The sequence below is a fragment of the Nocardia cyriacigeorgica genome (assembly GCF_010868145.1).
In the GTDB taxonomy this organism is placed as follows: domain Bacteria; phylum Actinomycetota; class Actinomycetes; order Mycobacteriales; family Mycobacteriaceae; genus Nocardia; species Nocardia cyriacigeorgica_D.
Genome location: NZ_JAAGUY010000034.1, coordinates 1 through 44,545, shown reverse-complemented (window position 1 = coordinate 44,545; position 44,545 = coordinate 1). Strand labels below are relative to the sequence as shown.

Here is a 44,545-nt window from a genome sequence, read left to right as displayed (position 1 = left end):
CCCCACCAGAAAGACCCCCACCCCAACGACATTCGCCGCCACGAACCACCGCCCCGCCCGCGCCCGCCGCCGTGCCAACCCCGAACGCCGCACGAGTGGCACCGGAGCGTGGTGGCTTCTCGCCGTGTGCCGCAGCCCGGTGCCATTCATCGCGCGTTCTCCTGGGTGAGGAGCGCATCGACGGTGCGGGTGAGGTCGGGGTGCATGGAGCTGGCGGGGGCCGCACCGCGCAGGACTCGGTTGGCGCCGCGTTCCACCAGCGCCTGGACCTTTCCCCACGCGGGGGTGACCGGCAGTGCACGGGAATGCCGAGGGCCGTCCGCGAGCACGTCCAGGTTGGTGATATCGCGGTGGGCCTCCGCGAACTCCCGTGATGCCAGCACCGATTTCAGCACCGGAACGAACAGCCCGGATTCAGCGATGATCGCTTGTCCCACCGGTCCGGTCGCGAATTTGACGAATTCCCAGGCCTGTTCGATACGTGGGCTGTCGGCGGCGATCGCGAGCCCGGTGCATCCGACATCGGTGATCGCGCCTGGCCCGCCGTGCGGACCCACCGGGAGCACGGTCAGGTCGATATCGAGATCGTCCTGCCCGGAGAATTCCGAATACAACCAATGCCCGCCGAGCACCATCCCCGCCCGTCCGCGCCGGAACAGGTCGGGAGCCGAGACCGATTGCTGATCGGCGACCCTCGGCGCCACGCGGTGACGCACCGCGAGATCGGCATAGAACTGGAAGCCCTCCGCGAATCGCGGGTCCCCCATGTTGGTCCGGGTGGGAGCGACCGACGGGGTGAACCAGTCGACCCCGTTGTTCATCCCGAAGCATGCGGCCGAGAAGTACGGCACCCAGGCATCGGCGAAACCCCAGCGCTCCTTGCCTTCACGGGAGGCCACAGCGTGCGCCGCGTCGAGAAATTCGGCGAAGCTCCAGGCCTCGTCCCAGTTCTTCGGCGCCCGAATGCCTGCCTCGGCGAACAACTCACGGTTGTAATACAGGAACACCCCCGACCACTGCTCGGGCAACGCATATTGGCCGCCGCCGTAGGTGAAGGTGTTGTACAGGGCGGGAAAGCTGTCCCGCCGCAGCCCATCGGCGTATTCCGGATCACGGTCGAGCAGGGTGTTCAGATCGAGGAGCACCCCACGGTCGGCGAGCCCGGCGTACAGCAGCTCCCACGCCATCATGATGTCGGGGCATTTGCCGCCCGCGCAGTAGGTGAGCATCTGCTGTAGCGCATCCGGCCCGGAGACCACCGTGCGGATGCGGATCTCGGGGTGCGTCTTGCGGAATTCGTCGATGATCCGCCGCCGCACCCGCGCCTCCTCGGGACGGGCGCCGAAGAAGAAGGTCAGCGCGTCGTCGTCGGCGCCGCATCCGCCGGCCAGCAACGGGGCGGCCAGCGCGGAGCCGAGCAGCGTACGCCGCCGGACGGGTGTGCTCGACAGTGCGGATTCCAGCTCCGGCCTCCTCAGGGCGGATGTGGAGCATCTCGGGCCGCATGGCAGCATACTGGCGGCAACTGAAGAGGGTGACCGCCGACACACGACAACGACCAGACCGACCGCGAGCACCGCGTGAGCGAACCGGCCCGCCGGGGATCTCCGATCGGCTACGTTGGCACGTGTTTCAGCATCATCCTGCGCGTTTCACAGGAGAGTAGGCAGATGGCGACCATCGAATATCTGCGGACCGATCCGGATCTCCCGCCCGTCGGCGTGGTGGACCGGTCCCCGATGACTCCGGCCAAGAAGGCGATATTCGCGGGGATCGCCATACTCGGCGCCGTCGCCTGGACGATCCTCGCGGTCGCGCGCGGCGAATCGGTGAACGCGGTATGGATCGTCATCGCGGCGGTCGCGACCTACATCATCGCCTACCGCTTCTACGCCAGGATGATCGAATACAAGATCGTCAAACCACGTGACGACCTCGCCACACCGGCCGAAATCCTGGAGAACGGCAAGGACTACCTGCCGATGGATCGGCGGGTGCTGTTCGGACACCACTTCGCCGCCATCGCAGGCGCGGGCCCGCTGGTCGGACCGGTGCTCGCCGCGCAGATGGGTTATCTGCCCGGCACGATCTGGATCATCATCGGCGTGGTGTTCGCCGGCGCGGTGCAGGACTACCTGGTGCTGTGGGTGTCGACGAAACGACGCGGACGCAGCCTCGGGCAGATGGCCCGCGACGAGCTCGGCTGGTTCGGTGGCTGGGCCGCCATCATCGGCATCCTCGTGATCATGATGATCCTGCTGGCGGTGCTCGCGCTGGTCGTGGTCAATGCCCTCGCGCACAGCCCGTGGGGCGTGTTCTCCATTAGCATGACCATCCCGATCGCCCTGTTCATGGGCGTGTACCTGCGGTTCCTGCGGCCGGGCGCGGTCGGTGAGGTGTCCATCATCGGGTTCGTCCTGTTGATCCTCGCGATCGTCGCGGGCGGCTGGGTATCGGAGAACGACACCTGGGCGAGCTGGTTCACCTTCCATCCGGTGACCATCTCCTGGATGCTGATCGGCTACGGCTTCTTCGCCTCGGTGTTGCCGGTGTGGTTGCTGCTGGCCCCGCGCGACTACCTGTCGACGTTCATGAAGATCGGCACCATCGGCCTGCTCGCCCTCGGCATCCTGATCACCCTGCCGACGCTGCAAGCACCCGCGGTCTCGGAGTTCGCCCACACCGGCGCCGGTCCTGCCTTCGCCGGCAGCCTGTTCCCGTTCCTGTTCATCACCATCGCCTGCGGTGCGCTGTCCGGATTCCACGCGCTGGTGGCTTCGGGCACCACACCGAAACTGCTGGAGAAGGAATCGCACAGCCGGATGATCGGCTACGGCGGCATGCTGATGGAGTCGTTCGTCGCGGTGATGGCGATCATCACCGCCTCGATCATCGACCAGCACCTGTACTTCGGCATGAACGCCCCGCTCGGCGCAACCGGCGGCACTCCGGAATCGGCGGCCGCCTACACCAACAGCCTCGGCCTGTCCGGCCCTCCTGCCACACCGGAGACCTTCAGCGATGCCGCGAGCGAGGTCGGTGAGGACAGCATCATCTCCCGCACGGGAGGTGCGCCCACCCTGGCCGTCGGCATCTCCGAGGTGTTCCACCAGTTCCTCGGCGGCGAGAGCATGAAGTCGTTCTGGTACCACTTCGCGATCATGTTCGAGGCGCTGTTCATCCTCACCACCATCGACGCGGGCACCCGCGTGGCGCGATTCATGCTCTCGGACGCGCTTGGCAACTTCGCCGGTCCCGCACGCAAGTTCAAGGATCCGTCCTGGCGGGTGGGTGCCTGGCTGTGCTCGGCGATCGTGGTCGCGGCATGGGGGTCGATCCTGCTCATGGGCGTCACCGATCCGCTGGGCGGCATCAACGCACTGTTCCCGCTGTTCGGTATCGCCAACCAGCTGCTCGCCGCGATCGCCCTGATGGTCGTCACCACCATCCTGGTGAAGAAAGGCATGACGAAATGGGCCTGGATTCCCGGGGTCCCGCTGGTCTGGGATCTCATCGTCACCATGACCGCGTCCTGGCAGAAGATCTTCTCCGCCGACCCGAAGGTCGGCTACTGGAAGCAGCATGAGCTCTGCCAGAGTGCACGCGACGCCGGTGAACTCTGCCTGACCGCAAAGACTCCCGAGGATGTGGACGCGGTCATTCGCAACACCTTCATCCAGGGCACGCTGTCCATCGTGTTCGCGGTGCTGGTGCTGATCGTCACCGTCGTCGGTGCCATCGTCTGCTACCGAGCCTGGCGGGCGGGCTCGGCGGAGACCACCGAATCGCCGGAGGAACCCTCGCGCATCTTTGCCCCGCGCGGGTTCATCCCCACCGCCGCGGAGAAGGAGGTGCAGCGCGAATGGGACGAACTGATCGAGAAGGGCGACGTGAAGGAACCGGGCGCGGCACACGCGAAGGCGACCCACTGAGGCCTGCGACCGTCGAGCACGGGTCGGCGCCCGTCGGGCGGGAGCCGGTCCAGCGTGCGCGCGCTGGGCCTGCCCGCGCGTTCTTACAAGGGGCGCGCAGCGTGCTCTGGTGGTTCAACTCGGTACTCGGCGGCCAGGACTATCAGCGCTACGTCGCCCACCTGCGGCGTAAGCATCCCGGCTGCGATATCCCGTCCGAGCGGGAGTACTGGCGGGAGCGGCATGCCGAGGCCGATCGGAATCCGGCCAACCGCTGCTGCTGACCTGGCCGGGAAGCGCTGCTCGGCGAGTCGTGTGGCGTGTCGCGCACGGCGGAACGAGCCCACCGGGGTAATGACCGATTTCCGCTAGCAGCGGGCGCCGGTAGCTGTCATTGTGGTTGACGTGACGATCACGGCTCTGGACTTCGAACGCTGTTACCGAGCGGTCTCCACCCGGGACTCCCGTTTCGACGGGCAGTTCTTCACCGCCGTGCGGACCACCGGAATCTATTGCCGCCCATCCTGTCCGGCAATCACTCCGAAACGCGCCAATGTCAGCTTCCTGCCGACCGCGGCCGCCGCACAGCAGGCCGGGTACCGCGCCTGCCGCCGCTGCCTGCCCGACGCCGCGCCCGGTTCCCCACTGTGGAACACCCGCGCGGATCTCGCTGCCAGAGCGATGCGGCTGATCGGCGACGGGGTCATCGAACGGGGCGGGGTGCCCGCGCTCGCGGCAACGCTCGGCTATTCGCAGCGCCAGCTCACCCGAGTGCTGACCACCGAACTGGGCGCGGGCCCGCTCGCACTGGCGCGAGCCCATCGCGCGCATACCGCGCGGCTGCTGATCCAGACGACGAACATGCCGATGTCGGATATCGCCTTCGCCGCGGGCTTCGCCAGCATCAGGCAGTTCAACGACACCGTGCGCGAGGTGTTCGCGGTCAGCCCCACCACCATGCGCACCGAATCCCAGCGGACCAACGGGCGAGCGGTGCCGAACACCAACGGCACGCTGTCGCTACGGCTTCCCTACCGCGAGCCGCTGGACCGGGCCTGGCTGGAATGGTTCCTGTCCGCGCACACGGTGCAGGGGCTCGAGCTGTGGGAGGACCGCAGCTACCTGCGCAATCTGCGGACCCCACACGGCCATGCATCGATCCGGCTCGGCTTCCAGCGCGATCATGTGCGCGCCGAACTGGCGTTGCACGATATGCGCGACCTGGCACCCACCGTGGCCCGGCTGCGTCATCTGCTCGATCTCGACGCCGACCCGATCGGCATCGATGAGGCGCTCGACGTCGCCGCACACGCGAACCGCCCGGACGGGCGTCCACGATTCGTTCCCGGCATCCGGGTACCCGGCTGCCTGGACGGACCGGAGTTATTGCTGCGCACCATGATCGGTCAGCAGATCTCGGTGCAAGCGGCGGCGACCCACACCGCCCGGCTGGTCTCGGCGCTCGGTGATCCGATCGACGGGCCGACGCCGCGGTTGTTTCCCGAACCCGCGGTGATCGCCGAACGCGGCGCCGAAGTACTGACCGGGCCCGCGCGGCGCATCCGCTCCATCGTCAATGCCGCGGCCGCGCTGGCCTCCGGTGATCTGGCCCTGCACCAGGGTCGCACCTCCGCCGAACTGCGCCGCGACCTGCTGGCACTGGAGGGCGTCGGTCCGTGGACGGCCGATTATGTGATCATGCGGCTGCTCGCCGATCCCGACATCCTCCTCGACACCGATCTGGTGGTTCGACAGGGCGCCGCTCTGCACGGCATCGACCTGTCCGATACCGCCCGCTACGCGCCGTGGCGCTCCTACCTGTCCATGCAGTTGTGGCACAGCGCATTGGCCGCCCGCACTGCTCCCGTGGCCCGTGCCGCACGAACGAAAGCGAGTACCGAATCATGACCTCAGCCATCGCCGTCCCCGACGCTCGAACCTCGGTCCGGACAGCAGATTTCGCCACCGTGTCCACCCCGATCGGACCGTTCACCGCACTGGTTGACGGCGACGGTGCCGTGCTGGCCTCCGGCTGGACCGCCGACGCACAGAACTTGCGTGGCCTCATTCACGCCACGCTCCGGCCCGCCGAACTCCGCGAACGCGATGACCTCGGCGCGGTCACCGACGCCATAACCGCCTACCACCGCGGCGACCTCACCGCCATCGACACCGTCGAGGTCCGCCAGCAGTCCGGCGAATTCCTCATGCACGCCTGGCAGATCCTGCGCGAGGTCCCCGCCGGAACTCCTCTCACCTACACCGCTTTCGCCGCCCGCTCCGGCCGCCCCGCCGCCACCCGGGCCGCAGCCAACGCCTGCGCCCGCAACGCCGCCGCCCTCTTCGTGCCGTGCCACCGCATCCTGCGCACCGATGGGACGCTGGGCGGATTCCGCTGGGGGTTGCCGGCCAAGCGGTGGCTGATCGACCACGAGTCCGCCGCCTGAGCGGCGCCCTACAGCCACCACTCGGATAGCTCGAGGCAGCCGACGGCGCTCTCCGGGGCCCCGCCACCGCAGCTACGGCAGTAGCTGGCACACCAAGGCGTCGATGGCCCACGTCTGCCACTCGGCCGGGGTCCACGAGCGTTCATGAATCAGCAGGTGATAGATCTCCGGCGACAGCACGGCCAATGCCACATCGGCGGCGTGCGCGGCGGAAATACCGTTGCGTAGAGATGTTTTGGCCGCCAACGCTTCGGCCAGGCGCAGCTGCACCGTATGACGCTGGTTGATATTGCTCTGCCAGAGTTCGCCCAGTTCCGCCTCGGTAGCGGCAGCCGAGCGGATCACCTCCAGCAACGGGCTGACACGTTCGAATATCTCACCGGCGGCGGCGACCTGTCTGCGGATCTGTTCGACGGGTTCGGCCGCAACGGCCTCGGCGAACCAGGCACGGTCGAGGGTCGCGACCGGTTCGGCGTCGCCGGCGATCTCGCGGTCGAGTAGCTCGGAGAGAATCGCGCGCTTGGTCTCGAACGTGAAGTAGAGCGTCTGCACAGCCATGCCTGCCTGTTCGGCGATGGCCTTCATCGTCGTGGGCGTGTAGCCGCGTGTGGTGAACAGTTCCCGCGCGGCGTCGAGCATCTTCGCGCGATTCGCCGTCGTCTTCGCCGCCCGCGTGGTTTTCGCAGTCATACCGAGATCCTACTTGACTAGAGCCCAACTCTAGTGGATTCTCGCTAGAGTAACGCTCTAGCGAAATGGAGGGGTCATGCCACGGACAGCTCTCGGCACCCGCGATCGGTTGATCCTGCTACTCATCACCGTTGTCGAACTGGTGGTGTTCCTCGACACCACGGTCCTGAACGTCGCCCTGCCGAGCATCGGCAGCGATCTCGACCTCGACGAGGCCGGGCTCGGCTGGGTGACCAACGCCTATCTACTCGCCTTCGGCGGATTCATGCTGCTGGGTGGTCGAGCCGCGGATCTGCTCGGTCCGCGGCGAATGTTCGCCTGTGGTCTCGCCGTGTTCACAGTGGCGTCCGCGTTCGCCGGATTCGCGAATTCGGCCTGGCTGCTCATCGGCGCGCGAGCGCTCCAGGGTCTCGGCGCGGCCGTGGTGATTCCGGCTCAACTGGCCTTGTTGACGGCGAGCTTCACCGAGCCGTCCGCCCGTAACCGCGCGTTCGGCGTGTGGAGTGCGATGGGCGCGGCCGGCGCCGCCATCGGGACCGCGGTGGGCGGTCCACTCACCGACTGGTTCGGCTGGCCGTCGATCTTCCTGATCAATATCCCGGTGGGCGTGCTGGCCCTGGCAATGCTGCGAGTGCTGCCCGCCGACGCCTCCCCACACGATCGCAAGCGGCTCGATGTGCCCGGAGCGGTTACCGGCACCGCGGCATTGTTGATCGTCGGCTATGCGATCGGCGCGCTCGGCGACTCGGCCACGCGTGCCCTGGCTGGCTGGTCGCTGGTGCTCGGCCTGGCACTACTGGCGGGATTCGTCTGGATCGAATCGCGCAGCCCGCATCCGCTGATGCCGTTGCGGCTGTTCACCATTCGCCAGGTGCGCGGCTCGGCAGTGGTCAACGCGCTGGTCGGCGCCTCTCATGTGCCGACATTCGCACTCCTCGCGCTGTACCTGCAGAACAGCCAGGGCTACAGCCCGACCGCGTCCGGCTTGGCGGTGCTGCCGGTGGCGGTGGTCAATATCGTCGTCTCCCGCACCCTGATTCCCCTCGCACTGGACCGACTCGGCGCGTGGCGCGTGCTGGCGGGTGGCTTGGCGCTGCAAGCGGTGGCGATGGCCTGGTTCGCCAGGGTACCGGAGAACGGCAGCTACCTGATCGATGTGCTGCCCGGCGCGGTGCTGCTCGGCATCGGTCTGCCTGCCGCGTTCGTCGGTGTCACCGCACCCGCTGTCACCGCGGTGGACACCGCAGACGCCGGAATCACCGCGGGCGTGGTCAATACCGCACAGCGGGTTGGCTCCGGGCTCGGCGTCACCGCCCTGCTCCTGCTCGCCCAGGTGGTGACGCAACGCTCCTCGGCCACAACTGATCTCGCCTACCGCACCGGATTGGCCGCCGCCTTCGCCGCGGCCGCCGCACTGGCGGCCCTCGGCGCGGTACTCACCGTCGCCGTCCTGCGCCCCACTCCCCGGCCTGCCGAACAGGAATCGGCGACCGTCTCGTCCTGACAGCCGCGTCCGGCACGGCCACCACCTCCATCGCACCATCACCGAGGAATCACCAACGATGTCGACAACCATCCGGGCCGATAAGCCGCCCACCACCGACGACGACACGCCACGCGGCCCGCTCGCGACGTTCGCCATGGCACTGATCGCGCGGCACCGGCTCACCCTGGCCGCGGTCGGGCTACTCACCCTGATCGCCGCGCTCGCCGGAATCGGCGTCGCCGACCGGCTGTCCACCGGCGGCTACGTCGACGACAGTTTCGACTCCGTACGCGCCGATGCGGTCCTGGCCGACCGCTTCGGCGCGGGCTCACCCAATCTGGTCCTGGTCGCCGAAGCCGACGATGGCGTGCGCAGTGCCGCCGCGGCAGCGGCGGGACGTGCGTTGACCCAGCGGCTCACGCAGCGACCGGAAGTCGTGTATGCGCTGTCGTACTGGACCCTGAGTGACACCGACCCGGACGCCGGAGCTTCGCTACGGTCGCCCGACGAGCGCACCGCCCTGGTCTTGGTGCGCCTGGCCGGCGACGAAGACACCGTCAACCGGACCGCGCACCGGCTGATCCCCGAGTTCGTCACCGACAATGGGCCGCTCCGAGTGCACGCCACCGGGCTCGCACCGGTCAACGATGCCGTCGAACGACAATCGTCGGCCGATCTGACCCGTGCCGAACTCATCGCGGCGCCGCTGACGCTGCTCATCCTGCTGATCGCGTTCGGTTCGGTGACAGCGGCGCTGCTGCCGGTGCTCGTCGGCGGTGTCGCGGTGCTCACGAGCCTGGCGGTCTTACGCCTGCTGGCCGAGCTCACGCCGGTCTCGATTTTCGCGCTCAACATCACCACTGCGCTCGGCTTCGGACTGGCGGTCGATTACAGCCTGTTCCTGGTGACCCGATATCGCGAGGAGCTGCGCGCAGGCCGGGATTCGGTCACGGCGATCGTTACGATGGTGCGCACCGCAGGACGCACTGTCGTGTTCTCGGCGGTGACGGTCCTGCTGTCGTTCGCGGCGCTGCTGGTGTTTCCGATCTATTTCCTGCGCTCGCTGGCGTACGCGGGGATCGCGGTCGTCGGGTTGTCGGCGCTGACCTCGCTACTGCTGGTTCCACCATTGCTTGCGCTACTCGGCCATCGCGTCGACCGATACGACCCACTGCGGTGGATGCGGGCGAAGGCATCCGGTTCCCGTGTCTGGCACCGCCTTTCGCATCGGGTGATGCGTCGCCCGATAGCGGTCGGCACTGCGGTGTCAGCAGGGCTGCTGATCTTGGCGATACCGTTCGCCGGAGCCGATTTCGCGCTGCTCGATGATCGGGTGCTGCCCCGCGAAGATCCCGTCGTCGTCGCGGGCGAGCTGGTGCGGCAACAGTTTCCGGCCACGATCCTCGCGCCCACCTCCGTGGTACTGACCGACCTCGATATCGACACCGCGGATGGTGCGCGAGCACTGTCGGAGTACGCGCGCGAACTGTCCGCCGTGCCGGGTTCGGCGCGGGTCGACAGCGCAGTCGGTTCCTTTGTCGACGGTGCTCCGGTCCGTGGTCCAGGGCTCATGTCCCTGGCGTTACGGGGCGATGGGGCCACTTGGCTGTCGGTGAGCGCCGATGTCGAACCCAACTCGTCTGATGGTGCGCGTCATCTGCGCGCCCTGCGGGCCGTCGACGCCCCCGGCGAGGCGCTGATCGGCGGCGACGCCGCGATGCTCGTGGACACGAAGGACATGCTCGTGAGCCGGATCCCGTTCGCCGCGCTCGTCATCGTGCTCAGCATGCTGATACTGGTGTTCCTGTTCACGGGCAGTGTGGTGCTACCGGTGAAGCAGATCGCCCTCAACGCGCTCAGCCTGACCGCGTCGTTCGGGGCCATGGTGTACGTCTTCCAGGACGGGCATCTGAAATGGCTGGTCGGCGATTTCGTGCACACCGGGCAGCTGGAAGTGACCGTCCCGATCCTGATGTTCTGTATCGCGTTCGGACTCGCCATGGACTACAGCCTGTTCCTGCTGTCCCGGATCCGCGAGGCCTACCTGCGGACCGGAGACAACACCGAGGCCGTGGCCTTCGGCATGCAACGCACCGGCGCGCTGATCTCCACCGCGGCGATCATTGTCGCCGTCGTTCTCGGAGCGATGGCCACCTCGGACCTGAGCCTGCTGAAGCTGCTCGGCGCCGGGCTCGCGCTCGCGGTGCTGGTCGACGCCACCGTGGTGCGGGGGCTGCTCACACCCGCGGTGATGCGTCTACTCGGTGACCGGAACTGGTGGGCTCCCGCACCGCTGCGACGGCTGCACGACCGGCTCGGTCTCAGCGACGGCTGACCCGGATCAGGCGACCGTCGCATGCAGACGTGAGCCCGCGCGTCCGCGGATGACGTGCAGGCGGCTGGGGATGCGTTGCCGCATTTCGTCGACGTGGCTGACCAGGCCGACCACCCGGCCTCCTGCACGGAGTTCGTCGAGGACGCCCATGACGGCGTCGAGGGTATCGGCGTCCAGGCCACCGAAGCCTTCGTCGATGAAGATGGTGTCGAGGACGATGCCGCCGGATTCGGCGGCAACCGTATCGGCCAGACCGAGCGCCAGTGACAGTGACGCCATGAACGTTTCGCCGCCGGAGAGGGTTTTGGCGGGGCGGATGGCGCCGGTGTAGTCGTCGCGGATATCGAGGCCGAGGCCGCCGCGACGGCCGTGGGTGCCCGCGCGGTCGGTGTGCACGAATTCGTAGCGCCCGCCCGACATTCGGCGCAGCCGGGCCGAACCCGCCAGCGCCACCTCCTCCAGCCGCGCAGCGAGCACATAGGAGCGCAACGACATCCGGCGGTTGTTCGCCCCGCGGCCCGCGACCACGTCCGCCAGTCCGGCGAGCTCCTCGTGCGCACGCTGGGCCGGTGCGATGTGGTCGACCGCCGCCCACAACTGGCTGCTGAGTTCCTCGAGCTTGGTCACTCGCGTTGTCGCCGCGGAATGGGCTGCCACCGCGACATCGAGCGCCGAGCGTGCCGCACGCACCGCCGCATCCAAGGCCGCCAGATCACCGAGTTCGACCTCGGCCGCCGCCCGTATCTCTGGCTCGGCCAGCACCGCATCGGCGAGTGCCCTGGCCCGCTCGGCCGCCTCGAGCTGCTGCTCGATCGCCTGTTGCTCGCGGGCCTCTCGGGTTGCGCCCTCGATGCATCGTGCATACGCGGTGAGCAATGCGACGAGTTCAGCGGGTGTCATCGTCTCGGGCGCGGGAGACGGCGATTCGCTCATATCAGCGCCGGCACGGGCGCTGTCGCTCTCGGCACTGTGGCGGCGACCGCGGGTGCCACCGGTGTCGTTCGGCGCCGGCGGCATGTCGAACAACGTCGGCTCGGCTTCCCCACCAGCGCTGTCATCACCCGCCGGAGTGGGCGGTAGAGCGAACAGGGCCGGCTCGTCGACCTCGTGCGGGCCACCTGCCGTATCTGGTGAATCCGGCTCAGCGGCTTCATGTCCGACCGCTTCCGCTGTGGGTCGCGCTGCGATCGAGGCAGAACGGATGCGGTCGATCGAACTCCCGGGGCCGTAGCCTCGCGCCGAGGCGACAGCACCGAGCGCACTCGGTTCGAGCGCGAAACCGGCCGCGCGCGCCAGGTTCTCCACCCGCACCGCTATCGCGCGGACCTGATGCCAGGCGGTGGCCGCCTCGGCTTCGGTGCTGCGGTAGGAGGTCGCCGCCGAGATGAGCGAGTCCAGGCGCGCGCGGCGGCGGTCGATTGTGTCATCGGCGCCCGCTGCGGTGCGCAGGCGGGTGCTGAGCTCGGCGAGGCGGGTTTCGGCGGCGGCGAGGGTCGACGCGATGGTGCCGCGGCGGGTTTCGGCCTCGCGGAGTTGATCGTGCAGGCGAGTTTCCTCGGTGCGCAGCCGATCGAGTTCCGCGGTGGTCGCGGCGCTCTGGTCGGCGAGTTCGCCGGCGTCTTCGTAGCGGAGGGTGGCGGTGCGCAGCGAGGCGGCGAGCTCGACCGGGTCGGCGTCGCCGCCGCGAGCCGTGAGGCCCTCGATATCGCGCTCGAGCCCGGCGATCAAGGCGAGCACATTGTCGCGGGCATCTTCGGCCGCGCGTTCCTGCGCGCTCGCCCGATCCTCGGCTTCCTTGGACACCGCGCCCGCGGTCGGCTGCGCCGGATCCGGATGGTCGGCCGAACCACAGACGGTGCACGGGTGACCGTCGGTGAGCTGACCCGCCAATTCGGCCGCCATCCCCGCCAGCCGCCGCTCCCGCAGATCCAGCACACGCTCCTTGGCGTCGTTGTGCGCCGAGCGCGCGGTCTCGAACTCGACCTGCGCGCGATCCAGCTCCACTCGCCGCGCCGCCAGCTCGACGGCCGCCGACGCCGAGGCTTGCAGCCGCTCACAATCAGCGGCCAACGCGGGCAGCATCACCGCCGCGTCGGACGACTCGCGCGACCTGGCCTCCACCGCGACAATCGCCGCGGGAATCGCCCCCCGCCGCTCGACAATCCGCGCTACTCGCTGCGCAAGGGTGGACTCTTCTGTCCGAAGCCCGGCCATCTCCGCGGTCAGCCGCTGTGCCGCGTCAGCATGCGCACCAACCTCGTCCAGGACACCGATACGGGCACTCCACTGCCGGATCGTGCCATCGACATCGGCGCCGGGCCGGAGGATCTGGCCCTCGCAGGCAGCCGGATCCGGTGAGACAGCGGACCGGCTGGTCGATGCCCCGGCGGCGATATCCGCATCGTCCACACGATTCGGATCGCTGGTGCCGATCAGCTCTCCGCCCGGCAGATCAGCACTCCCCGGCTCGCCGAGTAGCTGAACCAGTCGTCCTGCGGCCCGCTCGGTTTCGCCGTCGTATCGACGAGCGCGGGTGACAGCGGTGCGCGCCTCGTCGAGCGTCGCAGCGACCGGTTCCGCGCGACGGGCCGCCTCCAGTTCTGCCCGGCGCGCAGCGCGCTGCTCGGCGGTCGCGATGTACTCGTCGAGTTGGCGGCGGGCGCCGAGCATGCGGCGGTGCGAATCGGCAACCTTGCGTTGCTGTGCCACTGCCGTGTCCGCACGGGCGGAATCGTCGCGACGGCGTTCGAGTTCGGTGGTGGCGCCTGCCAGTTCGGCACGGGCCGTGTCCAAGAGATCCTCGGCCCAGTCGACAGCTTCCAGCGGCCCAACGGTTTCCGTCACACTGATGCCCGCGGTGACCCCGACCTGAACGATCAGGTTGTCCACACCACGCGTGCGGGCGGCGAGTTCGGCATCGGAGGCGCGGCGGCGTTCGGCCAGCCACTGTTCGGCGGTCCCGAATCGTTCGGTGTCGAAAAGCTTTTCGAGAAGCTTCTCCCGTTCTTCGTTGTCCGCGCGCAGGAACCGCGCGAAATCTCCCTGCGGCAGCAGCACGACCTGGAAGAACTGTTCGGCGCTCATCCCGAGTAGGCGTTTGATCTCGTCACCGATATCGGGGATACGGGACAGGTTCGCGCTCGGCCCGTCCAACCATTCCAAGGTGGCCTTGGGTTTCTCGACCGAGGTTCCGGTGCCACGCCGCTTCGGCCGTTCGAATTCGGGACTGCGGATCAACCGCACCCGCCGCCCGCCCAGCGTCGCTTCCAGCGACACCTGCGGCGGCGACTGCGGGGAGGCGTGATCGGAATGCAGGCGCTTGCTGTCGTTGCGCGCGCCGGGCACCCGCCCGTAGAGCGCGAACGCGATCGCGTCCAGGACAGTGGTCTTGCCCGCCCCGGTCTGCCCGTGCAGCAGGAACAGTCCATCAGCGCCGAGGATGTCGAAATCGACGACGGTGGTCTCGGCGAACGGGCCGAACGCGGTCATCTCCAGCCGATGCAGCCTCATGCCGTGAGTTCCGTGGCGTCCGCCGTGCTGACCATCGCCGCTTCCGGTTCCCTCGTGGCCGCGGCGATGGCGCGCTCGAGCCAGACCATCTCCGAATCGGTGGGCTCACCGCGCACATCCGCGAGGAAGCTGCGCGCGACCTCGCTGTCACGGCGACCGTGCACCCGTTCGCGGTAGCGAAGTTCCGGGTTGCCCTGCGGACGCTCCCATTCCACATGCACCGCGTAGGGAAACCGCTCGCGCAGTTTGCGCATCGCATCGATCGGCCGGGCCTGGTCGGTCAGTGTCGCCGAGACGTAGTCCTCACAGGCACGACCGAACTCGGCCCCATGCAACAATTCGTCCAGCGTGCCGACCAGCCTGCTCAGCCCGCGCACCACCGGCATCTCGCGCCGCCGCACCGCATGAAGCCCGTCGGCATCGAGGTCGACGATCCAGACCGCTTTACGGTGCGAACTCTCCCCGAACGAGTACGGCAGCGGCGAACCGGAATAGCGCACCGACTCCGACAACGTCTGCGGTGAATGCAGATGACCGAGCGCGACATAGTCGATGCCCTCGAACTCGGCCAGCGGCACCGTCTCCACGCCGCCCACCGAAATCGACCGCTCCGATCCAGTGGCCTCTCCCCCGACCACGAACGCATGCGCGAGCACCACCGTCCGCACCCCGGGCCGCCCCGCGATATCCGCGCGGATCCGCCCCATTGCCGCGGCCAGGATCTCGGCGTGGGAACGCGCCTGCGGCACCACCAATTCGACGCGGGTGATCTCCGGCTCCAGATAGGGGATGCCGTAGAAGGCGACCTCACCGTCACCGTCGGACAGCAGCACCGGCCGGTCGGCATCGGCGACGGTGGTGCGCAGATACAGCCCACCCGCGGCCGCGAAACTGGCTCCCGCCCCGAGCCTGGCGGGGGAATCGTGGTTGCCGGAGGTGGCGACGATGCGCGCGCCCGCCGCCCGGATCGCCTCGAATCCGCGATTGCACACCGCGATCGCGTCGGCGCTGGGAATCGACCGGTCGTATACGTCACCCGGCACCACGACGACGTCGACCGATTCCTCCGCCACCAGCTCGGCGACGGCGCTCAGCGCGTACTCCTGATCGCCGAGCAGATCGACACCGTGGAAGGTACGGCCGATATGCCAGTCCGACGTGTGCAGGATTCGCATGCCGCGAACCGTATGGCAACGCACCGACACACTTCAATCACAGGCCCGAGGGTGTCGGATAACCGCCGGGCCGCCCACCGGCCCCGATGTGATCTACATGACTAAAACGGTGACCTGGGCGGGCGGGTGCCGGTGCAACCACCACCACCCGACCGGCCCTGCCATGACACCCACCGGCGCGTCGGCAGATAGTGTTCTCTACGTGGCTGCTTCCCAACGAGTGCGAACCCGGGTGCCCGCGCCGCAACGTTCGATCGTGCCGTCGGTGCCGGGAATCCCGGCGGGCGCGGCGGTCCTGATCGCGGTTGCCTGCACGTTCATGGGCTTCCTGATCGACGTCTCCGGTGACGGCACCGAGCTGACCGGCTCGTTCACCGTGTTCTACGTCATCGGTTGCGTCGCGGCCGTGCTCGCTGTGCGGCTACGCGGCCTGTTCACCACGATGGTGTTGCCGCCGCTGCTGCTGTTCATCGCGGTACCGCTGGCCTACCAGCAGCTACTCGGACGTCCCTCGACCTCGATCAAGGACGTTCTGCTCAATCTGGCGATCCCGCTGGTGCACCGTTTCCCGACCATGGTGGTCACCACGGTGATCGTGCTGTGCATCGGTGGCGCGCGGATCGCGCTGGACCGCGCCGAACGCGCCGCCGAAGGCAAATCCCAGGCCCGTCGCGGCACCAGCTGGGGCCGCAGCTCGGTGCAGCAGCGTCCCCGCGGCGGGAAGAAGAGTTCGGAGTCGCTGCAGGGCACCGCCCGCAAGCGCGGCAGGCGCGCGCCGGCCCCCGACGATTACGACGCCCCGGAAGCCACCCCGCGCCCGCGGCGCCAGAGCAAGCGCCCGCAGCCGGTCGCCGAGAATCCGCCCCGGCTCGCGACCGCGGCACGTTCACGTGAAGGACGTCCGCGCGGTCCGGCCCGCCCCACTCCGGCACCACGACCGGATGCCGAGCCGGCCCGCGGCGGCGCGGCTCGCCGCCGCAACGAACCGCCCCACCCCCAGCCGACGGTTCGCTACCGGGATCGCGACTCGGGCCGCATCGAACGCCGCGGACCCGACGTCCGCTGATATCACCGCGCCGACCGGCAGTACCAGGCGACTGCCGGAATGCGACTCAGCGACGCGACTCGCGCAGCTCTCGCGGCAAGGCGAACACCAGCGTCTCGTTGGCCGTGGTCACCGGCTGCACGTCGCCGAAACCGTGGCCTTCCAGCATGTCGAGCACACCGCGCACCAGGATGTCTGGCACCGAGGCGCCCGAGGTGATGCCAATGGTCCGCACGCCTTCCAGCCAGGCGGGGTCGACCTCGCGGGCATAGTCGACCAGATGGGCGGCCCTGGCACCGGCGCCGAGCGCGACCTCGACCAGCCGGACCGAGTTCGACGAGTTGCGCGAGCCGACCACGATCACCAGATCGCATTCGGGCGCCATCGCCTTCACCGCCACCTGGCGGTTCTGGGTGGCGTAGCAGATGTCGTCGCTCGGCGGATCCTGTAAACCCGGGAACCGGTCACGCAGCCGCGACACCGTCTCCATCGTCTCGTCGACGCTCAGCGTGGTCTGCGACAGCCAGATCACCTTGGATTCATCGCGCACGCTGACCTTGTCCACCGCATCCGGGCCGTCGACCAGCTGCACGTGGTCGGGTGCCTCACCGGCGGTGCCTTCGACTTCCTCATGACCTTCGTGGCCGATCAGCAGGATGTCGTAGTCGTCGCGCGCGAAGCGCTTGGCCTCCTGGTGGACCTTGGTCACCAGCGGACAGGTGGCGTCGATGGTGCGCAGGTTGCGGGCGGCGGCGGAGGCGTGCACTGCTGGGGAGACGCCGTGCGCGGAGAACACCAGCAGCGCGCCCTCGGGGACCTCATCGGTCTCGTCGACGAAGATGACGCCACGGTCCCGCAGGGTCTCCACCACGTGCCGGTTGTGCACGATCTCCTTGCGCACGTAGATAGGGGCGCCGTGCTTGTCGAGCGCCTTTTCCACGGTTTCCACCGCGCGGTCGACACCGGCGCAGTAGCCGCGGGGCTCGGCCAGCAGCACTCGTTTGTCGCCGTCGGCACCTCCCGCGCCGTCGGAGCGGACAGAGCGGGCGATTCCGACATTCAACGGTATTGCCGAGGACATGCCCACAGGATACGTGCGCGCGATGGCACCCATCCCGGCGGATGCGAGCGAGATAACACGACAAACGTCGATCCTCTTTTGCACATCGCACCATTTCGGGCAGGCTAGGACCATGTTCCGACCACCGTTTCTGGCCCGCGTCGCCGCCGGTGCCGCCGTGTATGCCATCGAGGAGACTCGACGGCTACCCACCGCGGCGGTGAATTTCCCGATCACCGCGATCAGCCAGCTGCTCCAGACCACCATGCACGTCCAGCAGTTCGTCACCAGCCTGGCGCTCAAGGGTGATGCGGTCTTCGACCGGATCACCCCCCGCGCCGTCGACCAGCCGGCCTGGGCCACCTTCGACGAGGACGACACGCCTGTGCAGCCGTCCCCCGCCGCGTTCGGCCGGGCAAGGACCAGCAGCTTCGACAGTTTCGGTGGCGACTCCGAGCTGGCCGAATTCCTCATCACCGAGACGCTCGCCAATGCCAGGACCGGGCACAACGGTCACGCCGCGACGGTGCGCAGCCTGCATGAGCCTGCCGACACCGAAGCCGAGCGTGCCGCCGACGCCGAGCCGACCACGGAAGCGGCCACCACCGCGGCCGACGTTGCCGAGCCCGCGACCGACGAGCCGGAGGTCGCCGAGCCGGAGGTCGCCACCCGCTACGACTACGCCAACATGACGCTGGCCCAGCTGCGCGCCCGGCTGCGCATGTTCACCCTCGACGATCTGACCGCCCTGCTCGACTACGAGCAGCGCACCCAGGCCAGGGCACCCTTCGTCACCATGCTGACGAACCGGATCGCCACCGTCCGGGCCCAGTGACCGAACCCTCTTCGACACCGACGGCCGGCCGGGACACTCCCGGCCGGCCCGAACGCGCCGCGCCCGCCAACTCCGCCGACCAGCCGTGGCCGGTGCGCTCGGTCTCGATCAAGGTCGCCCAGTGGATCGATCGGCTGGGCAGCGTCTGGGTGGAAGGCCAGATCACCCAGATCTCGATGCGGCCGGGTACCCGGACCGCCTTTCTCGTTCTGCGCGACCCGTCGGCCGACATGTCGTTGTCGGTGACGTGTGATCCCGCGCTCATCCGTAACTCCCCGGTCCCGCTGCAGGAGGGCAGCCGGGTCGTGGTGTACGGGAAGCTGTCCTTCTTCACCGGCCGTGGCACGCTGTCGTTGCGTGTCACCGAGATCCGCGCCGTCGGTGTCGGCGAGCTGCTGGCCAGGATCGAACGTTTGAAGGCACTGCTGGCGGCCGAGGGCCTGTTCGATCCCCGGCTGAAACGGCCGATTCCGTTCCTGCCCACCACGATCGGGCTCATCACCGGGCGCGCCAGTGCCGCCGAACACGATGTGCTGACCGTCGCACGAACCCGGTGGCCCGCGGTGCGTTTCGAGATCCGCAATACCGCCGTGCAGGGACCGACCGCCGTGCCCCAGATCATGACCGCGCTGTCCGAGCTGGACCGCGACCCGTCGGTCGATGTGATCGTGCTGGCGCGCGGCGGCGGCAGTGTCGAGGATCTGCTGCCGTTCTCCGATGAGGCACTGTGCCGGGCCATCGTCGCCGCGACCACCCCGATCGTCAGCGCCATCGGACACGAACCCGACAACCCGCTCAGCGACCTGGTCGCCGATGTGCGCGCCGCCACCCCGACCGATGCCGCCAAACGGATCGTGCCGGATGCCGCCGCCGAACTGGCCGGGGTGCGTGAACTGCGCGCCCGCTCGGCCGCAGCGCTTCGCGGCTGGGTGGACCGCGAGACCCGCGCACTCGACCAGCTGCGTTCCCGGCCGGTACTCTCCGATCCGCTGCGCGAACTGCGTCATCGCGTCGACGAGGTGGAACGGCTGCGCACCTCCGCCCGCCGCTGCGCCGAGCACCTCATCCACGCCGAATCCACCACCACCCGGCACCTGCGCGAGAAGCTGACCGCGGTCGGCCCGGCGGCGACCATGTCCCGCGGCTACGCGGTGGTCCAACGGGTCACCGGCCAGGAACGTCATGTGGTGCACAGCATCGATGACGCACCGGCGGGCAGTCAGCTGCGCGTCCGCGTCGCAGACGGCGCCATCTCCGCGGCCGCCCTCGGCACGACCCCGCTCGGCACCCGTGCAGCGCCACCGGATTCCGACCGGACCGACTCCACCCACTGACCGCGTCGCCAGACCACACACCCGACCGAGAGGACCGATGTTGCCCGAGCCCGCCGAGGACCAGCCGACCGACGATCAGGCCGAGATCGCCACCTTCGGCTACGAACGTGCCCGTGACGAGCTGGTCAACGTCGTCAGGATGCTCGAGCAGGGTGGCCTCGACCTCGACGAATCCCTGACGTTGTGGGAGCGCGGCGAAGCCCTCGCCAACCGCTGCGAACAACATCTGGCCGGTGCGCGTAAACGTGTCGAGGACGCGCTGTCGCGCGCCGAGGTCGACGGCGAGTAAACGATCTTCGGGTCTACTTCTTCGGCAGCGGGGCAGCTGCCGTGACAGCTTCGGCGAGTGTGGTGAACGCTGCCTCGTCACCCGCGCCGCGGATCAGCACCCTGGACTGGCCGAAGTCGGCGATCCACGCCGATTCTTCGCCGGGTTCGTCGTAGACGACCCACTTCTGCGCGCCGATATCCCGTGTGCCGCTGGCATATCGGGAACCGAGGGTGTGCCGGGCGAAGGCGACCTCGGTGGCATTGCTCTGGTTGAGCTCCATATAGGTGCCCGCCGGGGTGATGTAGCCGATGGTGCTGACGGTGCCGCCGCCTTGTTCGGTGATGGTGTCGCGGCTACCCGAGTTCGGCGTCCAGCCCTCGGGCACGGCCGGCGCACGGATCGGGAAGCTCAGATTGGCGGCGTCGGATTCCAGCGCGGTCTTCGCGTCGAAGCTGGGGATCTGGCCCTGTGTCGGACCGTCGGCGGAGAAGCTGCACTGGCTGGCCAGCCCCGCGAAGACCACGGCGATCAGCGCCAGCGGGATCAGCGACCAGAACAGATCCCGGTAGTCGTTCATGATGCGTGGCTTTTGGTACGACACGCTCCCCAGTATCCACTCGCGACGGCGATCACACCGGCACGGCCCCGTCCCATGCCAGGTGTGCACGGGTGCCTGCCTGCCGAATGAGACAATGCCCAGCGTAAGTACGAGCCAAGGAGGCACACCGCTATGACGGCATCTTCGCCCGCCCCGAGCCGCCGCGAGGCGCCCGACCGCAACCTCGCACTGGAGTTGGTCCGGGTCACCGAGGCAGGTGCCATGGCCGCAGGCCGCTGGGTCGGCCGCGGCGACAAGGAAGGCGGCGACGGTGCGGCCGTCGATGCCATGCGCCAGCTGGTCAGCTCGGTGTCGATGCAGGGCATCGTGGTCATCGGCGAGGGCGAGAAGGACGAAGCGCCCATGCTCTACAACGGTGAGCTGGTCGGCAACGGCGACGGCCCCGAGGTCGACTTCGCCGTCGACCCGATCGACGGCACCACCCTGATGTCGAAGGGCTCGCCCGGAGCGATCTCGGTGCTCGCGGTCGCCGAACGTGGCGCGATGTTCGATCCGTCCGCCGTGTTCTACATGCACAAGATCGCTGTCGGCCCCGACGCCGCCGGTGTGATCGATATCTCCGCCCCGATCGGCGACAACATCCGCAAGGTCGCCAAGGCCAAGAGCTCCTCGGTCTCCGATCTCACCGTCTGCATCCTCGATCGTCCGCGCCACGCCGAGCTCATCCAGCAGGTGCGCGATGCGGGCGCGCGCATCCGTCTGATCTCCGACGGTGACGTCGCGGGTGCCATCGCCGCGGCCCGACCCGATTCGGGCACCGACATCCTGGTCGGCGTCGGCGGCACCCCCGAGGGCATCATCGCCGCCGCCGCGATGCGCTGTATGGGCGGCGAACTGCAGGGCATGCTCGCGCCGAAGGACGAGGAGGAGCGCCAGAAGGCGGTCGACGCCGGTCACGATCTGGATCGCGTGCTGAGCACCGAGGATCTGGTGTCCGGTGAGAACGTCTTCTTCTGCGCCACCGGCGTCACCGACGGCGATCTGCTGCGCGGCGTGCGCTACTACGGCGGCGGTGCCTCGACCCAGTCGATCGTCATGCGATCGAAGTCCGGCACGGTCCGCATGATCGACGCCTACCATCGTCTCACCAAGCTGCGCGAATACTCGTCGGTCGATTTCCACGGCGACGACGACGCCAACCCGCCCTTGCCGTAATTTTTGGCAGCTCCTGCGGCGCTGCGTGTTCGCGGGCTCTGTCTGATTGCGGCGCCTACGGCGCCGCGTGTTCGCGGCCCCCTTGGGTCTCGCGTCTCCGCTGCCACTGCTTGCCTTCGGCTTGCGCAGCGGCAGCGGAGACGCGAGACGGGCCGCGAACTCTATGTTCGGTCTCGCTTCGCTCGAAAATTGAGTTCGACCGACCGGGTGCGTCGGGTCGGGTTCGGCGGTTGTCCGCACATTGCCCGGCGCTGCGTCGGGTGATGTGGCTCGCGCGCTTCGGTCCCTGTGCCGATCCTCGGTTCCATATCCGAACTCTCATACGACGAAACTCGGGCCACACAGCAATCGCTCAGCGTGTCGTTTAGTTCACATTCCTCCGGGTAATATCCGCGTGGGTACCAGCTCAGTAATGGTCGCGCGTTCAGTTCTCTTGTTCGCCAAGGCTTTGCCGAGCGTCGGCTCCGGTTTGCGCGTGGCATCACCGCGGCTCCGCGGTGACCGCGTGTGACCACTCCCGAGAGGATGGACATGCACCAATTCGCTCGACGTACCGCCGGATTCGCCATGGCGATCGCCGCTTCGGGTCTGCTCGTAGCCGGCTGTGGCGACGATGACTCCGATACCGCGAACGACACCGTCGGCTCCATGACCTCGATGATGGCCCCCGGCGAAACCGGCCCGATGGGCCCTGGCGAAACCGGGCATATGGACCACGACGGTTCCGCGACCGGAACCGCGATGCCAACCGGCACCGCAACCGGCGGTGAGACTCCCGGCGCCATGGGCGAGACCAAGATCAACACCCCGAACGGCGAGATCGTCGTTTCCGATGTCATCTACACCAAGTACGTCGAGACCGGCGGCCCGGACAGCCCGCTCGGTGCGCCGGAGGAAGCCGAGGAGTCCGGCCCCAACGGTGGCCGCTACCAGGACTTCGTCGGCGGCACCATCTACTGGAGCCCGGATTCCGGCGCCCACATCGTTTGGGGCGATATCCGTGAGACGTGGGAGGAGAACGGCGGCGCCAACGGCACGCTCGGCTACCCGGTCACCGATGAGGAAACCACGGCAGATGGCGGCAAGAAGAGCGAGTTCACCGGCGGCACCATCGTCTGGGTGAACGGTCAGACCACCGTCACCGAGAAGTAGACACGCGCAGGCCGGGCACCTCGCAGGTGCCCGGCCGGATGCCGCGCCCCGCGCGCCCGGGCGCGATACCCCCGTGCTCCCCCACGTGATCCACGCAACGGCTAGGTTGGTGCGGTGCAAACTCTCTTGACCGATCGCGAACTGCTCGAGTCGCTCGCGGTGGAGGTGGAACTGAACCTTCGCCGCCATATCGAGGCCGCCGACGGCTGGCAGCCGCACGATTATGTGCCGTGGGACGACGGCCGCAACTTCGGCTTCCTCGGTGGTACCGACTGGGAACCGGATCAGTCCGAACTGAGTGAGGTCGCCAAGCTGGCGCTGACCGTCAGCGTGCTGATCGCCGACAATCTGCCCTCCTACCACCGTGAGATCGGCAAGTACCTGCGTACCGGCTCCTGGTGGCGCTGGGTCGGCCGCTGGACGGCCGAGGAGAATCGGCACGAGATCATGATCCGCAACTACCTCATGGTGACCCGTGCGGTGGATCCGGTGGAGCTGGAGCGGCTGCGCATGGATCACATGACCAAGGGTTTCCGCCGCGCCCCGCTGCATCTGCTCGACGTGCTGGCCAACGCCGCGTTCGAGGAAGCCGCCTCGGCCGTCAGGCACCGCAATACCGCCGCACTGAACGAGAACCCGATCGTCACCTCGATCAGCGAGCGTATTGCCGTCGATGACGAACTGCAGGCCGAGTTCTTCGCCGCCCTGATCGACGCCGCTTTCGCACAGGCCCCCGATCAGACCATGCGCGCCATCGCCGACCGTATCGCCGACTTCCACGTCCCGACCGTCGCGCTGCCGGACGGCCGCAGTAGCGATGAAGTGCTGGCGGAGGCGGGCATCTACGATCCGGCCAAGGAAGGCGAACTGGTCTTCGCGCCCCTGTTGAAGCGCTGGAATGTGTTCGATCGCACCGATCTGGGGCAGGTAGGCGAGGCGGCGCGCGCGGAGCTGTCCGACCTGCGCGGCTGAGTAACCCGGGTTTATCCCCTGGTCAACCGCGATCCCGGATATCGTGGACGGGTTGACTGCACAACCCTGAAATCCGAAGGAAGGTGAGAGCAATGTTCCTCGACGTAGTAGCGGCACTCTTCAGCTTCATCGGCGAACTCATCGGGATCTCCTCCGAATGAGCACCGCGGCCCGTTCGATGATCGTGTGATCATCGAACGGGCCGCTTCAGGTCTCGGGTGCGCGACAGCTACTTCTTCTCGTCCACCTTTGCCATGGCCAGCACATCAAGGCGGCGATCGAGCTCCTCTTCGGTGAGCTTGTCGCCGATCAGACCGCGGTCGATCACGGTCTGCCGGATGGTCTTCTTCTCCTTCAGCGCTTCCTTCGCCACGGCGGCGGCCTCCTCGTAGCCGATCGCGGAATTCAGCGGCGTCACGATCGACGGCGACGATTCGGCAAGGGTGCGCAGATGCTCCTCATTGGCGACGAGCCCGCGCACACAACGATCGGCGAACAACCGAGACACGTTGGCCAGCAGGCGAATCGACTCGAGCAGGTTGCGTGCCATCACCGGGATGTAGACGTTCAGCTCGAAGTGACCGTTCGCGCCGCCGAACGCGACGGCCGCGTCATTACCGATCACCTGCGCCGCGACCTGGGTGACCGCTTCGGGCAATACCGGGTTCACCTTGCCCGGCATGATCGAACTGCCCGGCTGCAGATCGGGCAGCTGGAGTTCGGCCAGGCCGGTGAGCGGACCCGATCCCATCCAGCGGATATCGTTGGCGATCTTGGTCACGCTGACAGCGATGGTGCGCAGCGCACCCGAGGCCTCGACCAGCCCGTCCCGCGCGGCCTGCGCCTCGAAATGATCCTCGGCTTCACGCAGCGCATCGATACCCGTGGTGCGTACCAGCTCGGCGACGACCAGCCCGCCGAAACCCTCCGGCGCATTGAGGCCGGTGCCGACCGCGGTGCCGCCGATCGGGAGCTCACCCAGCCGCGGCAGGGTCGCCATGATGCGGTCGATACCGGCCGCGACCTGCCGGGTGTAGCCGCCGAACTCCTGGCCGAGGGTCACCGGAACCGCGTCCATCAGATGGGTGCGACCGGACTTGACCACGGTCTTCCACGCAAGCGATTTGTCCTGCAGCGCCAGCCGCAGATGGTCCAGCGCGGGCACCAGATCCGCGATGACCGCCTCGGTGGCGGCAAGGTGCGTCGCGGTCGGGAAGGTGTCGTTGGACGACTGCGACATGTTCACATCGTCATTGGGATGCACGTCGACGCCGTTGGCTTTGGCGATCGAGGCGATCACCTCGTTGGCGTTCATATTGGAGCTGGTACCCGATCCGGTCTGGAAGACATCGATCGGGAACTGGTCGTCGTGGCGGCCCTCGGCGATCTCGGTGGCGGCGGCGATGATCGCGTCGGCCTTCTTCGCGTCCAGTAAACCGAGATCGCGATTCACCTTCGCGCACGCGGCCTTGAGCAGCCCGAGCGCACGAATCTGCGCACGTTCCAGGCCGCGGCCGCTGATCGGGAAGTTCGTCACGGCCCGCTGGGTCTGCGCCCGCCACAGTGCGTCCACGGGAACGCGGACTTCACCCATGGTGTCGTGTTCGATGCGGTATTCGGTCTCGTCGCTTCGCTCACTCATAGTCCGACCATATGCCGCGCCCGCCCCACGTGGGGAAGCCACGCCTGACGCTTATCTCACAGGCGCTCGGCACCCGTCGACGGAATAAGTGTGGCGGCCGCCGGTCGCTTCAGCGCACAGGAAACAACAGACCCCCGGCCACTTCGGGCCGGGGGTCTGCGTCCGCTTCGATCAGGCGTTGGGTCCGTACTCCTCCAACATCTCCGTCACCAGCGCGGCGATCGGGGAACGCTCGCTGCGGGTGAGGGTGACATGGGCGAACAATGGGTGACCCTTCAGCTTTTCGATCACTGCCGCGACACCGTCATGCCTGCCGACGCGCAGGTTGTCACGCTGGGCCACATCGTGGGTGAGCACCACCCGCGATCCGGTGCCGAGCCGGCTCAACACCGTCAGCAGCACATTGCGTTCCAGCGACTGCGCCTCGTCGACGATCACGAACGAGTCGTGCAGCGAACGGCCACGAATATGGGTGAGCGGCAACACTTCCAGCATGTCGCGGCTGAGCACCTCCTCCATGACCTCGCGACTCGCCAGCCCGTCGAGGGTGTCGAAGACGGCCTGCGCCCACGGGCCCATCTTCTCGCTCTCGGAGCCGGGCAGGTAGCCCAATTCCTGCCCGCCGACCGCGTACAGCGGACGGAACACCACCACCTTGCGCTGAGTCCGCCGCTCCAGCACCGCTTCCAGGCCCGCGGTCAATGCGAGCGCCGACTTACCGGTGCCTGCCCGCCCGCCCAGCGAGATGATGCCGACACTCTCGTCCAGCAGCAGATCCAAGGCGATGCGCTGTTCGGCCGAGCGACCGTGCAACCCGAACGCCTCTCGCTCCCGGACCAGCTGAACCCGCTTGTCCGGGGTGACCCGGCCCAATGCGCTGGAGCTGGTGCCCAACAGCCGGATCCCGGTGTGGCAGGGCAGTTCCCGTGCCTCGTCCAGATCAATGGAGCCCTCGCTGTAGAGCGCGTCCACCCGATCGGTGGTGACGTCGAGTTCCACCATGCCCGCCCAGCCGGAGGTCACCACGTCCTGTGCGTGGTACTCGTCGGCCTGTAGACCCACCGAACTCGCCTTGACCCGCAACGGGATGTCCTTGGACACCAACACCACGGTGCGGCCGTCGGCGGCGAGATTGAGCGCGCAGGCCAGGATGCGGGAATCGTTGGTGTCGGTTCGGAATCCGACCGGTAGCACCGTGGGATCGGTGTGGTTCAGCTCCACCTGCAACGTGCCGCCGTCGGTGCCGATCGGCAGCGGCTCGTCGAGCCTGCCGTACTGCACACGCAGATCGTCGAGCATGCGTAGCGCCTCGCGGGCGAACCAGCCGAGCTCATGGTGATGCCGTTTGCCTTCGAGTTCGCTGATCACCACCAGCGGGAGCACGACGTGGTGCTCGCCGAAACGGGTGACCGACCAGGGATCCGACAGCAGAACCGAGGTGTCGACGACAAAGGTTGTGGTGCCTTTCTTCACGGTGCGAGAGTTCGCCGATGGGGCGGAAACGGAGCGTGTTGTAGTCACGGTGGGCTCCTTTTGTGTCTGCGCGGCACCCGCATCAGACAATCTCGCTGGACCGGTCCGTCCTGAGGGATCCGACGCCGGCTGCGTCAGATGCCACGAGGGCCGGGTGCCGGCCCCCTCGTACTGAATGGCTCAGTCACGGTCAGGACCTCCCGCGCGAGCCACAACGACGCGACCCGCATCAACGACGCTACCGCCGATCCCGGGTTGCGCGCTCGGAGACGGACAGGCGTGTCGGTGAATTCGTCGTTAACGACGCGCCCTGACCGGCTTTCGACGCAGGTCAGCGAGTTTTCCGGGCCGGTGTGCCTGAGCAGTAGCCGATGCTCCCACGGGCGACGATACGGCGGCCAACGACGTCGGGGGTGTGCGATTTCGCCACGCGAGCCCTCATCATGCCGTCGGCGGATTAGAGTCGTTTCATGGCCGGTAACGAGGATCTGCAGCAGCTGTCGTCCAAGGAACTGCACGACCGCGCGGTCAGGCTGGCCGTGCGTCGCGGCGACATCAAATTCCTGTGGAAGCTACTCACCCGCATACCCGCCGCCGAGGCCACCGCGGGCAAGTCCGGCGAAAGCGAAGCCGACATCAAGTGGGTCCTGCCGCTGATCGACGACTACGTTCACGCCGGAGACGGCGATCTGGCCGAAGCCCTGCGCCCCTTCTACCTCGACTACCTCACCCAGCACGCCTGACCTGGGCAAGCGCGCATCCCATCCCGTGTACCACTCACCGGGACGCACCCAACCTGCCGCCAACCCCCGCGGTCGATACTCGACACCGACGTCCACACCATGGGCCATCGATAACTGAACCCCGACCCACCCGTGTGGAAGACCTCCCGAACTTTCCCGCCCCGCCAACGACGCCGGGGATCGGCCGCCAACGAAGTCGGCGCGGAGGGGGTCGGGAGAGACCGGCACGATCGATCAACGAATGGCTTTGCGGCACTTGCTCCCTCGACGCCGGCGGCCATGCGCGCTACTGGCGCTCCTCGACGAGGAACGTGCGGGCCGCATCGAGGATTCGGGCGGACAGTTCGCCATCGGCGCTGGCTCGGGCGAGCATCAGGGCACCCGCCATGACGGATAGTTCGACGAGGACGTCCGGGTCGTCGGTTGGGTGTTCGCCGAATTCCGCGAGCTTGGCGATCATGTTCTGGATGCCGTCGAGGTAAGCCTGGCGGACGGGGCTGTCGGGGGCGGCGCGGGAGACGTCGGCGGCGGTGGCGGCGATGCCGCAACCGTTGGCGGGGGTGTCGCGGTGGGTGGTCGAGAGGTACCGCTCGATGAAGGTGCGGCGGGCGGACGGACCGTCCGGGCTCGCAGCGCGAATACGATCCATTTCCTCGATCTTCTCGGCATATGCGGCCGTACAGGCCTGGGTGACCAGGTCTTCCTTGGACTGGAAGTGGCGGTAGAAACCGCCGTGGGTGAGGCCAGCGGCCGCCATCAGGTCGGGGACGGTCATTGCTCCGGCACCGCGTTCGCGGACCTGAGCCGCCGCGGCGTCGAGGACCTGTTTGCGGTGCGATTCGGCCTGCTCGCGCGACGCTCGTGGCACATCGTCTCCTTCCGTCGGGTCGGCGCGCCTTCGGCGGCGCGATCGACGGTCATAGTCTTGCGCATCCTATAGATGATGATCATAATCTAAATCGAGCGGCAATGCTCCCCTTCCCAACCTGTCCGACATGCGTTCGGACCGCGGGACGACTCGAAAGGTGCAGCAATGACCAGAATCGAAGGCTCGGTCGCCTTGGTGACCGGCGGGCAACGCGGACTCGGGCGGGCATTCGTCGACGAATTACTGCGCCGGGGCGCGGCGAAGGTCTACGCGACCGCCCGCCAACCGGCGCCGAGCTCGGATCCGCGTGTGGAAGTACTTGCCCTCGACGTGACCGATCCCGACTCCGTCACCACGGCGGCGACCGTCGCGGGCGATGTCGGTATCGTCGTCAACAACGCGGGCGCACTGATCCCCGCACCGCTACTGAAGGCCGAAATACCCGATGTGGTCGCCACTTTCGAGACGAATGTCTTCGGCCCGCTGCGGATCGCGCAAGCCTTCGCGCCGATCTTGGCGGCCAACGGTGGCGGCGCGCTGATCGATATTCATTCGGTGCTGTCCTGGGGTTCCGGTGCGGCTGCTTACGGCGCGTCGAAGGCCGCATTCTGGTCGCTCACCAACTCGCTGCGGCTGGAGTTGGCCGCGCAACGCACCCAAGTCGTCGGCGTACATCTCGGCTTCGCCGATACCGACATGGTCAGGCATCTCCCGGTTGACAAGGTCGATCCCGCCCTGGTCGCCGCGGCCGTTTTCGACGGGGTCGAGAAGGGAGACAGCGAAGTCCTCGTCGACGAGGTCACCCGCCGGATGAAGGCCGCCCTGTCCGGCCCCGTCGAGGGCCTCGCCATCGCCGTCGGCCGCTGACCACACGCTCCGGGAAAGGACTCACCATGCCTCTGTGGCACATCTACCATCCCGCCAACACCTACTCCGACCAGGATAAACAAGACTTCGCCAACGACATCACCGAGCTGTACACCAGCTTCGGCCTACCAGCCTTCTACGTCGTCGTCCTGTTCAAGGAAACCGCGGAGTCCGACTTCTACGTTGGCGGTAAACCGGCAACCGACACCGTCCGGATCGTTGTCGAACACCTCGCCCGCCACCTCGATGATCCCGAGATGCGCAAACGCTCCACCGACAAACTCGACTCGATCATGCTGCCCTACACCCGGGCCCGCGGTCTGCACTGGGAATTTCACACCTACGAGTCGCCGCGCGATCTGTGGAAGATCGCCGGACAGTTCCCGCCGCCTGCGGGTAGCGATGCCGAAAAGGCTTGGGCGCGTACGAACACGCCGACCCCCTTCTGATCCGATGGCGGCCGCGCGTCAGGCTCTCGGATTCGCCGGCGGCCACGGTGCCAGAACGCAGATCTGCCCACCGGCGCGGCACCGGTGGGCAGATCTTCAGAGTGCGCGGCGCGGGGCGGGCGAACCCCTGGCCGCGCACGGCTATTCGATGTCCGCGCCAGTTCTGAGTGGTGGCGCGGACTCGAGTTCGGTGAACTCCTCGTCGGTGAGCAGACGGGAGCGAATGAGGAAACGGACACCCTCGGGTGCTTCCAGGGAGAACCCGCTGCCCCGTCCCGGAACCACATCCACGGTGAGGTGGGTGTGCTTCCAGTACTCGTATTGATCGGCGCTCATCCAGAACGGCGTATCCACGGCAATCGTCCCGAGCAGAACATCCGAGGCGCCGACACGGAATTCACCGCGCGGATAGCACATCGGGGAACTGCCGTCGCAGCAGCCGCCGGACTGGTGGAACATGACCGCGCCGTGCCGCCGGATCAGGCTGTCGAGCATCTGCTCGGCCTGTTCGGTGATCTCGACGCGGTGCACGTCCGCGGGCATCAGAAGAATCCGAGCTTATTCGGTGCGTAGCTCACCAGCAGGTTCTTCGTCTGCTGGTAGTGGTCCAGCATCATGGCATGGTTCTCGCGACCGATACCGGACTTCTTGTAACCGCCGAAGGCCGCATGCGCCGGGTAGGCGTGGTAGCAGTTGGTCCACACCCGGCCGGCCTTGATGCCACGACCGAGCCGGTAGGCGGTGTTCATATCGCGGGTCCAGACACCGGCGCCGAGACCGTAGAGGGTGTCGTTGGCGATTTTCAACGCCTCATCGGTGGAGTCGAAGGTGGTGACCGAGACGACCGGACCGAAGATCTCCTCCTGGAAGATCCGCATATCGTTGCTGCCCTTGAACACTGTCGGCTCGATGTAGTACCCGTCCGGGAACTCGTCGACCTTGCGCGGCCCGCCGCCGGTGAGCACCTCGGCGCCTTCCTGACGGCCGATGTCGATGTAGGACAGGATCTTCTCGTACTGGTCGTTGCTGGCCTGGGCGCCGATCATGGTCGCGTCATCGAGCGGATTGCCGCTGATGATGGCCTTGGTGCGCTCCACGCATCGCGCCATGAACTCGTCATAGATGGACGAATGGATCAGCGCACGCGACGGACAGGTGCACACCTCGCCCTGGTTCAGCGCGAACATCACGAAACCCTCGACGGCCTTGTCCAGGAATTCGTCGTCGGCGGCCATGATGTCGGGCAGGAAGATGTTGGGGCTCTTACCGCCGAGCTCCAACGTCACCGGGATGATGTTCTCGCTGGCATACTGCATGATCAGCCGGCCGGTAGTGGTTTCACCGGTGAACGCGACCTTGGCCACCCGCGAACTCGACGCCAGCGGCTTACCCGCCTCGACACCGAAACCGTTGACCACGTTGAGAACTCCCGGTGGGAGCAGATCCGCGATCAGCTCAACCACCTTCAGGATCGAGGCCGGGGTCTGCTCGGCGGGCTTGAGCACCACCGCATTACCTGCCGCGAGCGCGGGCGCAAGCTTCCAGGTGGCCATCAGGATCGGGAAGTTCCACGGAATGATCTGGCCAACGACGCCGAGCGGCTCATGGAAGTGGTAGGCGATGGTGTCGCCGTCGATCTCGCTGATACCGCCTTCCTGGGCGCGGATGGCGCCGGCGAAATAGCGGAAGTGGTCGACCGCCAACGGCAGGTCCGCGGCTTTGGTTTCGCGGACCGGCTTGCCGTTCTCCCAGGTCTCGGCGACGGCGAGGGCCTCGAGGTTGTCCTCGATGCGGTCGGCGATCTTATTGAGGATATTGGCACGTTCGGCGGCGGAGGTCGCGCCCCAGCCGTCGGCGGCGGTGTGCGCGGCATCGAGTGCGAGTTCCACATCGGCGGCGGTCGAGCGTGCTACCTCGGTGAAGGTCCGCCCGTCGACCGGCGACGGATTCTCGAAGTATTGCCCCTCGACCGGTGCGGTCCAGTCGCCGCCGATGAAATTGTCATAGCGGGCGGCGTAGCTGACGATGCTGCCGTCGGCACCTGGTTGTGCGTAGGTCATGACGCATGCTCCTCATCGAGTCGGCGGGATAGCACGAGCAACCGTTCGTGATGTGGACCACTATCGCGATCTCGGGTTGGCAGAAGGTTGACTACCACGACGACACGCCGACGCCGCAGGTCAGGGGCGCTGAACTCAGGAACGCAGCGCGGTGTGCAGCCTGGCCGCGGCGACCGCGCGGCGGGCATCGTTGACCGGCAGCAGAGCCAGTGCGTGCTCGTGGATCTCGATATCGTCGGGCGCCCGCTCGCCGTAGCGCAGTGCGTATTCGGGGTCGTCGTCCGACAGCACCGCGGTGCGGACCGCGACCTCGAGATGTTCGCGCCATTCGACGATTCCCGGCGTCTCCGATCCCGGCAGCAGCGGTCCGCGATACAACCGCACCGCCGTCGCGGTGTCGCCGGCTTCGAGCGCGGTGAGCAGGTCGACGGCATCGCACGACAGCGGCGTGGTCAGCTGATAGACGCGATTGGCGATCTCGCCGCCGGTGGCCCGGCGCAGATGGGAGACATCGGCCTTGAGTGTGCTCGAGGTGGCGGGGCGGTCGCCGTAGATGGCGTAGTGCAATCGTTCGGGGGTGAAGCCGGCCGGTTCCAGCGCGAGCAGCGCCAGGATCTCCAGCTGACGTGGCCGCAGCCGTACCGCACGACCGTCGCGTATCAGTCCGGAACCACCGAGGCAGGTGAGCCGCACCCCGGGGCGAGTGAGGGGCGCGGCCGCGTTCAGCCGCGCCTCGACCGCCATGACCAGCGACTGCACCGTCGACATGGCAAGCGGATGCGAGCGATCCCAGGTGGAGGACAGGTCGAGCACGCCGAGCTGACGTCCGTCGGGTGCGTGGATGGGCGCGCAGTAGCACACCCAGCCGTGCAGCGCGGCGACCAGATGTTCGGCTGAGAACACCGTGCTGGGTTTGCCGGTCTGCATGGCCAGCGATAGCGCGTTGGTGCCCATATGCTGCTCGTCCCAGCGGCCGCCGGGGGCGAAATTGACCTTCTCGGCCCGGCGTCGCATGACCTGACCGCCGAAGGACCACAGGATGGTGCCGGACTCATCGGTCACCGCGGCGACATAGCCTGCGTCATGGGCGACGTCGTGCAGTTGATCGGCGAGCTGCGTCACCGGTTCGCGCAGCGGGGACTCCGCCCAGCGCGATCCGATATCGGCGGAATCGACGGCAGGTGCGCTGGCGCGGGCGGGATCGACGGTGCGCACCGAGCGCATCCAGGACTGCGCGACTTCACTGCGCAGGCCGGACCCGGAGACCCGCGGCAGCGCAGGATGCGACCCGTCCGGTACCCACCGGGCCCATTCCTTTTCCAGCGTGGCTCGCTGCTCGGCGAGCGTGCTGCGTGGCGCCATCTACGCGGTGTCTTCCTTGTCACATATTCGACTGTCTCCATCATGCCGCACCGATCCGTCGATCGGTGCGGCATCGACGAGCGAAGTCAGCTCAGATGGTGCACCGGCCCCATCCCGTACACCGGGGTCGGGATGCCCTCGTATCGCGCCTCGAGCTGCAACGCGAGATACAGCGAGTAGTGCCGGGATTGGTGCAGATTGCCGCCGTGGAACCACAGACCTTCCTGCCTCGTTGACTCTTGCGGAGCCGGCGTTCGGCCTGCCGCAGAAACTGCGGCGACGCGATCGTTTTCCCGTCCGACATCACCGCGAACGTCGTCAGTCCCAGGTCGACACCAACTTCCGGATCGACCGGCGGCAACGCCTTGTCGCCCGATTCCACGACGAACGACGCGAAGTATCGGCCGGATGCGTCACTGACGATCGTCACCGGCGAGGGCGGCGCCGGCAGTTCGCGCGACCAGCGGACTGCAACATCACCGATCTTCGGCAACCGCAACTTCCGGCCGGACGTGACCGCGAACCGCGAGTTCCGTGTGGACCGGATCGCCTGCCTGGTGTCCTTCCGTGAGCGGAACCTCGGTGGCGCGAGCTTCGCACCCTTCCGTTTGCCGACGATCGACTGAAAAAAGTTGCGGTAGGCGGTATTCAGATCCGCCAATCCTGCTGCAACACGACGCTCGACACTTCGGTCAGCCACTCGCGTCGCGGGGCTGCCCACACGCGACATGGCCGCAGCCGGGCGTCTGCCCCCGGCAACACTCCAACGCCGAGCCGGACACCGCCCGAAGAGCGTGGTCCGCCACCGCACGGCATCAACTGCCGAGGCCAGTAGCGCGGATCGCCTCCTCGGCTATGCCTCAGCCTCGCGAGAATACGGCTTTCCACAACCCGACGACCGTCCCGCGCAGGAAGTTCTCCCAGCTGAAGTGGTCGTGCCACAAGATGATCCGCCCGTCACGCAGTTCGAACGTGCCGGTCACCCAGAAGGAGATCCGCAGCGGCCCGATGCGGAGGATATCGGTGCGGTCGGTGAGCACGATGGTGCCGTCGGCGGCGATGTGGTGCATGTCGGCGGCGAAGCCGAACTGGTCCCGGTTCAGCCCGCGCAGTATGCCCGCGACCCGGCGTTCGCCGCGCACATCGGGTAGTGACGTGTTCTTCCAGACGATGTCGGGGTGCAGCAGATCCAGCGCCTCGCCCACCGCGCCGAGTTCCAGCGCGGCGAAGAACTCCCGCACCGTGGTGATCGAGTCCTGCTCCAGCTCGATTTCGCTCATGGATCGAGGGTAGGCCGACCGCGTCGGTACCGCGACGGATCGGCGCGTTCGCCGATGCGAATCGACCACCCGGCGATACCTTGGCCCTATGACCACTCGGGATGAGATCGAGTCGTTTCTGGACGAGTATCAGGCCGGGCTGTCGGCGTACGACGCCGAACGTTCCGCGGCCCTGTGGGGCATGCCGGGCACCATCCTCAGCGACGCCTTCGTCGGGTCGCTGCACTCACGCACCGAGATGGCGCGGGGGTTGTCGCAGGCCTACCCGTTCTATCAACAGCTGGGGCTGGCGCGGGTGGACCACACCCTGCTCGAGCAGGTCGATGTGACCGAGCGCATCGTCCGAGTGCGGGTGCGCTGGCATTTCTACGATGACGCCGACGACCTCCTCACAGACGGCGACTACGAGTATCTGCTACGGCGCGACGATGACGGGCTGCGCGCGTATGTCGCGGTGCCGATCGACGAGGTGGAGAAGCTGACAAAGCTCGCGGCGGAGAAGGGAATCCAGCTACCAGGGACATAAAGGGTCAGGACTTGCGCCGATCGACCAGCGCCTCTAGCCCGTCGAGGATCCGGTCGATGCCGAAGTTCAGGGCGTCATCGCGTGCCGAGGTGCCGGCGGCCTGCTCGCCCAATGCCCTGATCACCTCGGGATATCGGTCCCCCGCCGCCTCCATCACCTCCGCCATCTGGTGCATCAACTGCTCCTCTATCCCGTCCGCGGCACCTCCGCCGGATTGCAGCGCAAGGCTCCGGACGTGGCCGTTGAGCACAACGACAGTGTCCAGCCGCTCCGGCCCGGTGAGCCCGATCCCCGCCATCGCCGTCAGCGCGGCTTCCAGCCAGCCGAGTTCGTGCGGCCCCATCGGCCGCACACCGTCAGATAGTTCCAGCGACCACGGATGCGCGCGGTAGCGGCGGAAGATCTCCTCCGTCCACGTACGCAGCCCGGCCCGCCAGGGCGACTCATCGGACACCGACTGCGCCGCAGCGAGATCCGGCGGCGCCCCAAGTGCCTGCTCCAACATCAGTGCGGCCAGCTCGGCCTTACCCGGTACGTATCGGTACAGCGACATCTTGGTGTAGCCGAGTCGCTCGGCCACCCGCTGCATGGACACACCGCCCATGCCCTCGGCGTCGGCGAGTTCGATCGCCGCACCGACGATCGCCTCCAGCGACAGCGACGGCTTCGGTCCGCGCGTGGATTGGCGCCCGGTGCCCCAGAGCAGCTCGACAACGGTCGGAGCCGGCATCGCGGTGTCCTTCCAGAAATGGGGTTGACCTGAAACTGTGTCTACCATACGCTCATCTGCGTCCACCAGAAACAGATTCCGCTGGACGCAGTTATTACCGAAGGAGCGATCATGCGAAACAACACCGTCCTCATCTCCGGCGCGAGCATCGCTGGCCCCGCCCTCGCCTACTGGCTGGACCGCTACGGCTTCGACGTCACCGTCGTCGAACGCGCCCCTGAGCTGCGCCCCGGCGGTCAGGCCGTCGATTTCAAGGGTGCGACGCATCTGAAGGTGCTGGAGCGGATGGGCATCCTCGACGCGGTCCGGGATCGGCAGACCGGCGGTGGCGACATGGTGATGGTGGATGCCGCGGGCACACGTCGTTCGATGATCTCCGGCGACTTCACCGGCGGTGACGTCGAGATCCTGCGCGGCGATCTGGCCGAGATCATGTACGAACGCACCGCCGAGAGCTGCACTCATATTTTCGGCGATTCGATCAGCGCGCTCACCGAGACCGCCGACGGTGTGCGAGTGGAGTTCGAGCACGGGCAGGCCCGCACCTTCGACCTGGTCTTCGGTGCCGACGGCGTGCACTCTCGGGTGCGCAAGCTGGCCTTCGGACCCGAGCACGACTACGTCCAGCATCGGGGCTACTACTACTGCCTGGTCAATTCGGGGACCCAGCCCCGGCGCACCGACGGACCGCGACGCGAGGTGTCCTATGCCCACAACGCGCCGGGGAAGCTGGCGGTCGACGGGGGGCCGAAGGCCGAGCAGATGTACATGTTCGCCGCGCCCGAGCTCGACTACGCACGCGATGACGAACAAGCGCAGCGCCACATTGTCAAGGAAACCTTCGCCGATGTCGGGTGGGAGGTACCGCGCATGATGGCCGACCTGGACGAGGCCGAGAACTTCTACCTGGACTCGCTCAGCGTGGTGAAGATGTCGTCGTGCGTCCGCGGCCGCGTTGCCCTGATCGGGGATGCCGGATACGGCAACACCCTGGCGGGATTCGGCACCGGGCTCGCCATCGTCGGCGCCTACGTGCTCGCGGGCGAACTCGCCCTCGCCGACGGCGACCACACCGTGGCCTTCCCGCGCTATGACGAGATCATGCAGCGCTACAACAAGATCGCGGGCTCCAGCAATCCGGGCCGCTTCCTTGCCCCCAAGACCGCCTTCGGCATCCGTGCGCGCGACTGGTTCCTGAACTCCCCGTTGTTCGGACTGATGGTCAAGCTCGGCGACAAGGGCGCCAACGACGTCGATCTGCGGGACTACCCGGCGTTGATCGAACGCCCGGAAAACAACGACGCGCCCACGAATCGGCAGTAACCGATCGTGGACGCGTCAGCGTCGTGCAGCTCAGCCCAGCAGGCGCCAGTCCTCGAGGCCCTGGTACAGCGGCAGGTCGTTGGCCAGCTTGCGGACCCGAGCGCGCAGCGTCTCCACCTCGGACCCACCGGCCAGCGCGGTGCCGATGATGTCGGCGACCTCGGTGAACTCGGCGTCGCCGAAGCCACGGGTGGCAAGGGCGGCGGTACCGATGCGCAGGCCGGAGGTGACCATCGGCGGACGCGGATCGAACGGAACGGCGTTGCGGTTGACCGTGATTCCGATCTCGTGCAGCAGATCCTCGCCCTGCTGGCCGTCGAGCTCGGAGTTGCGCAGATCGACGAGCACCAGGTGCACGTCGGTGCCGCCGGTCAGCACGCTGATGCCCTTACCGGCCACATCGGCGCCGGTCAGGCGCTCGGCCAGGATCTTGGCGCCGGACAGGGTGCGCTGCTGGCGCTCGGCGAACTCGGCGGTGCCCGCGATCTTGAACGCGACGGCCTTGGCGGCGATGGCGTGCATCAGCGGCCCACCCTGCTGGCCGGGGAACACCGAGCTGTTGAGCTTCTTGGCGAACTCCTGCTTGGCCAGGATCAGGCCGGAGCGCGGGCCACCGAGAGTCTTGTGCACGGTGGAGGACACGACGTCGGCGTAAGGCACGGGCGAGGGGTGCAGACCTGCGGCGACCAGACCGGCGAAGTGCGCCATATCGACCCACAGGTAGGCACCGACCTCATCGGCGATCTCGCGGAAGGCGGCGAAATCCTGATGCCGCGGGTAGGCCGACCAGCCGGCGACGATCACCTTCGGCTGCGCCTCGACGGCGATCTTGCGCACCTCGTCCATATCGACGCGGTGATCGTCCTTGCTGACACCGTAGGAGTGGACCTCGTACAGCTTGCCGGAGAAGTTCAGCCGCATGCCGTGGGTGAGGTGGCCGCCGTGGGCCAGATCGAGGCCGAGCAGCTTCTCGCCGGGGTTCATCAGCGACATCAGCACCGCGGCGTTGGCCTGGGCGCCGGAATGCGGCTGGACGTTGGCGAACTCGGCGCCGAACAGCTCCTTGGCGCGGTCGCGGGCGAGGGTCTCCACGACGTCGACGTGCTCGCAGCCGCCGTAGTAGCGGCGGCCCGGGTAGCCCTCGGCGTACTTGTTGGTGAGCACGCTGCCCTGCGCCTGCAGGACCGCGCGCGGCACGAAGTTCTCCGAGGCGATCATCTCGAGGGTGTCGCGCTCGCGAGCGAGCTCTCCTGCCATCGCGGCAGCTACCTCGGGATCGAGTTCACCGAGAGACTGGGTATTGACAGAAGCGGTCGTCTGCGTCACCCGGACAGTCTATTGGCTTCTGCGGGCCGGACCGGCACGGGGTCTGATAGCACATCACAGGCCCTGGCGGACCGATTCCGCCGGAGCCGAGCACCGGGGTCGGTTCAACCGAACAGTGCCCGGTCGCGTTCGAGCTGACGGCGCCTGGCCAGGTCCGGCGGCGGGTACCCGCTATGCCCGCGGACGCGCGCTCGGTGGGCTCGGCAGATCACCAGCGTGCCCGCCCGACCGCACCGGGCGGGCAACCCGGCCAGTTCAGGCCGGCTGCATCGCCCGCACCGTGCCCGGGGTGAGCGGTTCGTCCAGCAGCCTGCGAAACCGGTCGGCGCGATCGTCGGCGTCGGGCGCACGGTCCAGCCAGCCACCGAGTAGCCGGTAGCCCTCGACATAGGTGCTGATGTAGGCCCGCCACAATGGCGAGGACAGGAACCGCAGCGACTGCCGGGCCCGCGTCGGCGTCAGCAGGTTCCAGCGCATCAGGAACTCCGCGACCTCGTCGGCGTCGCGACCGCGATCGTGCAGCAGTAGCGCGGCGTCCTGGCGCACTCCGAGCAACTGCCCCGACGCCTCCGACAGCCGTTCGGCGCGGTCGCCGTCGAACCGCAACCCCAGATCGGCGTAGATCTCCTGCGCCCAGCGTCCCCAGCCGGGCCCGATGATCGACTTCAGCGCCAGGTCGGCAAGCCCCTCCGCCATCAGGCACTGCGGGGTGTTGACCAGGAACAACGTCTGCTCGTCCTGCCCGGCCGCGACCAGCCCCGCCTCCTTGCGGCAGTGCTCGGTGTGGTGGCCCGGATAGGCCTCGTGCGCGATGAGATGCGGCAGGTTGGCCATGTGCTGGCGCAGATCGGAATTGATCGCGACCGTCGAGTGATAGTTGCCCAGGTAGTAGTTGAAGCCGGACCACGGCTTGTCACCGACCACCTCATAGGTGACGTGCTCATGATCGGGCAGCGGGTACCGATCGCGAACCAGCTCACGCAATGCGCCGGAGAACGCATCGACGCAGGCCTGGAGGCGCTCCGGCGGGATCTCGTCGGCCTGTTTGTGCGCGGCCATCCGTTCGGCCAGCGAGCCGTCGCCTGCCAGCACCTCGTCCATCTTGCGGTGCGCGTCGCGGTAGTCGGCTTCGTCGCCCGGTGCGATCTCGACGTCGAAATAGGCCCGCACCTCGTCGACGAATCCGATGTCGTCACCGGCGAACTTGCGGCCCGAGCATTCCAGCGCGCGCAGGTGCACGTCGAGGAACTCGGTGCGCTCCGGTGCAAGCCCGGCCGCGGGCAGTTCGGCTCGCAGTGTCGCGGCCCGCCGCGCCAGCTCCCGCGGTTGCGGCGCTGGCACGTTCTCGACCTCCCGGCGCAGCGCCGGGTCACCGGTGAAGGCGTCGACGAACCCCTCTTCCAGCCGGTCGAAGGCAAGGCCGAGCCGCAGGTACTCGGTCACGAGCGGATGCGCTTCCATGGCAGCCGACGATAGCGGGTCCACCAGCGCGGCGCCGCCTGTTACTCACCGGTAGGCCACCCCGTTTCCGGTCGCGGGGCGGCGAGGCGCAGAATTCAGCCATGCGGCCACAGTTAGACCGAATCTCACAGCGCCGGTGCGATATGTGTGCGTGTTTGCCGAAATGGAGCGTCGGGTAAGTGGCACGGATGAGTGAGCCGAGTCCCTATGTGGAATTCGATCGGAAACAATGGCGCACACTGCGTAAATCGACTCCACTGGTGCTCACCGAGGAAGAACTGCGCGGCCTGCGTGGTCTGGGTGAACAGATTGATCTGGAAGAAGTCGCCGAGGTCTACCTCCCGCTCGCCCGTCTCATCCACTTGCAGGTCGCCGCACGTCAGCGACTGTTCGCGGCGACCGCGACCTTCCTCGGGGAAAAGCATCCCGACCGGCAGGTGCCGTTCGTGATCGGTGTTGCCGGCAGTGTCGCGGTGGGCAAATCCACCACTGCCCGTGTGCTGCAGGCGCTACTGGCCCGCTGGGATCATCATCCGCGGGTGGATCTGGTCACCACCGACGGGTTCCTCTACCCCACCGCCGAACTCACCCGGCGCGGCATCATGCATCGCAAGGGATTTCCGGAGAGCTACGATCGACGTAAGCTGCTGCGTTTCGTCACCGAGGTGAAAGCCGGTGCGCCGGAGGTGTGCGCGCCGATGTACTCGCATATCTCCTACGACATCGTGCCGGACGAGTTCCATTGCGTGCGCCAGCCCGACATCCTCATTGTCGAGGGTCTCAATGTGTTACAGACGGGCCCGCGGCTGATGGTGTCGGATCTGTTCGACTTCTCCATCTATGTCGACGCCCGCATCGAGGACATCGAGAACTGGTACGTACAAAGGTTTCTCAGCCTGCGCAAGACCGGTTTCGCCGATCCGCGAGCACATTTCCACCATTACGCCCGCTTCACCGACGAGGAGGCGACCTCGGCGGCCAAGGAGATCTGGAACTCGACCAACCGGCCGAATCTGGTGGAGAACATCCTGCCCACTCGTCCGCGCGCGACCCTGGTGCTGCGCAAGGACGCCGATCACGCCATCAATCGGCTACGACTGCGGAAATTGTGAGCCGGTGAATCCGCTCAGACGCCGAATCGGCGGTGTCGCGCGGCGAAATCACGCAGCGCACGCAGGAAATCCACTCGGCGGAACTCCGGCCAGTACGCCTCGGTGAACCAGATCTCCGAATATGCGCTCTGCCACAGCAGGAAACCGGACAGCCGCTGCTCACCGGAGGTGCGGATGACAAGGTCTGGATCGGGCTGTCCGGAGGTGTAGAGATGCTGACCGATGGCGTTGACGGTGATCGACTGCACGAGGTCTTCGCCGGTCTCGCCGGCCGCGATCTCCTGACGCACCAGCGAGCGCACCGCGTCGGTGATCTCCTGCCTGCCGCCGTAGCCAACCGCCACATTGACGTGCACTCCGTTGCGTCCGCTGGTGCGTTCCGCGGCGGTACGCAAGCGCTTGGCGATCAGCTCGGGAAAACCGTCGAGCGAGCCGACCAGCCGCACACTCCAGTTCTGGTCCGGCGCCGACAGCTCTTCGACCACGTCGGTGATGACCTCGAACAGCGTCTCCAGTTCCTCCGGATCGCGGTTGAGGTTCTCGGTGGAAAGCAGGTAGACGGTGACCATCTCGATGCCCGCGGCCTCGCACCAGCCCACCAGTTCGGCGATCTTCAGCGCGCCGACCCGGTGCCCGTGGCTGACGTCGGTGAAGCCGTTTTCCCTGGCCCAGCGGCGATTGCCATCGCACATCACCGCCACGTGACGGGGGTGCTGCTTACCTGCCAGCTGCTTGGCCAGCCGGGCCTCGTAGACGCGATACGGAAAGCCACGCACCCGACTCGGAAACTCCACGGCGACCAACAGTACGCCTCGTCACGTCGGTAGCGGCAGCGGCCGCAGTTCCCGGTACAGTAGCGATCGTGCCCGCAACCTACGGTTCCGTAGGTTACTCGCGAGTTATTTACAGGAGGCAGTCCGTGACCGATCCGGTCGAGGCCACCGACACGTCCCGCTACGTCGACACCACCGCTGCCGACGACGCCGCCGAGGAAGCGCTCAACCCGGCCGATGCACTGGAGGCACTGCTCAAACCACGGATGCGCGGGTGGATCCACACATGGGCAGTCGGTATCGCCGCGATCGCCGTCATCGCTCTGATCGCCGTCGCGACGACGGTCTCGGCGACCGCGGTGTGGTCGACGCTGGTCTACGGGCTCACCGTATGCCTGCTGTTCGGGGTCAGCGCCGTCTACCACCGGGTCACCTGGTCGACGGTGCGCGCTCGGATCCGGATGAAACGCGCCGACCATTCGATGATCTTCCTGTTCATCGCGGGCAGCTACACCCCGTTCGCGCTGCTCGGCCTGCCCGGTTCCACGGGTCGCACGCTGCTGATCGTGGTGTGGGCGGGCGCGCTCGCCGGTGTCGCGTTGAAACTGCTGTGGCCGACCGCACCGCGCTGGGTCGGGGTGCCGTTATATCTGTTGCTCGGCTGGGCGATCGTGCCGGTCGCCGGTGAGCTCTACGACAATGTGGGGCTCGCGCCGCTCATCCTGCTGCTCATCGGCGGCCTGATCTACAGCGTCGGCGCCATCCTCTACGCCACCAAATGGCCGAACCCGTGGCCCGCCGTGTTCGGCCATCACGAGTTCTTCCACGCCGCGACGGTGCTCGCCGCGCTGGCGCACTACGTTGCGGTTTGGCTCGTGCTGCTGCGCTGAACGCCTTCGGCGTTCTATGCTGCTCGTTCGTGTCGGTCGCTGTCCCAGTGAGCATTGTGCTGCCCGAGCGCACGTCATGATCGCCCGTCTGGTGGTCTGGGCGCTGCGGGCGCGGTGGGGCCTGGCCGCCGTCGTGATCACCTGCAATCTCAGTGGTCTCGCGGTGATCACCATCCAACTGTGGCTCGGCGGATTCTTCGACCGGCTCGGACCCGACATTCTGCGCGCGCTCGGTGTCGTCGCCATCTATCCGGCCATCGGCTTCCTGATCGGCATCGCGCTGGCCATTCGCGATCGCGGCGTCTATTTCGCCTGGCTCGACCAAACCCGCAAACCCACACCGGACGAGGCGCGACGACTGCTGCGGCTGCCCATCGCCATCACCACCCGCGCACTCGCACTGTGGCTGCCGGGCGTGATCATCGCCGCCATCGTGCTGGCCAGGGTGACACCGCAGGACGATCTCGCGGTGATGACGTCGATGTTCATCATCGGCGGGCTGGAATCGGGCGGGCTCACCTTCTTGATCGTGGACCGCTTGATCCGGCCGACCATTCCGATCGTCGCCGGTGTACTCGGCGCGACAATGCACTGGAGTTCCACGGTCTTCGTTCGGGTGGTGCTCACCTGGGCGGTCTCGGGCGCGATGCCGTTGTCCATGCTGATCGTCGTGCTCGCCGATCCGGTCTCCAGCGCGCCCGATCGCATCCGCACCGGCATTTACGTGGCCTGCCTCGGCATCGTCGTCGGCGCCCTCGCCACCGCGACGCTGGCCCGCGCTGTCGCCGCGCCGATCCGGCATCTGCGCCTCGCCTTGGATCGGATCACCCACGGCGACCTCGACGTACGGGTACAGGTGGGCAGCGCAAGCGAGATCGGCAGGTTGGAACATTCGGTCAATCAGCTGGCCGCCACCTTGCGCGAGCGGACCAGGATGCGTGATGTGTTCGGCAGGCACGTCGGTGACGAGGTGGCCGAGCGGGCCCTGGCCAGTAGCGTGGATCTCACCGGCGATGTGCGGGTGGTGTCGGCGCTGTTCGTCGACGTCACCGGTTCGGTGGAGATCTCCACGGGCCTGCCGCCGCAGGAATTCGTGGCCAAACTCAACCGGCTGCTCTCGATCGTGGTCGCGGCAACCGAGGAGAACAACGGCCTGGTCAACAAGTTCGAAGGCGACGCAGCGCTGTGCATCTTCGGCGCCCCGATCGCGCTACGCGACAATGCCACTCCCGCCCTGCGCGCCGCCCGCCGCATCCGCGACGAGGTGCTGGCCACCGGCGAACTCGATATCGGCATCGGCGTGGCCCGCGGCCAGGTATTCGCCGGTGATGTCGGGACCGATACCCGGCTGGAGTTCACCGTCATCGGCGACGCCGTCAACGAGGCCGCCCGTCTCACCACCGCTGCCAAGGCCGTACCCCGTCGAATCCTGGTGAGCGAGTCCGTCATCGACGCGGCCGCACCGCACGAACAAGCCAAATGGACGCTCTACGGGGATCTGCCGCTGCGTGGCATCGCCGACCCGACGCCCTCCTGGACCGACGTCCCCCACGACGAACCGGCCGCGCCGGCCCCGTCGATGAATGGCGTCGAATCCCCCGCCGACGCACCCCGCCCCGCCCCCGCACCCACCGGGGACCCGACCGCAGGGCCATCTGCCTGA

The 44,545-nt window shown here is 67.4% G+C and carries 39 protein-coding genes; 21 read left to right on the top strand and 18 right to left on the bottom strand.

The features are described from left to right. Nucleotides 1-146: 146 nt before the first annotated feature. Nucleotides 147-1,451, bottom strand: coding sequence for an ABC transporter substrate-binding protein (locus tag GV792_RS26260; RefSeq protein ID WP_163827523.1), 1,305 nt, complete (start codon nt 1,449-1,451; stop codon nt 147-149). A 219-nt stretch (nt 1,452-1,670) separates the two neighbouring features. Between GV792_RS26260 and GV792_RS26255 the strand changes: the two genes are divergently transcribed. From GV792_RS26255 to GV792_RS26240, 4 genes are all read left to right on the top strand, one after another. Further along, a complete protein-coding gene (locus GV792_RS26255) occupies nt 1,671-3,932 on the top strand; it encodes a carbon starvation CstA family protein (protein ID WP_163827516.1) in 2,262 nt (753 codons plus the stop codon). A gap of 101 nt (nt 3,933-4,033) precedes the next feature. Continuing rightward, nucleotides 4,034-4,195, top strand: a complete 162-nt coding sequence (locus GV792_RS26250) for a YbdD/YjiX family protein (RefSeq protein WP_163827513.1) — start codon at nt 4,034-4,036, stop codon at nt 4,193-4,195. Nucleotides 4,196-4,316: 121 nt separating this feature from the next. Then, nucleotides 4,317-5,819 carry an Ada metal-binding domain-containing protein gene (locus GV792_RS26245; protein WP_163827511.1) on the top strand — a complete coding sequence of 501 codons (1,503 nt, stop codon included), beginning with the start codon at nt 4,317-4,319 and terminating at the stop codon, nt 5,817-5,819. After that, nucleotides 5,816-6,358, top strand: a complete 543-nt coding sequence (locus GV792_RS26240) for a methylated-DNA--[protein]-cysteine S-methyltransferase (RefSeq protein WP_163827509.1) — start codon at nt 5,816-5,818, stop codon at nt 6,356-6,358. The genes GV792_RS26245 and GV792_RS26240 overlap by 4 nt, the downstream gene beginning before the upstream one ends. Nucleotides 6,359-6,430: 72 nt before the next feature. Here the strand turns inward: GV792_RS26240 and GV792_RS26235 are convergent, their stop codons facing one another. Further along, nucleotides 6,431-7,048, bottom strand: a complete 618-nt coding sequence (locus GV792_RS26235) for a TetR/AcrR family transcriptional regulator (RefSeq protein ID WP_163827506.1) — start codon at nt 7,046-7,048, stop codon at nt 6,431-6,433. A gap of 76 nt (nt 7,049-7,124) precedes the next feature. Here GV792_RS26235 and GV792_RS26230 point away from each other — a divergent pair, with 76 nt between their 5' ends. Together GV792_RS26230 and GV792_RS26225 are read left to right on the top strand one after the other, a co-directional pair. Next, complete coding sequence (locus GV792_RS26230) at nt 7,125-8,552, top strand: MFS transporter (RefSeq protein ID WP_163827504.1); 1,428 nt, start codon at nt 7,125-7,127, stop codon at nt 8,550-8,552. A gap of 58 nt (nt 8,553-8,610) precedes the next feature. Next, entirely contained in the window at nt 8,611-10,869 is a 2,259-nt protein-coding gene (locus GV792_RS26225; protein ID WP_163827502.1) for an MMPL family transporter, read from the top strand. Nucleotides 10,870-10,875: 6 nt separating this feature from the next. On the opposite strand, the gene GV792_RS26220 is transcribed toward GV792_RS26225, so the two are convergent. Then, nucleotides 10,876-14,379: an AAA family ATPase gene (locus tag GV792_RS26220; protein ID WP_163827500.1), complete on the bottom strand. Its 3,504-nt coding sequence runs from the start codon at nt 14,377-14,379 to the stop codon at nt 10,876-10,878. Further along, on the bottom strand, nt 14,376-15,554 hold the full coding sequence (locus GV792_RS26215; RefSeq protein ID WP_163827498.1) for an exonuclease SbcCD subunit D: 1,179 nt from the start codon (nt 15,552-15,554) through the stop codon (nt 14,376-14,378). Before GV792_RS26215 ends, GV792_RS26220 begins: the two co-directional genes overlap by 4 nt. Before the next feature lie 202 nt (nt 15,555-15,756). On the opposite strand from GV792_RS26215, the gene GV792_RS26210 reads away from it, so the two are divergent. After that, nucleotides 15,757-16,620 (top strand): DUF6542 domain-containing protein, encoded by an 864-nt coding sequence (locus tag GV792_RS26210; protein WP_256673886.1) that lies wholly within the window; start codon nt 15,757-15,759, stop codon nt 16,618-16,620. A gap of 46 nt (nt 16,621-16,666) precedes the next feature. On the opposite strand, the gene GV792_RS26205 is transcribed toward GV792_RS26210, so the two are convergent. Next, on the bottom strand, nt 16,667-17,680 hold the full coding sequence (locus GV792_RS26205; protein ID WP_163827496.1) for a 4-hydroxy-3-methylbut-2-enyl diphosphate reductase: 1,014 nt from the start codon (nt 17,678-17,680) through the stop codon (nt 16,667-16,669). Between the two features lie 112 nt (nt 17,681-17,792). On the opposite strand from GV792_RS26205, the gene GV792_RS26200 reads away from it, so the two are divergent. From GV792_RS26200 to GV792_RS26190, 3 genes are all read left to right on the top strand, one after another. After that, nucleotides 17,793-18,494, top strand: a complete 702-nt coding sequence (locus tag GV792_RS26200) for a lipid droplet-associated protein (protein WP_163827494.1) — start codon at nt 17,793-17,795, stop codon at nt 18,492-18,494. Nucleotides 18,495-18,586: 92 nt separating this feature from the next. Further along, on the top strand, nt 18,587-19,828 hold the full coding sequence (xseA, locus tag GV792_RS26195; RefSeq protein ID WP_163838319.1) for an exodeoxyribonuclease VII large subunit: 1,242 nt from the start codon (nt 18,587-18,589) through the stop codon (nt 19,826-19,828). Between the two features lie 37 nt (nt 19,829-19,865). Further along, nucleotides 19,866-20,117, top strand: coding sequence for an exodeoxyribonuclease VII small subunit (locus tag GV792_RS26190; RefSeq protein WP_163827490.1), 252 nt, complete (start codon nt 19,866-19,868; stop codon nt 20,115-20,117). 13 nt (nt 20,118-20,130) lie between these two features. On the opposite strand, the gene GV792_RS26185 is transcribed toward GV792_RS26190, so the two are convergent. Beyond that, nucleotides 20,131-20,700, bottom strand: a complete 570-nt coding sequence (locus GV792_RS26185) for a DUF4245 domain-containing protein (RefSeq protein ID WP_163827488.1) — start codon at nt 20,698-20,700, stop codon at nt 20,131-20,133. 129 nt (nt 20,701-20,829) lie between these two features. On the opposite strand from GV792_RS26185, the gene glpX reads away from it, so the two are divergent. From glpX to GV792_RS26170, 3 genes are all read left to right on the top strand, one after another. Beyond that, nucleotides 20,830-21,873, top strand: a complete 1,044-nt coding sequence (gene glpX, locus GV792_RS26180) for a class II fructose-bisphosphatase (RefSeq protein ID WP_163827486.1) — start codon at nt 20,830-20,832, stop codon at nt 21,871-21,873. Nucleotides 21,874-22,404: 531 nt separating this feature from the next. Next, a complete protein-coding gene (locus GV792_RS26175; protein WP_163827484.1) occupies nt 22,405-23,025 on the top strand; it encodes an LGFP repeat-containing protein in 621 nt (206 codons plus the stop codon). Nucleotides 23,026-23,139: 114 nt separating this feature from the next. Further along, complete coding sequence (locus GV792_RS26170) at nt 23,140-23,997, top strand: acyl-ACP desaturase (RefSeq protein ID WP_163827482.1); 858 nt, start codon at nt 23,140-23,142, stop codon at nt 23,995-23,997. Nucleotides 23,998-24,226: 229 nt separating this feature from the next. Here the strand turns inward: GV792_RS26170 and GV792_RS26165 are convergent, their stop codons facing one another. Then, nucleotides 24,227-25,639, bottom strand: coding sequence for a class II fumarate hydratase (locus GV792_RS26165; protein ID WP_163827480.1), 1,413 nt, complete (start codon nt 25,637-25,639; stop codon nt 24,227-24,229). Nucleotides 25,640-25,810: 171 nt separating this feature from the next. Next, complete coding sequence (locus tag GV792_RS26160) at nt 25,811-27,160, bottom strand: PhoH family protein (RefSeq protein WP_163827478.1); 1,350 nt, start codon at nt 27,158-27,160, stop codon at nt 25,811-25,813. Nucleotides 27,161-27,582: 422 nt separating this feature from the next. Between GV792_RS26160 and GV792_RS26155 the strand changes: the two genes are divergently transcribed. Next, nucleotides 27,583-27,855 carry a hypothetical protein gene (locus GV792_RS26155; RefSeq protein ID WP_163827476.1) on the top strand — a complete coding sequence of 91 codons (273 nt, stop codon included), beginning with the start codon at nt 27,583-27,585 and terminating at the stop codon, nt 27,853-27,855. Nucleotides 27,856-28,141: 286 nt separating this feature from the next. Here GV792_RS26155 and GV792_RS26150 read toward each other — a convergent pair whose 3' ends face one another. Further along, entirely contained in the window at nt 28,142-28,723 is a 582-nt protein-coding gene (locus tag GV792_RS26150; protein ID WP_163827474.1) for a TetR/AcrR family transcriptional regulator, read from the bottom strand. A gap of 165 nt (nt 28,724-28,888) precedes the next feature. Between GV792_RS26150 and GV792_RS26145 the strand changes: the two genes are divergently transcribed. Both GV792_RS26145 and GV792_RS26140 read left to right on the top strand, forming a co-directional pair. Then, nucleotides 28,889-29,590, top strand: coding sequence for an SDR family oxidoreductase (locus GV792_RS26145; RefSeq protein WP_163827472.1), 702 nt, complete (start codon nt 28,889-28,891; stop codon nt 29,588-29,590). 26 nt (nt 29,591-29,616) lie between these two features. Then, the gene (locus tag GV792_RS26140; protein ID WP_163827470.1) at nt 29,617-30,039 is read left to right on the top strand and encodes a tautomerase family protein; all 423 of its coding nucleotides are present in this window, start codon (nt 29,617-29,619) and stop codon (nt 30,037-30,039) included. 141 nt (nt 30,040-30,180) lie between these two features. Here GV792_RS26140 and GV792_RS26135 read toward each other — a convergent pair whose 3' ends face one another. The 5 genes from GV792_RS26135 to GV792_RS26115 all read right to left on the bottom strand — a co-directional run bounded on the left by GV792_RS26135 (nt 30,181) and on the right by GV792_RS26115 (nt 34,741). Next, the gene (locus GV792_RS26135) at nt 30,181-30,582 is read right to left on the bottom strand and encodes a DUF779 domain-containing protein (RefSeq protein WP_163827468.1); all 402 of its coding nucleotides are present in this window, start codon (nt 30,580-30,582) and stop codon (nt 30,181-30,183) included. Continuing rightward, nucleotides 30,582-32,099, bottom strand: coding sequence for an aldehyde dehydrogenase (gene adh / locus GV792_RS26130; RefSeq protein WP_163827466.1), 1,518 nt, complete (start codon nt 32,097-32,099; stop codon nt 30,582-30,584). Before adh ends, GV792_RS26135 begins: the two co-directional genes overlap by 1 nt. 135 nt (nt 32,100-32,234) lie before the next feature. Continuing rightward, nucleotides 32,235-33,461, bottom strand: a complete 1,227-nt coding sequence (locus tag GV792_RS26125) for a transcriptional regulator (protein WP_163827464.1) — start codon at nt 33,459-33,461, stop codon at nt 32,235-32,237. A gap of 91 nt (nt 33,462-33,552) precedes the next feature. Beyond that, entirely contained in the window at nt 33,553-34,122 is a 570-nt protein-coding gene (locus GV792_RS26120; protein WP_175583371.1) for an RNA-guided endonuclease InsQ/TnpB family protein, read from the bottom strand. Nucleotides 34,123-34,321: 199 nt separating this feature from the next. Next, nucleotides 34,322-34,741: a limonene-1,2-epoxide hydrolase family protein gene (locus tag GV792_RS26115; protein ID WP_163827462.1), complete on the bottom strand. Its 420-nt coding sequence runs from the start codon at nt 34,739-34,741 to the stop codon at nt 34,322-34,324. Between the two features lie 88 nt (nt 34,742-34,829). Here GV792_RS26115 and GV792_RS26110 point away from each other — a divergent pair, with 88 nt between their 5' ends. Then, nucleotides 34,830-35,267: a hypothetical protein gene (locus GV792_RS26110; RefSeq protein ID WP_163827460.1), complete on the top strand. Its 438-nt coding sequence runs from the start codon at nt 34,830-34,832 to the stop codon at nt 35,265-35,267. Between the two features lie 4 nt (nt 35,268-35,271). On the opposite strand, the gene GV792_RS26105 is transcribed toward GV792_RS26110, so the two are convergent. Continuing rightward, nucleotides 35,272-35,997, bottom strand: coding sequence for a TetR/AcrR family transcriptional regulator (locus tag GV792_RS26105; protein WP_163827458.1), 726 nt, complete (start codon nt 35,995-35,997; stop codon nt 35,272-35,274). 111 nt (nt 35,998-36,108) lie between these two features. On the opposite strand from GV792_RS26105, the gene GV792_RS26100 reads away from it, so the two are divergent. Continuing rightward, nucleotides 36,109-37,320: an FAD-dependent monooxygenase gene (locus GV792_RS26100; protein WP_163827456.1), complete on the top strand. Its 1,212-nt coding sequence runs from the start codon at nt 36,109-36,111 to the stop codon at nt 37,318-37,320. Nucleotides 37,321-37,350: 30 nt separating this feature from the next. On the opposite strand, the gene glyA is transcribed toward GV792_RS26100, so the two are convergent. Both glyA and GV792_RS26090 read right to left on the bottom strand, forming a co-directional pair. After that, complete coding sequence (glyA, locus tag GV792_RS26095; RefSeq protein ID WP_163827454.1) at nt 37,351-38,646, bottom strand: serine hydroxymethyltransferase; 1,296 nt, start codon at nt 38,644-38,646, stop codon at nt 37,351-37,353. Nucleotides 38,647-38,901: 255 nt separating this feature from the next. Further along, nucleotides 38,902-40,107, bottom strand: coding sequence for a DUF885 domain-containing protein (locus GV792_RS26090; RefSeq protein ID WP_163827451.1), 1,206 nt, complete (start codon nt 40,105-40,107; stop codon nt 38,902-38,904). 179 nt (nt 40,108-40,286) lie between these two features. Here GV792_RS26090 and coaA point away from each other — a divergent pair, with 179 nt between their 5' ends. Further along, a complete protein-coding gene (gene coaA / locus GV792_RS26085) occupies nt 40,287-41,219 on the top strand; it encodes a type I pantothenate kinase (RefSeq protein ID WP_163827449.1) in 933 nt (310 codons plus the stop codon). 14 nt (nt 41,220-41,233) lie between these two features. On the opposite strand, the gene GV792_RS26080 is transcribed toward coaA, so the two are convergent. Continuing rightward, nucleotides 41,234-42,022, bottom strand: a complete 789-nt coding sequence (locus GV792_RS26080) for an isoprenyl transferase (protein ID WP_163827447.1) — start codon at nt 42,020-42,022, stop codon at nt 41,234-41,236. 236 nt (nt 42,023-42,258) lie between these two features. Here GV792_RS26080 and trhA point away from each other — a divergent pair, with 236 nt between their 5' ends. Both trhA and GV792_RS26070 read left to right on the top strand, forming a co-directional pair. Continuing rightward, the gene (gene trhA, locus GV792_RS26075; RefSeq protein WP_163827518.1) at nt 42,259-42,882 is read left to right on the top strand and encodes a PAQR family membrane homeostasis protein TrhA; all 624 of its coding nucleotides are present in this window, start codon (nt 42,259-42,261) and stop codon (nt 42,880-42,882) included. A 76-nt stretch (nt 42,883-42,958) separates the two neighbouring features. Then, complete coding sequence (locus GV792_RS26070; RefSeq protein ID WP_163827445.1) at nt 42,959-44,545, top strand: adenylate/guanylate cyclase domain-containing protein; 1,587 nt, start codon at nt 42,959-42,961, stop codon at nt 44,543-44,545.

Coding starts and splice junctions, on each gene's coding strand:
- GV792_RS26090 (WP_163827451.1), bottom strand. CDS start 40,107: ATGGAAGCGCATCCGCTCGTGACCGAGTACCTGCGGCTCGGCCTTGCC.
- GV792_RS26140 (WP_163827470.1), top strand. CDS start 29,617: ATGCCTCTGTGGCACATCTACCATCCCGCCAACACCTACTCCGACCAG.
- glpX (WP_163827486.1), top strand. CDS start 20,830: ATGACGGCATCTTCGCCCGCCCCGAGCCGCCGCGAGGCGCCCGACCGC.
- GV792_RS26240 (WP_163827509.1), top strand. CDS start 5,816: ATGACCTCAGCCATCGCCGTCCCCGACGCTCGAACCTCGGTCCGGACA.
- GV792_RS26070 (WP_163827445.1), top strand. CDS start 42,959: ATGATCGCCCGTCTGGTGGTCTGGGCGCTGCGGGCGCGGTGGGGCCTG.
- adh (WP_163827466.1), bottom strand. CDS start 32,099: ATGACCTACGCACAACCAGGTGCCGACGGCAGCATCGTCAGCTACGCC.
- GV792_RS26235 (WP_163827506.1), bottom strand. CDS start 7,048: ATGACTGCGAAAACCACGCGGGCGGCGAAGACGACGGCGAATCGCGCG.
- GV792_RS26165 (WP_163827480.1), bottom strand. CDS start 25,639: ATGAGTGAGCGAAGCGACGAGACCGAATACCGCATCGAACACGACACC.
- GV792_RS26135 (WP_163827468.1), bottom strand. CDS start 30,582: ATGCCCGCGGACGTGCACCGCGTCGAGATCACCGAACAGGCCGAGCAG.
- trhA (WP_163827518.1), top strand. CDS start 42,259: ATGCGCGGGTGGATCCACACATGGGCAGTCGGTATCGCCGCGATCGCC.
- GV792_RS26110 (WP_163827460.1), top strand. CDS start 34,830: ATGACCACTCGGGATGAGATCGAGTCGTTTCTGGACGAGTATCAGGCC.
- GV792_RS26225 (WP_163827502.1), top strand. CDS start 8,611: ATGTCGACAACCATCCGGGCCGATAAGCCGCCCACCACCGACGACGAC.
- GV792_RS26155 (WP_163827476.1), top strand. CDS start 27,583: ATGGCCGGTAACGAGGATCTGCAGCAGCTGTCGTCCAAGGAACTGCAC.
- GV792_RS26100 (WP_163827456.1), top strand. CDS start 36,109: ATGCGAAACAACACCGTCCTCATCTCCGGCGCGAGCATCGCTGGCCCC.
- GV792_RS26105 (WP_163827458.1), bottom strand. CDS start 35,997: ATGCCGGCTCCGACCGTTGTCGAGCTGCTCTGGGGCACCGGGCGCCAA.
- GV792_RS26220 (WP_163827500.1), bottom strand. CDS start 14,379: ATGAGGCTGCATCGGCTGGAGATGACCGCGTTCGGCCCGTTCGCCGAG.
- GV792_RS26115 (WP_163827462.1), bottom strand. CDS start 34,741: ATGAGCGAAATCGAGCTGGAGCAGGACTCGATCACCACGGTGCGGGAG.
- GV792_RS26230 (WP_163827504.1), top strand. CDS start 7,125: ATGCCACGGACAGCTCTCGGCACCCGCGATCGGTTGATCCTGCTACTC.
- GV792_RS26175 (WP_163827484.1), top strand. CDS start 22,405: ATGCACCAATTCGCTCGACGTACCGCCGGATTCGCCATGGCGATCGCC.
- GV792_RS26200 (WP_163827494.1), top strand. CDS start 17,793: ATGTTCCGACCACCGTTTCTGGCCCGCGTCGCCGCCGGTGCCGCCGTG.
- GV792_RS26255 (WP_163827516.1), top strand. CDS start 1,671: ATGGCGACCATCGAATATCTGCGGACCGATCCGGATCTCCCGCCCGTC.
- GV792_RS26125 (WP_163827464.1), bottom strand. CDS start 33,461: ATGGCGCCACGCAGCACGCTCGCCGAGCAGCGAGCCACGCTGGAAAAG.
- GV792_RS26205 (WP_163827496.1), bottom strand. CDS start 17,680: ATGTCCTCGGCAATACCGTTGAATGTCGGAATCGCCCGCTCTGTCCGC.
- GV792_RS26190 (WP_163827490.1), top strand. CDS start 19,866: ATGTTGCCCGAGCCCGCCGAGGACCAGCCGACCGACGATCAGGCCGAG.
- GV792_RS26145 (WP_163827472.1), top strand. CDS start 28,889: ATGACCAGAATCGAAGGCTCGGTCGCCTTGGTGACCGGCGGGCAACGC.
- GV792_RS26215 (WP_163827498.1), bottom strand. CDS start 15,554: ATGCGAATCCTGCACACGTCGGACTGGCATATCGGCCGTACCTTCCAC.